At 72.0% G+C, this 57,671-nt stretch carries 47 protein-coding genes (1 of these 47 running past the window's edge); 29 read left to right on the top strand and 18 right to left on the bottom strand.

Annotated features, from left to right (window positions below; all coding sequences use genetic code 11):
* The 4 genes from BL253_RS27460 to BL253_RS27445 form a co-directional block, all read left to right on the top strand.
* Positions 1 to 780, top strand: the 3' portion of a protein-coding gene (locus BL253_RS27460; protein WP_076820197.1) for an ABC transporter substrate-binding protein. Its footprint begins 558 nt before the window's first position; the window shows 780 of its 1,338 coding nt (coding positions 559-1,338); its start codon lies off the left edge, out of view; the stop codon is at positions 778 to 780.
* Between the two features lie 199 nt (positions 781 to 979).
* Complete coding sequence (locus BL253_RS27455; protein ID WP_076820196.1) at positions 980 to 2,485, top strand: class I adenylate-forming enzyme family protein; 1,506 nt, start codon at positions 980 to 982, stop codon at positions 2,483 to 2,485.
* An 82-nt stretch (positions 2,486 to 2,567) separates the two neighbouring features.
* Positions 2,568 to 3,404: a TetR/AcrR family transcriptional regulator gene (locus BL253_RS27450; RefSeq protein ID WP_241835204.1), complete on the top strand. Its 837-nt coding sequence runs from the start codon at positions 2,568 to 2,570 to the stop codon at positions 3,402 to 3,404.
* A gap of 253 nt (positions 3,405 to 3,657) precedes the next feature.
* Positions 3,658 to 5,835: an alpha/beta hydrolase domain-containing protein gene (locus BL253_RS27445; RefSeq protein WP_096336097.1), complete on the top strand. Its 2,178-nt coding sequence runs from the start codon at positions 3,658 to 3,660 to the stop codon at positions 5,833 to 5,835.
* Between the two features lie 255 nt (positions 5,836 to 6,090).
* Here the strand turns inward: BL253_RS27445 and BL253_RS27440 are convergent, their stop codons facing one another.
* Together BL253_RS27440 and BL253_RS27435 are read right to left on the bottom strand one after the other, a co-directional pair.
* The gene (locus tag BL253_RS27440; RefSeq protein WP_076820194.1) at positions 6,091 to 6,726 is read right to left on the bottom strand and encodes a Clp protease N-terminal domain-containing protein; all 636 of its coding nucleotides are present in this window, start codon (positions 6,724 to 6,726) and stop codon (positions 6,091 to 6,093) included.
* 71 nt (positions 6,727 to 6,797) lie between these two features.
* Entirely contained in the window at positions 6,798 to 7,919 is a 1,122-nt protein-coding gene (locus tag BL253_RS27435; protein ID WP_241835203.1) for an EamA family transporter, read from the bottom strand.
* Positions 7,920 to 7,975: 56 nt separating this feature from the next.
* On the opposite strand from BL253_RS27435, the gene BL253_RS27430 reads away from it, so the two are divergent.
* The gene (locus BL253_RS27430; RefSeq protein WP_076820193.1) at positions 7,976 to 8,908 is read left to right on the top strand and encodes a LysR family transcriptional regulator; all 933 of its coding nucleotides are present in this window, start codon (positions 7,976 to 7,978) and stop codon (positions 8,906 to 8,908) included.
* A 28-nt stretch (positions 8,909 to 8,936) separates the two neighbouring features.
* Here the strand turns inward: BL253_RS27430 and BL253_RS27425 are convergent, their stop codons facing one another.
* The gene (locus BL253_RS27425) at positions 8,937 to 9,950 is read right to left on the bottom strand and encodes a helix-turn-helix transcriptional regulator (RefSeq protein WP_076820192.1); all 1,014 of its coding nucleotides are present in this window, start codon (positions 9,948 to 9,950) and stop codon (positions 8,937 to 8,939) included.
* A gap of 987 nt (positions 9,951 to 10,937) precedes the next feature.
* Here BL253_RS27425 and BL253_RS27420 point away from each other — a divergent pair.
* The 7 genes from BL253_RS27420 (at position 10,938) to BL253_RS27390 (ending at position 18,228) form a co-directional block, all read left to right on the top strand.
* On the top strand, positions 10,938 to 13,868 hold the full coding sequence (locus tag BL253_RS27420) for a sensor histidine kinase (RefSeq protein ID WP_076820191.1): 2,931 nt from the start codon (positions 10,938 to 10,940) through the stop codon (positions 13,866 to 13,868).
* On the top strand, positions 13,852 to 14,244 hold the full coding sequence (locus BL253_RS27415; RefSeq protein WP_007520785.1) for a roadblock/LC7 domain-containing protein: 393 nt from the start codon (positions 13,852 to 13,854) through the stop codon (positions 14,242 to 14,244). Before BL253_RS27420 ends, BL253_RS27415 begins: the two co-directional genes overlap by 17 nt.
* Before the next feature lie 16 nt (positions 14,245 to 14,260).
* The gene (locus tag BL253_RS27410) at positions 14,261 to 14,644 is read left to right on the top strand and encodes a DUF742 domain-containing protein (RefSeq protein WP_076820190.1); all 384 of its coding nucleotides are present in this window, start codon (positions 14,261 to 14,263) and stop codon (positions 14,642 to 14,644) included.
* The gene (locus BL253_RS27405) at positions 14,625 to 15,326 is read left to right on the top strand and encodes a GTP-binding protein (RefSeq protein ID WP_241835202.1); all 702 of its coding nucleotides are present in this window, start codon (positions 14,625 to 14,627) and stop codon (positions 15,324 to 15,326) included. Before BL253_RS27410 ends, BL253_RS27405 begins: the two co-directional genes overlap by 20 nt.
* Positions 15,327 to 15,411: 85 nt before the next feature.
* Positions 15,412 to 16,266: a hypothetical protein gene (locus BL253_RS42490; protein WP_158230428.1), complete on the top strand. Its 855-nt coding sequence runs from the start codon at positions 15,412 to 15,414 to the stop codon at positions 16,264 to 16,266.
* Positions 16,250 to 17,179, top strand: a complete 930-nt coding sequence (locus BL253_RS27395; RefSeq protein ID WP_076820188.1) for a hypothetical protein — start codon at positions 16,250 to 16,252, stop codon at positions 17,177 to 17,179. The genes BL253_RS42490 and BL253_RS27395 overlap by 17 nt, the downstream gene beginning before the upstream one ends.
* 11 nt (positions 17,180 to 17,190) lie before the next feature.
* Positions 17,191 to 18,228 (top strand): thioesterase domain-containing protein, encoded by a 1,038-nt coding sequence (locus tag BL253_RS27390; RefSeq protein ID WP_081438747.1) that lies wholly within the window; start codon positions 17,191 to 17,193, stop codon positions 18,226 to 18,228.
* A 30-nt stretch (positions 18,229 to 18,258) separates the two neighbouring features.
* On the opposite strand, the gene BL253_RS27385 is transcribed toward BL253_RS27390, so the two are convergent.
* Entirely contained in the window at positions 18,259 to 19,431 is a 1,173-nt protein-coding gene (locus BL253_RS27385) for an MGH1-like glycoside hydrolase domain-containing protein (protein WP_241835201.1), read from the bottom strand.
* Positions 19,432 to 19,559: 128 nt separating this feature from the next.
* On the opposite strand from BL253_RS27385, the gene BL253_RS42485 reads away from it, so the two are divergent.
* The 3 genes from BL253_RS42485 (at position 19,560) to BL253_RS27375 (ending at position 21,708) form a co-directional block, all read left to right on the top strand.
* Positions 19,560 to 19,736 carry a hypothetical protein gene (locus BL253_RS42485; RefSeq protein WP_158230427.1) on the top strand — a complete coding sequence of 59 codons (177 nt, stop codon included), beginning with the start codon at positions 19,560 to 19,562 and terminating at the stop codon, positions 19,734 to 19,736.
* Entirely contained in the window at positions 19,736 to 20,746 is a 1,011-nt protein-coding gene (locus tag BL253_RS27380) for a 2OG-Fe(II) oxygenase family protein (protein WP_076820187.1), read from the top strand. Before BL253_RS42485 ends, BL253_RS27380 begins: the two co-directional genes overlap by 1 nt.
* Before the next feature lie 134 nt (positions 20,747 to 20,880).
* Positions 20,881 to 21,708 carry an aldo/keto reductase gene (locus BL253_RS27375; RefSeq protein WP_076820186.1) on the top strand — a complete coding sequence of 276 codons (828 nt, stop codon included), beginning with the start codon at positions 20,881 to 20,883 and terminating at the stop codon, positions 21,706 to 21,708.
* A 98-nt stretch (positions 21,709 to 21,806) separates the two neighbouring features.
* Here the strand turns inward: BL253_RS27375 and BL253_RS27370 are convergent, their stop codons facing one another.
* Positions 21,807 to 22,772, bottom strand: coding sequence for a helix-turn-helix transcriptional regulator (locus tag BL253_RS27370; protein WP_081438750.1), 966 nt, complete (start codon positions 22,770 to 22,772; stop codon positions 21,807 to 21,809).
* Positions 22,773 to 22,881: 109 nt separating this feature from the next.
* Between BL253_RS27370 and BL253_RS27365 the strand changes: the two genes are divergently transcribed.
* Positions 22,882 to 24,633, top strand: a complete 1,752-nt coding sequence (locus BL253_RS27365; RefSeq protein WP_076820185.1) for an MFS transporter — start codon at positions 22,882 to 22,884, stop codon at positions 24,631 to 24,633.
* A gap of 162 nt (positions 24,634 to 24,795) precedes the next feature.
* On the opposite strand, the gene BL253_RS27360 is transcribed toward BL253_RS27365, so the two are convergent.
* Positions 24,796 to 25,344, bottom strand: coding sequence for a helix-turn-helix domain-containing protein (locus BL253_RS27360; protein ID WP_076820184.1), 549 nt, complete (start codon positions 25,342 to 25,344; stop codon positions 24,796 to 24,798).
* 58 nt (positions 25,345 to 25,402) lie between these two features.
* Here BL253_RS27360 and BL253_RS27355 point away from each other — a divergent pair, with 58 nt between their 5' ends.
* The 3 genes from BL253_RS27355 to BL253_RS27345 all read left to right on the top strand — a co-directional run bounded on the left by BL253_RS27355 (position 25,403) and on the right by BL253_RS27345 (position 29,804).
* A complete protein-coding gene (locus BL253_RS27355; protein ID WP_198946413.1) occupies positions 25,403 to 26,848 on the top strand; it encodes a benzoate/H(+) symporter BenE family transporter in 1,446 nt (481 codons plus the stop codon).
* A 349-nt stretch (positions 26,849 to 27,197) separates the two neighbouring features.
* The gene (locus tag BL253_RS27350; protein ID WP_241835200.1) at positions 27,198 to 29,282 is read left to right on the top strand and encodes a DNA polymerase; all 2,085 of its coding nucleotides are present in this window, start codon (positions 27,198 to 27,200) and stop codon (positions 29,280 to 29,282) included.
* 234 nt (positions 29,283 to 29,516) lie between these two features.
* Positions 29,517 to 29,804 (top strand): DUF1330 domain-containing protein, encoded by a 288-nt coding sequence (locus BL253_RS27345; RefSeq protein ID WP_076820182.1) that lies wholly within the window; start codon positions 29,517 to 29,519, stop codon positions 29,802 to 29,804.
* 123 nt (positions 29,805 to 29,927) lie between these two features.
* Here BL253_RS27345 and BL253_RS27340 read toward each other — a convergent pair whose 3' ends face one another.
* Both BL253_RS27340 and BL253_RS27335 read right to left on the bottom strand, forming a co-directional pair.
* Positions 29,928 to 31,055: a glycosyltransferase gene (locus BL253_RS27340; protein ID WP_076820181.1), complete on the bottom strand. Its 1,128-nt coding sequence runs from the start codon at positions 31,053 to 31,055 to the stop codon at positions 29,928 to 29,930.
* Positions 31,055 to 32,167 (bottom strand): glycosyltransferase, encoded by a 1,113-nt coding sequence (locus BL253_RS27335; protein WP_081438745.1) that lies wholly within the window; start codon positions 32,165 to 32,167, stop codon positions 31,055 to 31,057. Before BL253_RS27335 ends, BL253_RS27340 begins: the two co-directional genes overlap by 1 nt.
* 348 nt (positions 32,168 to 32,515) lie before the next feature.
* Between BL253_RS27335 and BL253_RS27330 the strand changes: the two genes are divergently transcribed.
* Complete coding sequence (locus tag BL253_RS27330) at positions 32,516 to 34,177, top strand: NHL domain-containing protein (protein ID WP_076820179.1); 1,662 nt, start codon at positions 32,516 to 32,518, stop codon at positions 34,175 to 34,177.
* Between the two features lie 230 nt (positions 34,178 to 34,407).
* Here the strand turns inward: BL253_RS27330 and BL253_RS27325 are convergent, their stop codons facing one another.
* From BL253_RS27325 to BL253_RS27310, 4 genes are all read right to left on the bottom strand, one after another.
* Positions 34,408 to 36,054: a penicillin-binding transpeptidase domain-containing protein gene (locus tag BL253_RS27325; protein ID WP_241835199.1), complete on the bottom strand. Its 1,647-nt coding sequence runs from the start codon at positions 36,052 to 36,054 to the stop codon at positions 34,408 to 34,410.
* Between the two features lie 825 nt (positions 36,055 to 36,879).
* Positions 36,880 to 37,461 (bottom strand): HD domain-containing protein, encoded by a 582-nt coding sequence (locus BL253_RS27320; protein ID WP_076820177.1) that lies wholly within the window; start codon positions 37,459 to 37,461, stop codon positions 36,880 to 36,882.
* Positions 37,462 to 37,559: 98 nt separating this feature from the next.
* Positions 37,560 to 38,822, bottom strand: a complete 1,263-nt coding sequence (locus tag BL253_RS27315) for a nucleotide disphospho-sugar-binding domain-containing protein (protein ID WP_076820176.1) — start codon at positions 38,820 to 38,822, stop codon at positions 37,560 to 37,562.
* Between the two features lie 179 nt (positions 38,823 to 39,001).
* Entirely contained in the window at positions 39,002 to 39,655 is a 654-nt protein-coding gene (locus tag BL253_RS27310) for a TetR/AcrR family transcriptional regulator (protein WP_076820218.1), read from the bottom strand.
* 597 nt (positions 39,656 to 40,252) lie between these two features.
* On the opposite strand from BL253_RS27310, the gene BL253_RS27305 reads away from it, so the two are divergent.
* Entirely contained in the window at positions 40,253 to 41,161 is a 909-nt protein-coding gene (locus BL253_RS27305; RefSeq protein ID WP_076820175.1) for a TIGR03564 family F420-dependent LLM class oxidoreductase, read from the top strand.
* A gap of 15 nt (positions 41,162 to 41,176) precedes the next feature.
* Here the strand turns inward: BL253_RS27305 and BL253_RS27300 are convergent, their stop codons facing one another.
* Complete coding sequence (locus BL253_RS27300; protein ID WP_076820174.1) at positions 41,177 to 41,821, bottom strand: TetR/AcrR family transcriptional regulator; 645 nt, start codon at positions 41,819 to 41,821, stop codon at positions 41,177 to 41,179.
* 160 nt (positions 41,822 to 41,981) lie between these two features.
* Complete coding sequence (locus tag BL253_RS27295; protein ID WP_476644126.1) at positions 41,982 to 42,608, bottom strand: nuclear transport factor 2 family protein; 627 nt, start codon at positions 42,606 to 42,608, stop codon at positions 41,982 to 41,984.
* Positions 42,609 to 42,784: 176 nt separating this feature from the next.
* On the opposite strand from BL253_RS27295, the gene BL253_RS27290 reads away from it, so the two are divergent.
* The 5 genes from BL253_RS27290 to car all read left to right on the top strand — a co-directional run bounded on the left by BL253_RS27290 (position 42,785) and on the right by car (position 51,253).
* Positions 42,785 to 43,447, top strand: a complete 663-nt coding sequence (locus tag BL253_RS27290; RefSeq protein ID WP_076820173.1) for a TetR/AcrR family transcriptional regulator — start codon at positions 42,785 to 42,787, stop codon at positions 43,445 to 43,447.
* A gap of 458 nt (positions 43,448 to 43,905) precedes the next feature.
* Positions 43,906 to 45,135: an ABC transporter substrate-binding protein gene (locus tag BL253_RS27285; protein WP_241835197.1), complete on the top strand. Its 1,230-nt coding sequence runs from the start codon at positions 43,906 to 43,908 to the stop codon at positions 45,133 to 45,135.
* A 420-nt stretch (positions 45,136 to 45,555) separates the two neighbouring features.
* Positions 45,556 to 46,620, top strand: coding sequence for a sigma-70 family RNA polymerase sigma factor (locus BL253_RS27280; RefSeq protein WP_241835196.1), 1,065 nt, complete (start codon positions 45,556 to 45,558; stop codon positions 46,618 to 46,620).
* Positions 46,621 to 46,704: 84 nt separating this feature from the next.
* Entirely contained in the window at positions 46,705 to 47,244 is a 540-nt protein-coding gene (locus tag BL253_RS27275; RefSeq protein WP_076820170.1) for a dihydrofolate reductase family protein, read from the top strand.
* 484 nt (positions 47,245 to 47,728) lie between these two features.
* Positions 47,729 to 51,253, top strand: a complete 3,525-nt coding sequence (gene car / locus BL253_RS44875) for a carboxylic acid reductase (protein WP_076820169.1) — start codon at positions 47,729 to 47,731, stop codon at positions 51,251 to 51,253.
* 25 nt (positions 51,254 to 51,278) lie between these two features.
* On the opposite strand, the gene BL253_RS27265 is transcribed toward car, so the two are convergent.
* Complete coding sequence (locus BL253_RS27265) at positions 51,279 to 52,472, bottom strand: DUF1214 domain-containing protein (protein WP_076820168.1); 1,194 nt, start codon at positions 52,470 to 52,472, stop codon at positions 51,279 to 51,281.
* A gap of 4 nt (positions 52,473 to 52,476) precedes the next feature.
* Positions 52,477 to 53,619, bottom strand: coding sequence for a sulfotransferase family protein (locus BL253_RS27260; RefSeq protein WP_076820167.1), 1,143 nt, complete (start codon positions 53,617 to 53,619; stop codon positions 52,477 to 52,479).
* Positions 53,620 to 53,815: 196 nt separating this feature from the next.
* Here BL253_RS27260 and BL253_RS27255 point away from each other — a divergent pair, with 196 nt between their 5' ends.
* A complete protein-coding gene (locus BL253_RS27255; RefSeq protein WP_241835195.1) occupies positions 53,816 to 54,724 on the top strand; it encodes an acyl-CoA thioesterase in 909 nt (302 codons plus the stop codon).
* Positions 54,721 to 55,293, top strand: a complete 573-nt coding sequence (locus BL253_RS27250; RefSeq protein WP_076820165.1) for a VOC family protein — start codon at positions 54,721 to 54,723, stop codon at positions 55,291 to 55,293. Before BL253_RS27255 ends, BL253_RS27250 begins: the two co-directional genes overlap by 4 nt.
* A 90-nt stretch (positions 55,294 to 55,383) precedes the next feature.
* Here the strand turns inward: BL253_RS27250 and BL253_RS27245 are convergent, their stop codons facing one another.
* The gene (locus tag BL253_RS27245) at positions 55,384 to 56,055 is read right to left on the bottom strand and encodes a GntR family transcriptional regulator (protein WP_076820164.1); all 672 of its coding nucleotides are present in this window, start codon (positions 56,053 to 56,055) and stop codon (positions 55,384 to 55,386) included.
* A gap of 104 nt (positions 56,056 to 56,159) precedes the next feature.
* Between BL253_RS27245 and BL253_RS27240 the strand changes: the two genes are divergently transcribed.
* Positions 56,160 to 56,354, top strand: coding sequence for a hypothetical protein (locus BL253_RS27240; RefSeq protein WP_076820163.1), 195 nt, complete (start codon positions 56,160 to 56,162; stop codon positions 56,352 to 56,354).
* Positions 56,355 to 56,478: 124 nt separating this feature from the next.
* Here BL253_RS27240 and BL253_RS27235 read toward each other — a convergent pair whose 3' ends face one another.
* Positions 56,479 to 56,925: a PPOX class F420-dependent oxidoreductase gene (locus BL253_RS27235; protein WP_076820162.1), complete on the bottom strand. Its 447-nt coding sequence runs from the start codon at positions 56,923 to 56,925 to the stop codon at positions 56,479 to 56,481.
* Between the last annotated feature and the right edge of the window lie 746 nt (positions 56,926 to 57,671).

Raw genomic sequence — 57,671 nt, 5'->3', positions numbered from 1 at the left:
GCCGACAAGGCCTCGACCTTCATCCTGTCCGACCCGTCGGCCGGGCCCATCGGCCTGCCGATCACGGTGGCCAAGGAGAAGGGCTACAAGAAGGTGACGTCGATCGTGATCGACGTTCCGGCCGCCCTTGGCCTGGAGACGAACGTCGCGCCCGCCAAATACAAGGCGGCGGGCCTCGAGCACGCACTCGTCCGGATCGCGCTGGGCACCGCCGACATGACGCCGCAGCTGGGACCCGTGGTCTCGGGCGATCCCGGCATGGTGTTCGTGCTCGGCAACGACTCGTTCTGCATCAGCGCCTTCAACGGCCTGCGCGCGGTCGGGTACAAGGGCCAGATCACCAGCATCGCCCAGTGCATCACCGACGCGACCCGCAAGGCGGTGCCGGGTGACCTGCTCAAGGGCATAGAGATCACGGCGTCGGCGCCGATCGGGACCGACAACCCGTCCACCCAGCTCTACAAGGCCGTGGTCGACGAATACGCCAAGGGCGTGGACACCAGCCAGATCGGCGGGATGAGCATGTTCAGCGCGCTCGCCGGCTTCCAGCTCGCGACCGCCAAGATCAGTGGTGAGATCACGCCCGCCAGCGTCATCAGCACGATCAGGGCGATGCCGGAGTCGGAGCTTCCCGGTGCCGGTGGCCTGAAGTTCAAGTGCGACGGCAAGGCCACCGAACTGTCGAGCGCGGTGTGCACCCGCGGCACGCTGGCCGCGACCCTCGACGCCAAGGGCAATCCGAGCAGTTACGAGGTCGTCGGCGCCTCCACGACCGGCTGAAACCGGTTCGCGACCCAGGGCCGGGCATCGTCCCGGCCCTGGGGGCGCGCCGCGCTGCCCGCGCATACCGATCGGCGGGGTCTCCCACCAGGTTCCGGCGAATCCGCCACGTTCCGCGGAAAAGCCTGGCCCGCTGTGGGCAGCCCCGCACGACAGCTACGAACGTGAAACCTTGGATGGAACGTGGAAGGGACGGGCCGTGGAAGCCGCCTTGGACACCGAAGCCAGCAAAGCCGAGGCCGGCGAGGGCGAGGGCGAGGTCAGCATCTCCCGCCGGATCCGGCAGCTCGTCGAGGAAAACCCGACCGACGTGGTGTTCCGCCACATCGGCCTGGACGGCTCCGAGCCTGGATTCACCTGGCCGATGCTCGACCGGCGCGCCAGCCAGCTGGCCGCCGCCCTCGCGGACCGTGGCCTGCGAGCCGGCGACCGGCTCGGGATCGGGCTACGCAACTCGCCGCAGTTCGTGCTCTCCGTGCTCGCGACCTGGAAGCTCGGCGCCGTGCCGGTGCCGGTCCGCTGGGACGTGCCCGACTGGGAGCTCGAGCGACTGCGTCAGGTGATCGACCCACGGGTCTACCTGGGGCCGTCCGACCTGTCCTGGATCGACGAGACCGAGCGGCTCCCGGTCCCGGACCTGYCCGACGTCGTCTCTCCACACGTCAACGGCATCTGCAGCAGCGGCTCGACCGGCACTCCGAAGATCATCCTTTCGGAGCGGCGAGGCATCCACGACCCGCGTTATGCCGGGAGGCTGCTCGAGAACTGGCGCCCGGTGCGCGAGCCGCAGACGATTCTGGTGCTCGCGCCGATGTACCACACGAACGGTTTCTCCACGCTGTTCAGCCTGCTGATGGGCGACCGGCTGGTGGTGATGGAGAAGTTCGACGCGGCCCGGGTCGTCGACGTCATCGAGCGGCACCGGGTGACCACGTTCACCGCGACCCCGACAATGCTCCAGCGGATCGCCGACCTTCCCGGCATCGACGGCCGTGACCTGTCGAGCATCGACTGGTTCATTCAGGGCGCCGCTCCCATGCCACGGTCGCTCGTCCACCGGTGGGCCGGGCTCGTCGGTCCCGAACGCATCGTCATGGCCTACGGCATGACCGAGGGGCTTGGGCTCGCCGCGATCCGTGGCGACGAGTGGCTCACCCACCAGGGCAGCGTCGGCCGCGGCATCGGCGGCACGGAGCTGCGCGTCCTGGACGCCGACGGCGCCGATTCGCCACTCGGCGAGATCGGCGAGATCTACCTGCGCTCCCCGTCCTACGGCGGATACCGGTACCTGGGCGACGCGCCACGCCTGCGCGGCACCGACGACGGCTTCCACACCGCCGGCGACATGGGCTACCTGGACGCGGAGGGCTTCCTCTACCTCGTCGACCGCAGGGTCGACCTGATCGTCACCGGCGGGGCCAACGTCTTCCCGGCCGAGGTCGAGTCCGCGCTCATCGACAACCCCGCCATCGCCGACGTGGTCGTGGTCGGCCTGCGCGACCCCGAATGGGGCCGCCGGGTGCACGCCATCGTCGAACCGGCCGACCCCGCGAACCCTCCGTCCGCGGATGACGTCATCGCCTACGCCAAGAACCGGCTCGCCCACTACAAGGCGCCCAAGACCGTCGAGTTCGTCGCGGCGATTCCCCGCAGCGAGGCGACAAAGGTCAACCGCGGCGCCCTCGTCGCCGCTCGTGGCGGCTGATCCGGGTAATCGCGGCCACAGTCCGGGCGACCCGCCCGGACCGCGGGCCGCGGTCGTGCCCCCGAAAGGTAGCGTCGAGCCTGTGTCCTGGGCAGAACGCGCCGCTGACCGATCGCCGTCGGTCCGCCGCTCCCGCCTGCGCACGATCCAGCAGGCAAAAGTGATCGTCCAGGCGGCCCGGCGGCTGGTCGACGAGAAGGGCGACCAGTTCACCACCCAGGAACTGGCCCGCGAGGCCGGCGTCGCGCTGCAGACGTTCTATCGGCATTTTCCCGGCAAGGACCAGCTGCTGGTCGCCGTCATCGAGGACATGATCGCCGAGAACGCGGAGCGCTATGCCGCCGCCGCGAGCCACCTCGACGACCCGGTGGCCCGGCTGCGCTTCTACATCGTCGAGATCCTCGCGGGCCTGACCGAGGCCGACGACGCGGGCACCGTCACCGTCACCGGGGCCGGTGACGGCGGTCTCGCCGCCGTGACCGACGGCGCCGCCGTCGTCGCCGCCACCGTCGGTGCCGGGCGGGGCGGCGGACGTGGCGAGGCCGACGCGGCGGATGGCGCCGGACGTACCGGCACCGGACCGCGTTTCATCACCGCCCAGCACTGGCGCCTGCACCAGCGTTTTCCGGAGGACATGGCACACGCCATCCAGCCGATCACCGATTTGATCGCCCGCGAGCTGCGCGAGGCCCAGGCGGCCGGCCTGCTGCGCCCGATCGACCCGGACCGGGACGCCGCCCTCATCACGAAGCTGGTCATGACCGTCTACCATCACTACGCCTTCGCCCCGCCGGGCGAGGCCACCGCGACCGTCGCCGAACACCTCTGGTCCTTCTGCCTCACCGGTCTCGGCGGCCCCACGCCCGCCACACCCTCGGCGGCGGCGACCCGGGCGTCGGTCAACGGAAAGCGCGCCTAGCGCGGTTCTCGGCGACGTTCGCCCCGCGCCCGCCTCGGAAGATCGCCGGGACGGTACCGGGATCCGAACTCCGGGGTCCGAGCTTCGAGCCGCCGCCTGTTCGTATCCCGACACGGTTCTGGTGATCAGGCGTGCGGCGGCCGGTGCCGTCGGATCGGCGTCTGCCCGAAGCCGCTCTCGCGTCGCGCGGCGCGTGGCGTGGCGTCATCGGATGCGTGGCGGCGGGGTCCGCCGGTGTGTGACGATCCGGGGCATGGCACTGGTCGGCCTGCGAGGCGAGAGCGTGTCGGCGTTCGCGGACGGGCGAGAATGGGGGACGGCCGGCGCCTACGAGGCGGTCCGCGCGGTCGCCGAGTTCACCGTCGACCCGGCCGCCGCGGCCAACCGGGGAATCGTCGATCTCGAGCGCGCCGCCGGCGAGGACGGACTGGCGCGTTTCGAGGCCGACCTCCGGGTGCTGCGCCCGCGCGCCGGCGGCAACGGTGACCTGGTCTTCGTCGTCCCGAACCGGGGGCTGCTCGGCGGGGTCCCGTTCTCCGCTGGCGCGCCGATACAGCTCGCCGACCTGGACACCCTCGACGCGGGCGACGGCTTTCTGCTCGCCCGCGGCTGGACGGTCGCCTGGTGCGGCTGGCAGTGGGACGTGGCGCGCGGCGGGGCGAGCGTTGGTCTCACCGCGCCGACCGTCGACGTCGGGCCGGGCTGGCTGCGGGTCGAGTTCCGCCCGGACACGGATCAGCCGGACCATCCGCTTTCCGACTCGTCACCGTTCTTCGCCTTCACCGACTTCCCGACCGTCGGCGTCGACGATCCGGACGCGTTCCTCACCGAGCGGCTGACCCCCGACGAGGCTCCCCGCCCGGTTCCCCGCGACCGGTGGCGGTTCGTCGACGCGACGACGGTGGCTCTCGACGGCGGGTTCCGTGCCTTCCACTGGTACACCCTGACCTACCGGACGTCGCTGTGTCCGGTGGTGGGAACCGGGCTGCTCGCGGTCCGGGACGCGGCCTCATGGCTGCGCCGGACCGGCGGCCTGGCGCACGCCTTCGCCTTCGGCGTCTCCCAGTCGGGCCGGTTCCTGCGGCAGTTCCTGTACGAGAACCGCAACGTCGACGAGACAGGCGCCGTCGTCTTCGACGGCGTTCTCGCCCATATCGCGGGTGCCCGGCGCGGCGAGTTCAACCACCGATACGCCCAGCCGTCGCTCACCCATGCGCTCGGCTTCGCGAACCTGCCCCCGTACGACACGGCCGGCCTCCTCGCCCCCGCCCGCGCGGCGGCGGCGGACGGCGGGGTGACGACCGTCGGGGCGGCGAGTGGCGGGGCAGCGGACCGCGAGGCAGCGGACCACGAGAAAGCGGACCACGACGTGGACCTCCCCGGCGCGGTCCCGAAGCTGTTCCTGACCAACAGCTCCTGGGAGTACTGGCGCGGCGACGGCGCGCTGGCGCACATCGATCCGGAGACCGGCGAGGACCTGCCTGACGACCCGGACGCGCGGGTGTTCCTGCTGCGCGGCACCGATCATTTCGGCGCTATAACCCTCAAGAAATTCATGCCGGCGGCGAACCCGACGCACACGCATGACGTCGGCCCGATCCTGCGCGCCCTGTTCATCGCGCTGGTGGAATGGGTGCGCGCGGGCGTCGACCCGCCGCCGAGCCAGGTCCCCCGCTGGAAGGACGGAACGGCGTCGACGCGCGACGCCGTCCTGAAGCAGTTCGCCGCCACCACTGCCACCACTGCCACCACTGACACGGCCGACACGGCCGACACGGCCGACACGGCCGACACGGCCGCCACCACTGCCACCGCCGACACGGCCGACACGGCCGACACGGCCGACACGGCCGACACGGCCGACACGGCCGACACGGCCGACACGGCCGTCGTCGATACCGCCGCGTCCGCCGCCGGGTCAATCGCCACCGGTGTCGCTGACCCGGCCGCCACCGACGGCCCGTGGCTCCCGGATCTCGACGCGCTGAACGTCACCCGGGACATGGATCTCGGCCCTGGCGCGGAAAGCGGCATCGGCCGCTGGCCGCCGGTGTTCGGTGCGGCGAGACCGGCTGTGGTCGCCGCGGTCGACGCTGATGGCAACGAGACCGCGGGCGTCGCGCTGCCCGTCGTCGCGGTCCCGGTCGCGGCGTACACAGGCTGGAACCCTCGTCGTCCCGTCGCCGGGCTGCCGAACCCGCTGTACGAGTTCCTCGGCAGCATGCTGCCGCTGCTCACCGGCTCCGCGCTCCCGGCGCGTGATGCCTACGAGTCGATGGTTCGTGCCGCCGCCGCGCGTCTTGTCGAATCCCGTTTCCTGATGGCCGAGGACGTCGAGTCCACCGTTCGCGAGGCGCTCACCGTCTATGACCGCGCGGCTGTTCCCGGACGGTCGCCCGGCGCAGAGCCGAGCATCTCGCCAGCGGGCTGACACCGACCCGGCCGGCACCACGCGAGAGAATCCGCCCCGTCGTCGATGCGACAGGGCCTGGCCGGCAGCGCGCCGGTAGCCGAGGGGGCGTCGGACATACGTCGGCCCGGCATACGCGGAACGGGGGGAGCCGCGCGTGCCGGGCCGACTGGGCACAAACTACACCAAAACCATGAGCGAGGTTGATCCGCGGCTGCGCCGTCTTCGGCGACGGACCGTCCCGGCCCTCGCCGAGGGCCGGGACGTCGCCGCGGATCAGGCGGTGGCGCGGGCGCGCTGCGCGAGCAGGGCTCGCTCGCTTTGGCGAACCTCGACCGCCCGGGCGAAGTCGCGGTTGTCGAGAGCTTCGTCCTTCGCCTCGCGCAGGGCCGCGATCTGGGCGTCGAGGTCACCCGGCACCGAGTCGAGCAGGGTAGGGCCCGGATAGGGCAGGACACCCAGCGCGACCAGCGTCCGCCGGCGCGCCTCCTCCCGATTGAGCCGCAGCCGGTCGAGGACCTTGGCGCCTTCGCCGCCATCCTCGCGCAGCAGGCTGAGCAGGATGTGCTGCGGGCCGACGTAGGCGTGGTCGGCTGTCCTCGCCTCGAGCCGGGCGCGTTCCAGGATCCATTCCGCTCGCTGGGTGTAGGACGGACGGCGGTCTCGCCGGGCCTTCCCGCGGATCGTGACCGGTCTGGCCAGGCCGCGGCCCACAATCGCCTCGACCTCGGAGCGGGCGCGTTCCAGGGTGACGCCGAGCGACGCCAACACCTGGGATCCGGCGCCAGTCCGCCGGTTCAGCAGGGCGAGCAGCAGGTGTTCGGTGCCGATCTGTTCGTGGCCGAGGTCGAGGGCCTCCTCCTGAGCGACGGTGAGCAGACGGCGGGCAGGGTCATTGAACAGGTCATGCATCGGTGAGCTCCCCGGCGCGGCGTCCCCCCGACCGCCCGATGAAATTGATCGTTTGTTGTTATTCCATTCTCCTAGACGGCGGGGCCGCGTGTGGCCGTTAAGGCTGAAATGCCCGTCGCGCGCGGTGTGGAGGCCGTGGCCCCACAGTCCCGTGGGTCGGGCAGCCCCGCCGGTGTCGCGGAGCCGTTCGGCTCCGGCTGGCCCGCGACGGCGGCCGCGGTCGGACGAGTCGGAGTCGCCGGGCCAGTCGTGGCGATCGGGCCGCGGCTTCCGTGACGGCGGGGGAGCGGGAGTGGGAGCGCCCGGGCCGTCGAGCCGTGGAGGACGCCGCCCACTACCAGGACGGCGCCGACGATCTCCAGGGCGGTGATGCGCTCGTTGAGAAGGACGGCTGAGGCGGACAGGCCGATGACGGGAACGAGCATCGAGAACGGTGCGACGAGCCCGGCGGCATGCCGGGCCATCAGCCAGCTCCAGATGCCTGAACCGAGCAGGGTGCCAATCAGCACCGTGTAGGCGAGCCCGGTGAGCGCGCCAAGCAGGTGGTCGGTCGTCGAGAACGCCGCGCCGATCCGGTGCGGGCCCTCGACCAGCAGCGACAGAGCGAGCATCGGGACCGGCGGCACCACCGACATCCACAGGGTCAGGTGAAACGGGTTGGGTGCCTGCGCCCGGGCGTTGCAGATGTTCCCGATCGCCCAGCCGAAGCCGCCGGCCAGTACCAGCAGGAACGGCCCGATCGCCGCCGTGTGCGATCTCTCCCAGCCGACAACCGCGAGACCCAGCACCGCGACCGTGAGACCCGCCAGCCGGCGCGGTGTGACCGTGTCGCCGAACAGCGCCGCGCCCAGCAGCACCGTGAACGGCGCCGACGACTGCAGGACCAGCGAGGCGACTCCGGGCTGGATCCCCGCGTGCATGGCCCAGTACAGGAAGAGGAATTGGAGCGTCCCGAAGCCGAGCCCATAGCCGAACAGCCACCGCGCCGGCACCCGCGGCCGGGGCACCAGCAGCAGCGTCGGTACCGCGATGATGGCGAACCGCACCGCGGCCAGCAGGAACGGCGGGAAATGCTCGAGCGAGGCGTCGATGGCGAGGAAGTTCAGGCCCCAGGCCACCGCGACGACCACGGCGAGGAGACGGTGACGAGCTGGCATGCCGTGACTGTCGCGGACGCCAAGCTGTAAGGACAAGTGAAACTTATCTGTCAATTCCTGTAGGTCACCTACAGGATCGGTACCCTGGCGGCGTGGACACCCGCCACCTGGACCTGTTGCGTGAGCTCGCCGCGCGCGGCAGTGTCACCGCGGTCGCCGCGGCCACCCATCGCACCCCGTCCGCTGTCTCCCAGCAGCTGCGCACCGCTCAGCGCGAGTTCGGCGCCCGGCTCGTCGAGCCGCGCGGCCGGGGGATCCGGCTCACCGAGGCGGGCCGCCTGCTGGCCGACGCCGGCCGCGACGTCGCCCGGGTGCTCGCCGAGGTGCAGGCCCGGTTCGACGAGTTCCGCGGCGAGCCCGCCGGCGTCGTTCGGGTGGCGGCCCTTCCGAGCGCCGCGACGCTGCTGCTCCCCGGGGTGCTGGACGAGCTCGAGGCGACGGCGGTCAGGCTGGAATGCGACGACGTGGACCTCGCCGAGCACGAGTACGCGGCGCTGGTGGCCGACTACGACATCGTCATCGGCCACAGCCTCGGCAAGGGACCGCCACCGGGCGCCGACGACCTGGTCGGTGTTCTGCTGGCCCGTGAGCCGCTCGACATCGCGATGCGTGCTGGCCATCCGCTTGCTGGCCTGGAGCGGGTGGCGGCCGACGACCTGGTCGAGGTCGAGTGGTACGGCGTCCCGGTCGGCTACCCGTTCGACACCATCCGCCTGGCCGTCGAGGAGGCGACCGGGCGAAGCGTGTCCGTCGTCCAGCGACTGCGCGACAACCGACTGGTCGAGGCGCTTGTCGCCCGCGGCGACCGGGTCGCCATTCTGCCGCGCTTCACCACACCGACGGGAGGCGCGATCACGCTCCGGGAGATCGCCGGCATCGAGACCGGCCGGTACCTGATCGCGCTGCTACGCCCCGACCGCGCCGAACGCCTCGCCGTCCGCCGCGCACTCGCCAGCTTCCGCCACCACGCCACCGCGATCGCGACCCGCCCGCCGCCCGCCGGCCCGCCCGCCGCCCTCTCCTGACGGCCTGGAGCGAGGCCCCCGAACGAGGTCAGACCTCGATCGGCGGAAGAAGGCCGAGGCTGGCGGTGACGGCGCCGAGCTCGAAGCGGCTGGTGACGCTGTGAGCCTCGTAGAGGTCGGCGACGTCCCGGCGGACGGTGCGGATCGTCACGCCCAGCTCGGCGGCGATCACGTGGTCGGTATGGCCCTGCGCCAGCAGGGCGAGCACCGCGTTCTGGCGGCGCTGCACGGCGGGATCGGCGGCGGGCGGGGGGGCCGCCAGCGGCTGCGCGTCGCGATGGATGCGCTCGATCATGTCGGTCATGATGACGAGCAGGCTGGGGGCCTCGATGACGAGCGCCCCGCGGTCGAGGTTGTCCGGGTCGACCGGGAGGATGGCCGCGCGGGCGTCGGCCACGACGGCGCGCATCGGCACGTTCGAGCTCTGGCGGACCCATCCCAGCGGCGGCAGCCGCCGCGTACCGCTGGCCGCGCGGGCCGCGGCGACATACTCGGGCGCCCACACGGACGCGACCCGTACCCCGCGCTCCACGGCGCGCGCCATCCCCCACACCAGGTCCTGGATGTACTGGACCTGCCCCGGGCCCGCCGGGCTCGGCCCGCCGAGCAGGAAGTGGACCTGGGACTCGGCGCTGTCGACCAGCTCGGCGATCTTCAGCAGGATCTGGTGGTGGTCGAGGATCGTGACGACCCGGTCGTGGGGGCCGGGGCGGCGCCGGYCGGCCAGGTAGTCCGCGAACAGCCCGCTTCGGTACAGCGCCGCGCGCTGCTCGACCATGACCGAGCGACTGGCCTCCAGCTCGACGCGTTCGGCCGCGTGCTCCGCCTCGAGCACCAGCGCCGGGTCCTGCGCCTCCCACGTGTCGCCGACGACGCGCAGCAGGCCGCGCTGCATCTGCCGGTGCACCTCTGCCTGGACCTGCTTGACCGGCCGGCCGACCCATTCGGCCAGCGACTCGATGTCGGAGTACCGGTGTCCGGCGGCCGCGCGGTAGACGGCGACGCCGAACTCGTCGAGGCCGAACAGCTTCTCCAGCAGCACCGGGCGTCTCCCTCTGTAGGCGGCGCGGCGTGGGGAGGAGGGTGGCCCCGCGCCGCGCCGCCGCGCTCCGGGCCAGGGGAGCGGCGTGGTTGGACGTGTGGTCGGAAGTGCGGTCGGACGTGTCGGACGCTCGTGGGACGTCCATCGGGACGTGGCCACGGGCGACCGGTGATCGACAGCCGCCAGGCGTCGATCGCCAGCTGGTTGGACGCGCTGGGACGTCCGTTGGATGTCAGGGTGGCGCCCACCAGCCGTCTCCAGGCGGCGGCGGCAGGTAAGCGGCCGGTAAAGACGCCAGCGGGACGCCCATCGGAGGTCCGTTGGGCGTGGGGACGGGTGGACGGGTGGACCGGCTGGGCGGTCGACGATCGGCGTAGCCGCGCCGCTACGCCCGGTCGAAGGGTGTGCGGGGGACGCTACACCACCCCATGAGCACGGACTATCCGCATGGCCGCTCTATGACCCCTATAGGACGCGTGTCCCACATAGGACCGGCCGGCTTGACCCCAATAGGACGCGTGTCCCACATAGGACCGGCCGGTCTGACCCCTATAGGACGCGTGTCCCACATAGGACCGTTCGGTGACCTATCCGCGCCGTCCGTGGCGGGTTAGCTTCTGCTGCACCGCCGGGGCTCGGGACGGCACCCGCAATCAATGACGAGAAAGGGGTGCCGCCTCGCCGCAGCCACGTCCCCCTCCGTTCCTGTCGGCGCCGTCGGTGCACCCCCCTCCTGTGCCGGCGCGGCCCCGGCGGCTCTTGGCTCTCAAGTCCGTAACGCGCCTGCCCCTTCGCRTTTTCTTATCCAGTCCACTCCTATCACTCCATCGCCTCTTGTTTTGGCCCCGTGGCGCATCTGCTCCACACCCGCGGCGGGCGCACATGTACCGCGGCCGTTCCCACGGCCTTCCGTGTTCCGCACCTGCTCCTCGCCCTCTGACCCAGGGCCCCCAATGTCGTCGTTGCGCTTCTGCCGATGGGAGCGAGATGGAGAACTGGCCGGTTCGGTACCGGTTGGCGGTCGCGTTGGTCGTGCCGCTGCTGGCGCTCGCTGGGCTCGCCACGCTGCTCGTGACCGGGCAGGCGGGCGCGGCGCACGCGGCCAGCCGCAGCCAGGCCGCCGCCCAGCTCACAATCAAGGTGAACGCGCTGGTCCGGGCGTTGTCGCAGGAGCGCTACGCGTCGTCGTCGTACATCGGCTCGGGGTACCGGGCGCTGGCGGCGGAGACCGCGGCCTCCCGCGCACCGGTGGACCGGGCGTACACCGAGGTCAGGACCGTCGCCGACTCACTGCCGGACGACGCGCGCCTGGTCGCCGCCGTGGACGCCGCCAAGACCCAGACCGACAAGCTGCCCGGTCTGCGCCGCCAGATCGACGCGCACGAGCTCAAGCCCGGCACGGGCACGGACGTCTTCAACGGCATCGTGCGCGCCTGGCTCGGCGTCACCCCGGCCCAGGCCGGCGTCGGCACGACGGACCCCGAGGTGGTCCGCACGGTCGCCGCCCTGACGGCGATCAGCAACGTCGCCGAGCAGTCCGCCCAGCAGCGCGGCTACGTCAGCATCCTGCTGATCCTGCGCCGCCTCGACCCCGACAACTTCGGCCTCATCCGTGCCGCGAGCGGCGCGGAATCGGCCTGGGTCAGCCAGTTCGACGTCTACGCCGACCAGGGCCAGCGTCAGCTCTACGACCAGGCCGTCGGCCCGACGCTCGGCCCGGTGACCTCGCTGCAGGACCGAGCGCTGCGCGCCGCGCAGACCAACGGGACCTTCGACGTCACCGGCGTCGACTGGCTGGCCGCCGCCAACGCGAAGATCGAGCAGCTGCGCAACGTCGAGGCACAGATCACCCTGGACCTCGCCAACCGCAGCAGCACGCTCGCCTCGTCGGCCAGGACCCGGGCGTGGCTCGCCGGTCTGCTCGCCGGCATCGTGATGGTGCTGACGGTGGCCGTCTCGGTCGTGATCGCGCGTCGGCTCGCCCGGCAGCTGCGGGCCCTGCGCGAGGACGCGCTTGACATGGCCGAGCAGCGGCTGCCTGCGGTGACGGCCGCGATCCGCGACCGCCGTCCCGTCGACGCCGACATCGGGGCGGACAACATGGCTCGCGGGCCCGCCGACGAGATCGGGGACGTCGCCCGCTCGCTGCGCGAGGTCTACGCGGCGGCCGTCCAGTCGGCGACGGAGGTCGCGGCGCAGCACTCGCTGTCCGCGTCGATGCGCAACCTGGCGCGGCGCAGCCAGACGCTGATCCACCGCCAGCTGAAGCTGATCACCGACCTGGAGCGCGACCAGCAGGACCCGGACATGCTCGACCGGCTGTTCAGGCTTGACCACCTCGCGACCCGCATGCGCCGCGAGGTCGAGGGCCAGATCGCCCTGTCGGGCGGCCGGCCGAGCCGGGTGTTCCGCTCGCCGGTGAAGCTGGTCGACGCGATGCGCGCCGCCGTCGCCGAGGTGGAGGCCTACACCCGGGTCGAGGTGAGCTCCGCCATCGACATCCGGATCGTCGGCCCGGTCGTCGGCGACGTCATCCACCTGCTCGCCGAGCTGGTGGAGAACGCCACCCAGATGTCGCCGGAGAACACCATGGTCACGGTGTCCGGCAGCCCGGTCGGCACCGGCGTCGCGGTCGAGATCTCCGACCGCGGCATCGGGATCGTCAACGAGACGATGACCGAGCTGAACGCCCGCCTGGCCGACCCGCCGCCGTTCAACCCGGAGCAGCAGGGCGACAAGCTCGGCCTGTGGGTCGTCGCGAACCTGGCGGCTCGGCACGGGATCGAGGTGCAGCTGACCCGCAGCGCCTACGGCGGTGTCACGGCGGTCGTGCTGCTGCCCTCGGAGGTGCTCGTCGACGACAGCGCCGCCGTGCCGCCGGTGGTCGACGACCCGCTGCGCGCCGCGCTCGACCGGATCAGCGCCCTGGAGCGCCTCGACGCGGTCGGCGTGGGCTACGACAACCCGTTCGCGGTGGGCAACGGCGGTCACGCCGCCACCGGGAACGGGGCGGGCGAGGACAGCCTGGCGGACGACGGGGCGTACCTCGACGGTCTCGACGTCGACTACGACGCCGACCCGTCGCAGGTCCTCACCGTGCGCGAGAGCTTCTTCCGACCCCTGCCGCGGCGCCCCGGGGTGGAATCCACCTCGGACGGCCAGAACGGCGCCGGCGCGGACGGCGCGAACGGCGCTGGCCGGCCGGGCTCGGACGAGGCGGGTTCCGAGGAGGTGGCTCCCGCGGCCGCCGGCGCGACGGGCCCGACGCTGTTCGACGCCGTCCGGGCCGACTGGGGCAACACCCTGGAGCTCCCGCCGATCACGGTCGGCTCCCCGTCCGGACCCACCCAGCGCCCACCGGCCGGTCCCACCGGGCCAGCCGCGCCAACGGGACCAGGGGCGCCAGCCGGACCACCCGCACCGACGGGACCGCTGACCCTGGCGGGACCGACGGCGACGGGACCCGCGGCGCCCGCCGGGCCGGCGGGACCGAAGAGCCCGGCCGCGGAGGCGGGACCGGCCGGAGCGCGGCCGGCGGCGCCAAGGCCTGCTTCTTCTCCGAGGCCGGCCGCGCAGAGGCCGGCCGCGCCGTTCGCGCCGCGCCCGCAGGTTCCGACGGCCCCGGGGGGCACGTCCGGCCCTGGGGGGTCATCGGCTCTGACGGGGGCGACCACCCTGGCTGGCGCGGCGGGCCTGGTCGAGCCGCCGCTCGGCCACCTGCCGCACCGCCGCCGCGGCGAGCATCTTTCCGCCGAGCTGCGCGGCGGCCGGCGCGTGGCCGCCGCGGCGACGCCGGCGGCCAAGGGCGCCGGGCCGGATCCCGAGAAGGCTCGCAACCTGGTCACCTCTTTCCGGGCCGGCTTCCGCCAAGGCCTTCCCGGTGACGACGAAAGGATGGGCGATGCCTCCCACCGGTAATCTCGGATTCCTGCTGAATGATCTGGAAAGGCGTATCTCCGACGTCCAGTGGGCGGTGGCGCTGTCCTCTGACGGTCTACAGCTGGCCCGTTCCTCCGGCCTTTCCCGGGAGGGCGGCGACCACATCGCGGCCGTCGCCTCCGGATTCCGCTCCCTCGCGCTCGGCGCGTCCCGGTACATGAGCGGCGGGGACGTTCGCCAGACCATTGTCGAAATGGACGACGGCTATCTGTTCGTCGCCGCGATCGGCGAGGGGTCCTGCCTGGCGGTCGCCGCCTCGGCCGCCGCCGATCCGGGAATGATCGCCTTCGAGATGGCCCGACTCGTGACGCGCGCCGGCCAGGTCCTGACCCCGCCGATGCGCGTCCAGGTCTGACGGAGGGGGGTGCACCTTGCCTCGGGACGACGAGGAGCTGCCCGACGAGGCAGCCGGACCGGTCGTCCGCCCTTACGCCGTCACGGGCGGGCGTACCCGGCCTCACAGCGCGTTGGAACTGGTCGCGTTGGTCGCAACCACCTCGCACGGGGTGGCCCTCGCACGGCGCCCACCTGCCGGCATGCCCCCCGAGCAGCGTGAGATCGCCTTCCTCTGCCGCCAGCTCCAGTCCGTCGCGGAGATCTCGGCGCGCCTTGACCTGCCGCTGGGTGTGACTCAGGTGCTGGTCGCCGACATGGCCCGCGACGGTCTCGTCGTCGTGCATCGGCCCGAGCGCCCCGACTGGCGGCCCGATTCCGAACTGCTCCGAAAGGTGCTCGATGGCCTTCAGCGGCTCTAGCGGCCCGACCCGCCAGGGTGGCCCCCCGAATGGCCCGACCCGCCAGGGTGGCCTCCCGAACGGCCCGGCCGGCGGGGACGCCGACCCGGATGTCACCACCACCCCCTTGAAGATCATCATCGCCGGTGGTTTCGGGGTCGGCAAGACAACGTTCGTCGGCTCCGTCAGCGAGATCCCGCCGTTGACGACCGAGGCGCACATGACCGCGGCGAGCGTCGGCGTCGACGACACCAGCAGGATCGCGGGGAAGACCACCACGACCGTCGCGATGGACTTCGGCCGGATCACGCTGCCCGAGCAGGACGTCGTCCTCTACCTGTTCGGCACGCCCGGCCAGGACCGCTTCTGGTTCATGTGGGACGAGCTGACGGTCGGCGCGGTCGGCGCGGTCGTGCTCGCCGACACCCGCCGCCTGCCCGACTGTTTCGCCGCGATCGACTTCTTCGAGGACCGCAAGCTGCCGTTCGTCGTCGCCGTCAACCAGTTCGACGGCGCGCTCGTCCACCCGGTCACCGACGTGCGCAAGGCGCTCGACATCGAGCACCCGGTGGTCATGTGCGACGCCCGCCACCAGCCGTCCACCCGGGCGGCACTCATCGCCCTCGTCCGCCACGCCCTGGAAGCGACCCTCGCCGAAGAGGCCCGCGCCGCCCGGTCCCAGCCAACCCCGCAGAGAACGTGACACCAGGAACGGGCTTTCGGGCACGCGAGACTTCGCCATCGTCGCGTACCGGTCGGCCCTAACCCTCTAGGGAGGGCGAGTAACGATGAAGCCTCCGACGCGGCCGATGCCGGTGGCACCGCCGGTGATGCCCGAGTACCCCGCGCTACCACTGCTGCTGTCCGTCATCGAGATGGAGGTGGACGTCGACCGAGCCCGGCTGATCGCCGCCGACGAGCCGGGCGGCGACGCGCTGCCCGCCGTCGTCGTGCGGATGCCGGCCTACGTCGCGGGCGCGCTCGCCAAGGTGCTCGACACCTGGGCGATCGTCTGCCAGGCGGCCGGCTCCGATGACACCACCGAATGGGTGACCGCCGCCCACGCCCTCCTGCTCGCCGGCCGCGAGGCCGCCGACGGCATCCCGTACCCGGAGCTGTCCGACCTGCGCCATTCCATCCCGGACACCCTCACCGCGTTTCCCGCCACCGACGACGACGCCCCCGGTCCCGGCGCCTCGGTCCCCGCCCCCGCCATCCCCGTGCCCAGCGCCGCCGTCCCGCCGACACCCGTCCCCTCCGCGCCAGTGCCCGCGGCGCCGATGCCCTCCGCGTCCGGACCCTCCGCGTCCGGACCCTCCTCGTCAGGAGTGCCCGCCGAGCCGCCCGCCGTGCTCGCGCGGGGAGACGACCACCGCGTCGCCGCCCGGCCCCTCGGCCAGCGCGCCCCGGCCGTCGCCGAGCCGGCCGCCGCCGGCCGCCGCGGGGACGGCCGTCGCGTGGCGAGGGTTCCCGCGGGCGCACGCGGCGCGGCCGCTGTCACCGAGCCACGCTCGGCGGCCGGCTCCGTCGAAGGCCGCCGCGTCGGCGGTCTCACCAAGCCGCACACCGCTGGCGACGGTGCGAGGAGCCCCGCCACCGGCACGCTGGTGGACGGGCGTCGCGCCGGTGACGAGTGTGCGTGACCTGCGCGTCGACCCCACGGTCGCCGCCCTCCTGCCGGCCGACCTGCTCGCGGCGCTGCGCCACGGGCCGCACCCCAGTACCTACCGGTGCTCGGTCTGCGAGGGCGAGGGCGACCTCGCGACGGGCGAGGCGACGTCGCTGGTGCTGCGCCGCTACCCGCACCGCCTCGTGCGGCGCGTCCAGCTCGTCCACGCCGAGTGCGCCCCGTCCGCGGTCACCGTCGCGCCGGCGGCGCTCGCGGACGCGGAGCTCGCCGCCAGCGGGTCGAGCATCGTCTACGCGGACCTGCTGGGCATCGGCACGGCGGCGCTGACCGGCTGCCGGCCGCAGCCGCTGCTCGCCGTGGATGACGATGACGACCTGATGACGACCGACCCGCGCGCCCCCGGCGACCCTGGCAGGTTGCGGCCCGGGGAGCTCATCGACCCGGCGGTGTCGCACGCCCTCGCCACCGGGCTCGCGCTGCACGCGTCGCTGCGGGCCGACCCGCCGTTCGTGGCCGGCTGGACGGTCAGGATCGGCCCGGCCCTCCTCGACCTGGTCCATCCGCGCGCCGACGGGCGGCAGGGGATCGAGCGGCTCAGCCACACGATCCCGGTCGAGTGGCGCGCCGCCGTACGCGCCGCCGGGAACCAGGTCACGCTGCTCGTCGGCCGGATGGGCCTGTCCACCGCGGTGCGCTCGCCCTACCTGCCCGCGCCCCGCCCCCGGTCGCCGATCCCGCCGTCGCCGGCCTCGCCGTCACCGATGTCGCCAGGCCACCGCCCGGCCCCGGCCCCGGCCGCCTGGCATGCAAGGCCACGGGTCGCCTCGGCGACGTCACCGGCGGCCACGTTCGCCGTCCTGTCCGCCGTGAGCGCCGGCCGCGTCGCCGCCGGCCGTGTCACCGTCACCTGGGCAGGCCCGGATTGAAGCCCACCGACATGCCCGTGGCCACCCGCCCCGCGCCCCGGCCCGCCCCCCGGCGTGCGCCCGCCGGCGCGGCGACGAGGAGCCGCCGCCCGCCGCCGCTGTTCCTCGTCGGCGGCCTGGAAGGCCCACCGCACCCCGGTCTCCCGCTCGCCGGCGCGCTCAGCGTCAGCACCGTCTGCCGGGGGCTCGACCTGCCGGGCCGCGACGGCGCCCGCACACCGCTCGCCGACGTCCGCGCGATGGCGGTGCACCTGCTGCCCTCGGTGCTGCTCGACCAGCCCGGAGGCGGCCCCTACCAGCTGGGCGGGTACGGGTTCGGCGGGGTCGTCGCCTACGAGCTGGGCCGGCTGCTGCGCGGCCTCGGCCAGCCGGTGGCCCGGGTGTTCCTGTTCGACGCCGCGCTGCCGCTGCCCGGGCAGGCCCCACCGGCCGACAACCCCAAGCTGGCGGTCCGCGAGCTCGCCCGGATGCGCCACCTGGCCTGTGTCTGGCAGGGCGCCTGCCGCTGCGGCGTCGACCACGGGGTGCCTCTCAGCACGCAGGGCGCCGCGATCGCCCGCGCGCTCGGCGCCACCGATCCCGACGACTACGAGGACCACCTGCTCGACGCCGTCGACACCTACGCGGCCGCCGTGCGTGCCTACGCGGCCTACAGCCCGCCGCCGTCCGACCTGCCCGTGGTCCTCATCCGCCCGGCCAACCCGGCGAACCCGTGGGGCCAGCCGTCCCAGCTGCGCCTGTCCACGTCGCCCTGCCTCGGCTGGGAGAACACGGGCGTCGCGGACCTGACCACCGCCGTCATCCCCGGCGACCACATCACGATGTTCGCCAACCCGTACCTGTGGGACGTCGCGACAATCGTCCAGCGCTACCTGTTCAACCCGCAGCCCGCGCCCCGGTCCGCGCCCGCGCCCCGTCCCGCGCCCGCCAGCCGTCCCGCGCCCGCGCCCGGCCTGGTGCCCACCCTCGGCCCGGCACCCATCACCCGCACCCGCGCGGCCGGGCCCGACCGCCAGCGCCCGGGCGTCGGGCACGCCGGGCGCCGGTAAGGATCATCACCGCCTGGCGCTGGGACCAGGTCAGTCGGCGGCCGGCGGTTCCGGCTGGGCGGGGACGGCGGGGTAGGCGGCGGCGAGGGCGGCCCAGCCCTGCGGGATCGCGCCGAGGCCCGCGCCCGTCTCCGGGTTCCAGTACTCGGCGAATCCGGAGACGAGTGCGGCGCGGCGGCTGGCGTCGGCGATCGTGTCGGCGAGCGTCGTCGCCTCCCAGCGAAGGGCGGCCTGGTAGAGCATGTAGTTCAGCTGCGGCCAGGCCGGGCCGCGCCAGTACTGTTCGGGCTGGTAGCGGGGGTGGCCGGCAGGCACGAACCGCAGGCCGAACGGGGCCCCGTAGCCGGCGGCGTCCTCCGCCTGGGCGAGCGCCAGCCGGGCCCGCTCCGGGTCGGGCGTGACGAGGGCGGGGATGAGGCCGTCGAGCGTCGGCAGGGCGGCGCTGGGGCCACCGCCGACGATCGGCTGGTCCACCCAGTGGCGCTGCTCGCCGTCCCACAGCAGGCCGTCGATGGCGGCCGCCAGCTCGTCGGCGCGGCGGTGCCACTCCTGGCTGCCGGTGAGCGTGGCGAGCTCGCGGGCGGCGTGCGCGGCGAACGCGTTGATCGCGGCCGGGGCGACGACGAACTCCCGCGACCACACGGCCGCGCCCTCCTCGTCGAACTTCGTGGCCTCCACCAGCTGATGGTCGAAGATCGTGAATGCCAGGCGCGACCAGGCGGACCGGCCGATCCAGTCGTCGAACCGCGGCGAGTCGTCCGACCCGGACTCCCAGGGGTGGACGATGAACAGCAGGCCGTCCGCCGTCATCCGGTGGTTCCACAGGTAGTCCAGCGCGCGCTCGATCCGCTCCAGCGTGCCGGGCACGGGCGACAGTCCGCGCTCGGTCAGGACCCGGGCGGCATGGGCGTAGATCGGTGGCTGGGTGAAGGAGGAGCGGTCGGTCAGCGGGCCGGAGCCCTCCGACGGCGCCGCGTAGCGCATGTGCGGGACAAAGCCACTGGGCAGCTGCGCGTCAAGGCAGGACGCGAGCTCGATCGCCGCGCGCGGGTCGCCGAGCGCCGCCCACGAGATCGAGTGAAAGCACGAGTCCCACAGCCACAGATGCGGATAGACGTCCGGGTTCGGCACGCAGTAGCCGTCGCGCCAGCACCGCTCCAGTACCGCCGCGGCCCCGTCCACCTCACCGAGGATCATGCACATCAGGCTAGTCCGCCGACCGGACCGGACGCCGACGGCCCAGCGAACGCCCGGCGACGGGGCGGGCACGGCGAGACGCCGACGGCCCCGCGCGAGATCACCGGTTGGCCGGTTCTTCGTGGCGCGCCGGCATGATCGTGCCCACCGTTGACCGAGGCGCGTGGGCGCGGCTAGCCTCGCGGGAGTCCTCGGGTATCTACCTCCAGCGTCGGAACGGCGGCCCGGTCACCCAGCTCTGGCTATCCGGCCCTGGCTACTCAGCCCTGGTCGTCCAGTACTGGTCACCCAGCACCGACCTGGAGACGTGATGGACCTGCCTTCCGCCGCCCCCGCGATTCCCGCCGCTGTTCCCGCCGCGCGGATACCCGTGCTCGACCTTCCGGCGACGTCCGCCGACGCGCTGGTGGACGCCCTGCGGCGGAACTCGTGCGTGTTCCTGACCGGGCTCGACGAGTTCTCCGCCGGCGGGTCGTTCGGCGCGGACCTGGCCGCGATGGTCGAGGCGTCCCAGGAGTTCTTCGCCCTCGGACCGGAGCAGAAGGAGCCGGTGCGCTGGCCGGGCACGGGGGAGTGGGCCGGCTGGCAGCCGCTCTACGAGGGCGGTCCGGACGCCCTGCTGCTGGAACGCTACGAGCTGGCCCTGCCCGACCCGGCGGCGTATGCCGACGACACCGCGTGGGCGGCGGCGTTCCCGCTGTGGCCGAAACGGCCGGCGAGCCTGACGGCGACCTGGACGACGTACTACCGGACGGCACGGGCGCTGACGAACCGGCTCGTCGAGATGATCGGCGAGGCGCTCGGGCTGCCCGCCGCCGACCTGCCCGCCTGGACGGCGCGGCAGCACTCGAACCTGTGCGTCAACCATTACCTCGCCCAGCCGGAGGCCCCGGCTCCCGGCCGGACCCGGCAGCGCCCGCACGCCGACATCGGCGGGCTGACCCTGCTCTGGGCCGACGGCCGGTCCGGGCTCGAGGCGGCGCTCGGCCCGGACGGCGCGTGGGTGCCGGTCGAGTTCCCGCCCGGCGCGGTCCTGCTGCAGGCCGGCGACCTGCTGCACCTGTGGACCCGCGGCCAGATCCCGAAGAACCTGCACCGCGTCGTCAACCCACCCCGCACTCCCGGCGTGCCTGCTCCGGAGCGGTACTCGGTCGTCTTCTTCCACCACCCGGACCTCGACACCTGGGTCGCCCCGGCACTTCCCGAGCAGACCGCGGCCGGATCCGCCGCCGATGGCCCGACCGCGGTCGCCGATGGCCCCGGCGTCGGCGCGCGCGACCATGTCCTGGCCCGCCAGCGCGCCGCCTACACCCTGCCCTGACCGCGGCCCGAGGCCGTCCGGCGGYCCGGGGCCGTCCGGCAACCGGCAACCCGGCCCGCCCCCGCCCCTGCCCCGTCGGTACGGCTGACCGCCCCAGAGGGGTGACGGCGAAGCGGCGATGGGAGGGTCGAGGCATGGGGATGGCGCCGACGCGGGTGATGAACGACGGCCATGAGCTACCGGTGGTGGGCATCGGGACATACAGGATGACGGACCCGGCGGGCGGGGTCCGAGCCGCGCTGCGAGCCGGCTACCGGCTTGTCGACACCGCCTCCGCCTATGGGAACGAGGACGCCGTCGGGCGGGGCATCGCGACCAGCGGCCTCGGGCGGCACGAGATCGTGGTGACGACCAAGCTGCGCGGCGACGACCAGGGCTACGAGCCAGCCCTGCGCGCGTTCGAGGAGTCGCGCAAACGGCTCGGGCTCGAGTACGTGGACCTCTTCCTCATCCACTGGCCGCTGCCGCGTCTGGACCGCTACGTCGACTCCTGGCGCGCCATGATCAGGCTTCGCGACGACGGCGTGCTGCGGTCGGTCGGCGTCTCGAACTTCACCCCCGCACACCTCGGCAGGCTGGTCGCCGAGACCGGCGTCGTCCCGGCCGTCAACCAGATCGAGCTGCACCCGCACTTCACCCAGGACGCCCAGCTCGCCCACGACACCGGGCTCGGCATCATCACCCAGGCCTGGCAGCCACTCGCCCGCAAGACGGCCCTGCTGTCCGACCCGGTGCTCGCCGTGCTCGCCGACCGTCACCAGGTCACGCCCGCCCAGGTCGTCCTGCGCTGGCACCTCCAGCGCGGCGTCGTCCCCATCCCGAAGTCGTCGACGCCGGGCCGTCAGCAGGCCAACCTCGACGTCTTCGGCTTCGAGCTCACCGCCGACGAGATGGCGACGATCGCCGACCGCCCGCAGTCCCGCTCCGGCGGCGACCCCGACGTCGACGAGATCCTCCGCTGACCCGCGCCAGCGCCTGACCCGCGCCAGCGCCAGCGCCAGCACCAGCATCTGACCCGCGCGAGCACCGGCGTCCACAGCGGGCGCGGCGCGTGCAGGGGTCAGCCCCGGGGGCCGCCCCTGACCACGGCGCGAGCCCGCAGCTTGGCCAGGCGATCGCGGCTGAGGTCGTCGATCGGCGTGTAGACCACCATGCGGACGCCGGGCAGCGAGCCGACGTCGAGATGGGTGGCCCGCGTCGCGACCTCGCCGACCTCCGGGAATCGGAAGCGCTTGTTGCACGGGCGCGGCGGGGCGACGTTCTGCGTCGCCCAGAGCCGGGCGAACAGGGGACTCGCCGCGCAGAGCCGGTGGACGAAGTCCTGCCACTCCGGGTCGCCCAGGTGCTGGCTGTAGCGGTAGCGGAACACGGCCACGCCCTCGGGGGCCTGCTCGTCGAGGTTCAGGACCGGGTTGATCTCCGGCGGCGCGGTGAACATGAACCACATCGAGTTCCGCTCGGCGGCCGGGGTCCGCACGATATGCGGGAACATCGCCGCGTACCCGTCGTTCCAGGCGAGCACGTCGGAGCGGGCGTTCACGAGCGAGGCCGGCAGCGGGTCGAGGCCGTCCAGGATGACGCGCAGGTCCCGCGTCGCCTCCCGCGGCTCGTCGGGGGTGGCCGCCGTCTGCGGCACGTCGGCCAGCCGGAACAGGTGCTCGCTCTCGGCGACGTCGAGCCGCAGCGTCCGCGCCACCGCGCCGAGCACCTGGGCGCTGGCGTTGATCGGCCGCCCCTGCTCGAGCCACGTGTACCACGTCACGCCGACCCCGGAAAGCTGGGCGACCTCCTCCCGGCGCAGGCCGGGGGTGCGCCGGCGCGGACCGGGCGGCATGCCGACGTCCTCGGGGCTGACACGCTCACGGCGGCTGCGCAGGAACGACGCGAGCTCCGCGCGCCGCCCGCCCGCCCGCGCGCCTGGCCGCACCTCACCGGGCCGCCGTTCGACCGGCCGTGGCTCCACCGCGGGCGGCTGCCTCGGCCGGGGCGGCGCGGGCACGTACTCGATCTCCGTCGGTTGCGCCATGGTCACGCCCTCCAGACTGCCCGACGGCGGCCCGCCATGCCTGGTGCTGTCAGTACCAGTATGGAGAGGCTCTCGTTACTGGTATCCGCGGCGGCGCAGGCTCACAACCATGACAGAGACGACCGAGATGGCCGGGCGTCACGTGCCCCACCCGGCCGCGGGCGGGCCGGTCGAGGCCCGCACTCCCGCCGACATGCACCACGCCACCCCTCGCACCCCTCAGCAACCCGCGGCCCAGCCCCGTTCCCAACCGCCGGAACTTCCTCGTTCCACCGACGAGCCGACCGGGACCCAGCCGGCGGAAGCGGCGGAGACGGCGCCAGCCGAGGTAGTACCTCGCGTGCTGGTGCCCAGCCAGCCGCGGCCCGTCGGCACGGCCGCGCGTCCGCCCACCGGCGCGCGGACCGGCGACGCCGCGACCGCGGCCCCGGCCTCAACCCCGGCCCCGGCTTCAGTCCYGGCCCCGGCCCCGGCCTCAGCGCCGGCAGGACGCGGCGGCGGGCTCGCGCTCGCGGTGCTGCTGTTGGGCCAGTTCATGGCGATCCTGGACGTCAGCATCGTCAACGTCGCCCTGCCGACGCTGCGCACTGACCTGAGCACCTCCGACGCCGGCCTGCAGCTCATCGTCGCCGGCTACGTGCTGTCCTACGCGGTGCTGCTGATCACCGGCGCGCGCCTCGGCGGGATGATCGGGCACCGAGCGACGTTCCTCGCCGGGCTCGCCGTGTTCACCGTCACCTCCGGCGCCTGCGGGCTCGCGCCGGGCTCCGGCACACTGATCGGCTTCCGGTTCGTCCAGGGCGTCGGCGCCGCGCTGATGACGCCGCAGGTCATGAGCATGATCCAGCGGACCTTCACCGGGCCTGCCCGCGCCAGGGCGCTGGGCCTGTTCACGGCTGTGGTCGCCGGCGGGGTCGTCGTCGGCCAGGCGGCCGGCGGGCTGCTGGTCAGCGCCGACCTGTTCGGTTCCGGCTGGCGGCCGGTGTTCCTGCTCAACGTGCCGATCGGCGCGGTGCTGCTCGCGATCGGTCCTCGCGTCCTGCCCAAGGACCGCGGCGGCCACGGCGTGCGCCTCGACGTTCCGGGCCTGCTGGTGGTCAGCCCCGCGGTGCTGCTCTTCGTGCTGCCCCTGATCCTCGGCCACGACGAGGGCTGGCCCGCGTGGTGCATCGCGTCGCTCATCGCCAGCGTGGCGCTGTTCGGTCTGTTCGCCGTGGTGGAACGCCGCGTCGCCGCCCGCGGCGGGCAGCCGCTGATCTCCGGCCCGGTGCTGCGCGCGCCCGGCCTCCTGCCGGCGGTCGGTGTGCTGCTGCTCGCGCCGGCGACCTGGGGCGCGTTCCTGTTCACCACGACGCTGCACCTGCAGGGCGACCTGGGGATGGGCCCGCTCGGCTCGGGGCTCGCCTTCATACCGTGCGTCGCGGCCTTCGCCCTGGTCAGCCTCAACTGGCAGCGTCTGCCGGGTCGCTGGCACAGCCGCCTGGTCACGGCCGGGTTCACGCTGGCCGCCGTCTCCTACGTGTGGATCGGCCCGCTCTCCGGCGGCGGTGTCGGCTACGAGCTGATCACCGCCGTGATCGGCTTGGGACTCGGCGTGATGCCGATCGTCATGACCCTCGCCCTGCAGCATGTCCCGGTCCAGAACGCGCCGGACGCCAGCGGTCTGCTGCTGACCGTCATGCAGCTCGGCCAGGTCACCGGTATCGCCACCATCGGCACACTGTTCCTGACCGCCACCGAGAGCAGTCACTCCACCGGCCACGCCGAGCACGCCACCGGCTGGGCCCTGGCCGTCGCCGCCCTCGCCGCGGCTGCCACCGCCCTCCTCCTCGCCCGCAGGCGAGGCTCCCTCACCGGCTAGCGCGCGGCGGGCAGGACTCGGACAAGCCCCGGGTGGCCAGGTCTTGACGCCTGGCCACCCGGGGCTTGTCCGTCACCGGGCCTTACCGCTCCAGGACTCGCGGCCCCAGGGCGCTGCCGCCCCCGGCTTCGGTTTCCGGGGCTTCCCGTCCGCGCGCCGCGCTCAGCTGGCGCGGTCCGAGTCGCGGGACGGGGAGCGGATGGTGAGGACGGCCTCGACGGCGGTGGGGCCAAGCGCCTGGTAGCCATGTTCCGCGCTGCTCTCCCAGACGGCCGTCTCTCCCGGGCCGACCTCGGTCTCCTGGCCGGGCAGGCCGGCGCGGGCGCGGCCGTGGGTGACGAGGAAGTGCTCGACGACGTCGGGGCCGTGCGCGGTGGAGACGTGCCGGGCGCCCGGGTCGAGATGCAGCAGGTAGACCTCGACCGTGGTGCCGTCGGGATGGCGGGTCGCGTCGAGCAGGCGCGCACCGATGCCCGGCGAGGACACCTCGACGCCGGTCCGCTCGGCGAGCAGTGTCGACAGCGGGACGCCGAGCGCCCCGGCGAGGGCGTAGAGCGTCGACAGGGTCGGGTTGCGGCCACCGTTCTCGATCTCCGACAGCGACCCCTTGCCGACCTGGGCCCGCGCCGCGAGCGCGCCCAGCGACAGGCCCCTGGCCTGGCGGGTCGCGCGCAGCCGAGCGCCGACGGCGGCCGCGGCGTCGGGTTCCATGGCCGGCAGCCTATCGATCGTTCTGTTTTCAGAACGATCGATAGGTACTGTTCTGTATATGGAACAGCGCCGCCTCGACGCGCCCAGCGACCCGGCCGACACCGTCGACGCCGCGAGCCCGGCAAGAACCACCGGCGTGCCGGGCGGACTGCCCCGCCCGGCCAATCCAGCCGACCCAGTCGATCCGGGCGGACCGGGTAGGCCGGGCGGAATGGGCGGACCGGGTGCTCCAGCCAGCCCAGCCAGCCCAGCCAGCCCCGTCGGCCCCGTCGGCCTCGGCGAGCCAGCAGGACCGGTTGACCAGGGCGCTGCGGGAGTACCGGTCGCCCATCTGGTCAGCGCGGGCGTCGTCACGGCGCTGGTCGGGTTCGCGAGCGCGTCCGTCGTCGTGCTGGCCGGGCTGCGGGCGGCCGGGGCGAGCCCGGCGCAGGCCGCCTCGGGCCTGCTCGCCGTCACCGTCACCCAGGCGCTCGGGACGCTGTGGCTCAGCCGCCGGCACCGGATGCCGGTGCTGCTGGCCTGGTCGACACCAGGCGCGGCGCTGCTCGCCTCGACCGGCGCGGTCGACGGCGGCTGGCCGGCCGCCGTGGGGGCCTTCCTCGTCGTCGGGGGCCTGATCCTTCTTACGGCGCTGTGGCCACGTCTCGGCGGGCTCATCGCGTCGATCCCGGCGCCGATCGCGCAGGCGATGCTCGCCGGCGTCCTGCTCACGCTGTGTCTCGCGCCCGTCCATGGGCTGGTCGACCATCCGGCGCTTGTCGCGCCGGCGGTCGTGGTGTGGCTGGTGCTGCTGCGGCTCGCCCCGCGCTGGGCGGTGCCGGTGGCGTTCGCCGCCGCGGTGGTGGCCATCGGGATCTGGCTCGGCCGCCACGGCGGTCTCGACGGTCCGCTGCTGCCGCGCGTCGAGCTGACGGCGCCGACGCTGACCTGGGCGTCGGTGCTCTCGCTCGCCATCCCGCTCTACATCGTCACGATGGCGTCGCAGAACGTCCCCGGCGTCGCGGTGCTGGCCTCCTACGGCTACACCGTCCCGTGGCGGGAGTCGATGACGGTGACCGGCGTCGGCACCGTCGTCGGCGCGTTCGCCGGCGGCCACGCGATCAACCTGGCCGCGATCACCGCGGCGCTCGCCGCGAGCCCCGACGCACACCCCGACCCGAGGCGGCGCTGGCTCGTCGCCCACCTCGCCGGCTGGACCTTCCTCGTCCTCGCCCTGGTCTCGACGGTGCTGGTGACCGTCGTGACCGCCGCCCCGGCCGGCGTCACCACGGCCGTCGCCGGCCTCGCCCTCGTCGGCACGCTCGCCTCGTCGCTGACCTCGGCCCTGGCCGACCCGGACGACCGCCAGGCCGCCGTCGTCACCTTCGTCGTCGCGGCCAGCGGCATCACCCTCGCCAGCGTCGGCGCCGCCTTCTGGGCGCTCGCCGCCGGCCTCCTGGTCCGCGCGACCCTGCGTCGCCGGCCCGCGGCCTCGGCGGCCGTCCCCACGCCGCCGCGAGACTGACCGACCGGGCACCCCGGCCGGCAGCGCCGGGAGGTGTGTCAGTTGAGCCTGTCTATAGGTGTGCTGGTCTGCCACGATCCGCGGTCGGCGAGACGTCGCGGCGAGCAGTCACCCCCGTCTGGCGGCGTGCGGACCCGAGGAATCGTTCCCTCCGGGCCGCGAGTGTCCTTCTGGAGCCGTTTCAGCCGTGTGCGTTTGATCGTCGCGACCGTGTCGTCGCGGCCGCGGTTCAGCCGAGTTCACGACCGTGGCGACGTGGCGGCGGTGATCAGCCGGCCGCGGCCGGTCGGCCGGATGCCAGCAGGCGGGGCGGGGGCGGTTTGTCGGTGGTGTGCGGCAGCATGCGGGTGTGGCCTCGGCAGCGCGTCCCCCCGGTGCGACGGCCTCGGGTGGCGCCGTCCGCGCGGTGGAGGCGCTGCGCGCGGCCGGGGTGGGGCGTGGGGACGCGGTGGCCGTGGTCGCGGTCGCCGGGGTCGGGACGGCATTGGCGTGGGACGGCGGCGGGTGGGCCGAGGCGGCTGAGGCCGGCGGGGTGCTGGCGCGGGTGGAGGGCGCGGTCGGGCCCCGCTGGGTGTGGTGGTCGACGCGGGGGAAGGGATCGCCCCTGACCGTGACCGCCGACGGCGTCGGCGGTGGCGGCGACGCTGGCGATGGTGGCGGGCCGGCGCTGTGCTGGGACCTGGCCGCGGTGCACCGGGTGCTGCGCGGCGGGCATCGGGACGATCCGGGAGCGGTATGGGCGGCCGCCCGTGGCCTCCCGCTGCCACCGCCGCCGCACCGGCCGCGCCGCGACGGGCAACTCGACCTGCTGGCCGCCTTCGACGATCACGCGGACGGCCCGGAGGCCGGCGACGCGGATGATCCGGTCGGGCCGGACGGCCAGCTGCGGCCCGGCTGGGTCGAGGAGACGCTGCGCGGCACCGCTACAGGCGGGTTGGGTGCGCGGCTGGTCAGGGCGGGGCGGTTCGCCCGGCTCGCCCTGGCCGCGATGGCCGCGCAGGAACAGGCATTGCGGGCCCTGCCCGACCCGCGGGCGCGGCCGGCCCGGATTCCGCTCGCGGTGCTGACGGCGCGGGCCGAGTCGGCCGCCGAGCTGCTCGCCCATGAGCTGTGGCGCGACGGGCTGCCCGTCGACCGCGCGACGGCCGAGTCGACGATCCGTGAGATCGTCGGGCCGCGCTCGCGGGACGCGGCCGGCGAGGCGGCGTCGCGGCGGGAGCGCGACGCCCCGGTGCTGCGGCATCTGGGCGCGTCGGTCGACCTGCGCAACCCCGCGTCGATCCGGGCGGGCCTGGCGGCGCTCGGGATCGACGTGCCGGACACCAGAGCGGGCCGGCTGACGCCGCTGCGCGGGACCCATCCGGTGGTCGACGCGCTGCTGGCCTGGCGCAAGGCGGAGCGGATCGCGACGACCTACGGCTTCCGCTGGCTGGACACCCACGTCGGGGCCGACGGCCGGCTGCGCGGGGAGTGGCACGGCAGCGACGGCGCCGCCGGGAGGATGACCGCCGCCGCCGGGCTGCACAACCTGCCCGCCGACCTGCGGGTCCTGGTGGTCGCCGAGCCCGGGTACCGGTTCGTGCGCGCCGACCTCGGCCAGATCGAGCCACGGGTGCTGGCCGTCGTCTCCGGCGACCCGGAGCTCACGAAGGCGACGGCGCAGGACGACCTGTACGCCCCGGTCGCGGCCCGGCTCGGCGTCGACCGGCCGACCGCGAAGGTCGCGGTGCTCGCCGCGATGTACGGCCAGACGACCGGTGCCGCCGGGCAGGCGCTGCGCCAGATGCGCGAGACCTACCCGGTCGCGCTCGCCTATCTCGACGCGGCCGACGCGGCCGGCCGCGCCGCCGCCCTCGGCCGTCCGCTCGACACGGCCCCGCTTCCCGGGGCGGCGGCGGCCGGGCGCCCGACGTCCCAGATCGCCCCGGACCGGAACCGTCCGAGATCTCCGGGGCGGGACTCGCCGGGGCGAGCCTCGGCGGGGCCGCCCGTTCCCCGAGCGGGCGAGGCGGCCGAGGGCGCGCTGCGGACGTTCGGCGGCAGGCGGATCCCGCTGCGCGCCGTCACCGCGGAGGCGGCAGCGACCGCGAACCCGGCCGCGGCCGCGACCGAGGCGGCGGACCTGGACCTTGGCCGGGCGAGCGCGGCCTGGGGCCGGTTCGCGCGCAACGYCGTCGTCCAGGGCGCCGCCGCCGAGCTGTTCAAGGCGTGGGCCGTGACGGTCCGCCAGGCTCTGGTGCCGCTCGGCGGCGAGATCGTGCTCTGCCTGCACGACGAACTGCTCCTGCACGTCCCCGCCGAGCAGGCCGACCGGGCCGTCGTCGTGACCAGGCAGGCGCTCGCCGCGACCGCCGCCTACTGGGCCGCTGGCAGCCCGGTCCGCTTTGTCGTCGACATCGCCGTCGTCGACCGCTGGTCCGACGCCAAGGCCTGACCTAAGCGCACTCGCCATCGCCGCCCATGCTGTTGGGTCGCGCGGACGGATCACTGGTGCGACCACGACACGACCGCGACCATGACGGCGACGAGGCGAGGGCCGATAAACGGACCCGAGGGGGAACGAGCCGGTAGAGGCCGGTAGCGGCCGGTAGCGGAGCGAGGCCAGGGCGGGACAGGAGGTGTTCGGTGGGGATGCGGCGCACACAGGAGCCTCGGGCAAGATGGCTTCATGACTGCCTACTGGATCAGCACGTACAAGGAGATCCTCGACGAGGGCAAGGTCGCGGCGTACGCCGAGCTGGCCGGTCCGGCCCTGCGTGCCGCCGGAGGCACGTTCGTGGCCCGTGGCCTTCCCGAGCTGACCTACGAGGCCGCTGAGAAGACCCGCACCGTGCTCATCACCTTCGATTCGGTCGAGGCGGCCCGGGCCGCGCATGACAGCGCCGCCTACCAGGAGGCCCTCGCCGCCCTCGACGGCGGCGCCGTGCGTGACCTGCGCATCGTGCCCGGCCTGTAGGAGCGGGCGGGGGCCGCGCCGGAGAAGCGCCGCGCTCTCGGCACCGGAACGACGTCCGGCGACGGGCCGTCGCGAACCGTCCACGGCCATGTCGGCCTTCTCCGTAGGCCGGAATGTCACTGCTCACGACCTCGACGAGGCGAGGGCCGTGGCTCTGGCGAGCGCGGCCCGGTAGCCGTCGACCATCTGCCGCACCGAGAAACGCTCACGGACGTGGCGCTGGCACCCCTGGGCCGACAACTGGTCGAGCGCCCGGACGGCGAGGCACATCTCGTCGAAGGAATCGACGACGTAGCCGCTGACGCCTTGCGCGACGACCTCGGGCACCGAGCCGCGGCCGAAGCCGATCACCGGCACGCCGTGCGCCATCGCCTCGATCATCACGAGGCCGAATGGTTCATGCCAGCGGATCGGCATGAGCAGGGCGGAGGCCCTCTCGAGGTAGGCGCCTAACCGGTCGTGCGGGACGTGGCCCCGATAGCGAATGCGGTCACCGAGGTAGGGACGGACCTTCTCGTCGAAGAATCGCCGGTCATCGGCTCGGACCGGGCCGAGCAGGTCCAGCTGGGCCCCGGTGTGGATAGCGACCTGGACAGCGACGTCGGGACCCTTCTCCGGAATGACGCGGCCGAGGTACACAAGCCGGGTCTCGCTGTCAGTCCGGGTCGTCGAGGCCGTCGAGGCTGTCGAGGCCGTCGAGACAAGGTCGCCAGGGCAGTCGATGCCGGGGTAGATCGTGTCGATGACGGGCAGGGCRCCGGCGTCGCGCCGCTGCTGATCCGAAACGGCGATCACAAACAGGTTCGGGTGTTCGTCGGTGTAGGCGGTGAGTTCCGGGGCGGGTGGGTCCCAGAGCACCGCGACGACGGGGGTCCGCCCAACGTCGCCGGCAATCGCCGCCGCTACCTCGAGGTGATGGAAGAGCAGGACGTCGTAGCGACCGGCCGCGGCGCCGCGGGCCATCAGACGGGCGAGGTGGCGATCGGCCGCGACCAGGTCGGCGTAGTCGCCGCCCGCGGCCCGGGCGATCACCCGGTCAAAGCCGGCACGGTCGGTCACCACAGGGTCGAGGCCGCCATCGTGCAGGGGAACACCTGGCACGCGTGAGCCGCGTGGGGCGTAGAACGCGACCGTGTCACCGCGAGCGGTGAGCCCGGTGGCGACGGCGCTGGCGACGTTCATCGGGGCGTACACGACATCGGTAGGTGCCGGCGTGGCGATCCATCCGCGCACCATGGTCGCCACCCGCATCAGGCCGACCCCACCTGACGGAAGAGCGTCTCGTAGGCGTCCGCCATCCGGTCGAGGGAGAACCGGCGGATGGCGTCGGCGCGGCATGCGTCGACGTCGATGGTGTCGAGCCGGTGGACCGCGGCCACCATCTGGTCGACATCGTCGGCGAGGAATCCCGTCCGCCCGTCCACGACGATTTCGGGGATCGCGCCGCGCCGCGGGCCGATCACCGGTATGCCGCAGGCCAGCGCCTCGATGATGATGAGGCCGAACGACTCGTGTCGGCTGGGCATGAGCAGGGCGCGCGGTCGGGTCTGAAGCACCGCGCGCAGTTCCGCCAGGGAAAGCGGGCCCAGGTAGCGCACCCGCTCGCCGAGGTGTGGGGATATCTCGTCGGCGAAGTAGGAGGAGTTGCTGTACCAGGGGCCGACCAGACGCAGCTCATGGCCAGTCCGGCGAGCCACCTCGATCGCGTCGCCGACACCCTTCTCCGGTACGAGGCGGCCCGCGAAGAGGAGATGCTCGCCCGGTGGCGCGGCCGGGTCCGGAGCGAAGTCGTCAGTGTCGACACCACCGGGGATGGTGGCGGCGAACGTGAGACCTGGATCGGCGCGTCGCTGCGCGGTGGAGATGGCGACCAGCCTGTGCTGGGGGCTGGCGAACATGCCGATGGCCTGGTGGAGCAGTGGCGGCAGGGGGCTGTCGTAGACGCTGCTCACGACAGGGACGTCGGGATGGTGGGCGAGGAAGGGCAGCGGCACTTCGGGATGGTGGAAGTACAGAACGTCGTACTCGTCGCGACCGGCCCGCAGGAACATCTCCTGGGCGAGCCGGGAATCCCAGAGCCCGAGGATGTTGTCGCTGGCGAGCCCCGGGTCGGTAAGCGCCTCGGTGAACTCGTCCTTGTCGTTGATTAGCGGGGGCACTCCACAGTCGACCACCTGGGCTCCGGGGACCTCGGAACCAATCGGTCCGTAGAAATCGATGAGGTGTCCCCGTTCAGCCAAGGCGCGGGTCAGCTGGGTGGCGAGCTGCATGGGCGAGTAAATGATGTCAGCTGGGGGTGGTGTGCAGACGCACCCCTTGACCATCATGGCGATCCGCATGCCATCCCTCGACAGACTGGGCATTTTCACACCATAGGCTGCCCAAGCTTRCGGGGTGTCAAAATCGGCCGATCAGTGCTGGCCGGGGATTTAGGTCTCGACGACGTGACTGCTTGGGGCCGAGCCGTCGGGACGCGCTGGCGGCGCCGGTGCCCTGCCCGCATCGCGAGGTCACTCCGTGGCTGATGGAAACCGTGGTCGACCCCTGCGAGGTCGCGGGCCGTGTTCCTGGGCCGGCCAAGGCCCCGTCCCTCGATGAATGCAGCACGGATGGCTCCCACTGCGCTCTTCCGCTAGCATCGCCGTACTCAATTCGGCATGCCCTGTATGGGGTGGGTTGGCCGGTTTCTAGCGGGGAGAGTGCAGACGGCTGTGACCGTTGGATCGGCGCCAGACGACACCACGCCTTCCGACTCGGGGACGAGCCTTCCAGCCGGTCGCCTGGTCCCCGCGCCATCGGTCCCCGCGCCATCGGTCCCCGAGGCCGGACACGCGGGCGGGAGCGACCATCCGCGCGGCTTCGAGCCTTCGGCGGTCGCCATCACCGCGCCGCCGGGCAGCCCTGGTGGCACCCTCGCTGACGGCACCCCCGCGGGCGGTGTCCCCTCCGGCCTGGTCTCCTCGGCATCCGTCGGCGGACCCGTCCTCCATCCGGAAGCCGCGTTCTGGCCCCCGCCCAGCGGCGCCCCCTACGGCTCCCAGCCCGCGGCCACGCCTTGGGCCGTTCCGGCCGTCCCGGTCGACGCTGCCTCCGGGGCTGTCCCTACCGGCGCCACCGCCTGGGGCGTCCCGGGGGTCAAACCGGTGCCACCGCCCGGCCCACGGCCGGCGGCGCGCCTTGGGGTGGCCCACCTCCGCACGGGGGGGTACGGGCCCGTCGGCGGCGGTGTCCCGCCGGGCCGCCGCCGGACCTGGCTGATCCCGGCTGTCCTCGCCACCGTCGTCGTTCTCGCGGCCGCGGCGACGACCGTGTTCATCGTCAGCGACTCGGACGACTCGTCGGCGGGCACGCCCGCCGCGGCCGGAACCGTCCCCGCCGCGCGGTCCGCCCTCCCGACACCCACCCGCACTCCGCGGCCCGTCCCCGGGGCCGCCTACGCCGGCAAGGCACTCACGATCACGGACTTCGCTCCCGATGCCGTCGCGGTGAGCAGGGACGGCACGCTGTACGTGTCCAGCAATACCGCCTTCGACGGCGCCATGATCTGCCAGATCGGCCAGGACGGTGATGTCGTGAATACGTACATCAGCCCGTACGGCTACGACGACGACAACCCGATCATCGGGCAGGTCGACTTCGACGATACCGGTAACGTCTACTACTCGGATATGAATAATTATCGTATAAATAAAATCGCCCCTGAAGGTCGTACCACCACAGTGGCCGGAACCGGTGTCGAGGGATTCTCCGGTGACGGCGGCCCCGCCACCGAGGCGCGGATCGGCGCGGTCGACGACCTCGCGGTGCTTCCCGACGGCACGATCTACTTCGCGGACTTCAAAAACGAGCGAATCCGGAAGGTGACACCAGACGGCGTCATCTCCACGGTCATCCATGTGCCTGCCGGCGGCCTGAGCACCGTCGAGATCGGCCCTGACGGCTCCCTCTACTTCACCGATCTGGTCAGATCCACGGTCAACCGCCTCGACGCGGACGGTGGTTTCACCGTCGTCGCCGGTGGGCGGCGGGACGAAACCGCCGACGGCCGGATGGGTGAGGGCGGCCCGGCGCTGAAGGCGGGCCTGTTCCAGCCCATCCTCGAGGTGGGGCCGGACGGGACGCTGTACGTCGTCAGCCCCGCCAAGGGAAACGTCCGCAAGATCGGGCCTGACGGGATCATCACCACCGTCGCGGGGACCGACCAGACGGGCTTCGGGGGTGACGGGGGGCCGGCGGTGGCGGCGACCCTCTGGGCGCCCCACTCGGTGGTCATCGACTCGCGCGGCGCACTCTACGTGGCCGAAATAGCGAACCACCGGATTCGGCGAATCGGGCCTGACGGCATCATCACCACCATCGCCAAGGCCCCCTGAGCCGCGGCGCCTGACCGACGGCCCGAGACCGGAGCCGGGGGAGCGCGGCGACGCCTCCATGCGCTCGCACCCAGTCCGCCGATGGAACTCGCCATGGTCGGGGCGAGCCGATCCCGCCATTCCTGGGATGAGGACGCTGCGGTGCCTGGTCAGCTCGTCAACTCGCGGATCGCGCACGCCGCGATCAACGCGCTCGCTCGGCGCCTACTCGCTCAGTACCCAATGGCTGCCTAATAGTTGGACAGGAAGTGCTGAACCTCCGGGGCGGCGAACTCGGCGCCGTATCCGGCGTTGAGGACGAGGCAGGCGACGGCGATGTCCTTGGCTGGGTCGAAGGCCACGAACCAGCTGTTGGGCTGCTCCTGGTTGTCGACGTCCGAGGTCCCTGTCTTGGCGTAGACGGTCGGGCCGAACCCGAGCCCGGCGGCCGTGCCCTCGGTGACCACGGCGCGCATCATGGTTTTCAGCTGCGAGTCGACGTTGGCGGGCAGGGGCGTCGCGGCGACCTGCGTGGCCCCGGGCAGCAGGACGGGCTGTTTGAAGGTCCCGTTCGCGACGGTGGCCGCGACTGAGGCCATCGCGAGCGGAGACGCGGTGACGTGGCCCTGGCCGAACATGTTCTGGGCCAGCTCGGAGCCGCTGGCGGTTGCCGGCTGGTTGTAGTAGGTGGCTGGTGTGCCGAGGCCGATGTCCCAGGGCTGGTTGAGGCCGAAGTACTCCTTGGCGACCGAGGCGAGGCGGCCGCCGCTCTCGTGCTCCCACCACTGGCTGAAGGCGTTGTTGCAGGACTGGGCGAAGTTGTAGGACATCGGCGTCGACGCCGGCTCGGACTCGTCCTTGTCGTTGTGGTAGCTGATGCCCTGCACCGTGTAGACGGCTGGGCAGGCGACCGGGGTGCTCGCGGTGAGGACCCCCTGGCTGATCAGCGCCGCGGCCGAGATGATCTTTCCGGTCGAGCCTGGTGCCACCGCGGCGGTGAGCGCGAAGTCGTTGAAGCCGGAGTTGTTGGCGATGGCCAGGATCTGGCCGGTGGACGGCTGGACGGCGACGAGCGAGCTTTGCGGGTGCTCCGCCACGGCGCTGCGCGCGGCCTGCTCCGCCTTGGCGCTGATGGTGGTGGTGAGGGTGCCGTCGACGGGCGCGGAGATCGCCGCCTGGCTGCCCTTGACCGGCGTACCGTCGGCGGACTGGATCTCGACGGCCAGTCCCGGTTGCCCCAGGTCCTTGGGTGGGCTGGTCTTCAGTACTCCCGCGATCGTGTTCAGGCCCGGGTCCTGATACGAGGTGATGCTGGTGCCGCTGGCGTCGAGGACGGACGTCGCCTTCGGCGCCACCGGAACGGCGGCGAGGTGGGTCGCCGCGGTGAGGTTCGGCGCGAGGTCGTCAGGTGCCCACGCGATGGACCACGCTGGCGAGTCCGGCTTCTGGTAGGCGACCAGCGACGAGTGGTAGCCCCAGGTACCGCTGATCGCCCCGGTGCTGGCCGGGGCCGCGACCAGGGCGTTCACCGCGATGGTGACCTTGACCCGCGGCGTCGACGCGGTCTCGGCCGGTGCGCTGCCTGTAGGCGGCGCGCTGCCGGTCAGTGCGGTGGCGCCGATGGGGGAGCCGCTCAGCGTCCGGAGATGGAGGCCCTCGCGGTACGCGGCGAGCGCCGCCCCGGCGGCCCGCGGACTGTCGGTGTAGCTGGCCGCCAACCCGAAGTTGCCTGCCCCCCACGCGGTCAGGAACGCGGTGGTGATCTGCTCGCCGTTCTGTTCAGGGGTGGACCCCGTCGGCACGAACCCGACGACAGGATGGCTCTTCTTGCCCGGCGCGACCACGCTCACGATGGTGGCGGTGACGCCGACCACGACGACCACGGCCACCGTCGTCACGAGCGTGATGAACTTCCACGACCTCCGGCCCCTGTGGCGCCTGGCCGGGCGAGGCGCGTCCTGCCGGCCGCGCTCCGTGTCTGAGGTGGGCGGGTCCTGCCATCCACGTCCCGGGTCTGAGCGGGGTGGGTTCCGCCACTCGTAGGCCGTGTCGTACTCCGCGTCCGGGTCGGCTGAGTTCTCCGACTCGTACCCCGTGTCTGCCCATGAACGATTTTCGGCCGGATCCGGCGTCCACGGGTCCATGTCGCGCACGCTACGGGCGGCGATTCATGCCGTCAAAGGAAGCCCCGAGCGTTATGTGATGGCCAACACGGAGCGGGCCGCTCAACGCTCGGCGCGGCCTCCGCCGCCCGGACGCCGCGGGCCGCCTGGCCAGCCAGCGAATCTCGGCCCTGGAAGAAGCACTTCGGCGAGCTGTACCAGCTGCTTCTCCAGCCCAGGGCCGCGCTGGTGGACGGCGTGGCGTGACGGTCTGGGAACGGCGGGCGCCACTGCTGTCTGGCGTACTGGCCGGGTCAGCTCGACGCCGCGCGTCGTACCGGCGGCCCGCCGAACCTGCCGGCCTCCTGCTGTCGTAATGCCGACAGCCCGGTCTCCATGGTCGTTGGCCCGTTCGTCGACGACATGCTCGGCACACTTCCAAAACCCGCCCCGAAGTCGCGGCCGACGTTGGACCATCCCGCACCCGCCGCGCCCTCGGCGCGCATTCGCCCGACGGCCAAAGCGGCGACCGTGCTCCTCCAGCGATGAGTCGCGACACGACATCTCTGAACGTCGATTCGCGGTAAACCCAGTAAACTCTGCCGGGATCCCCGCCCGCAGTCAGGCGGATGGGGGGTTTTCGAGGGGATTCGCGGTGATCCGCCCGGCGACGTCCTTGTCGACCGATGCGGCGGCGGCGCTGGCCGGCTTGCGTCTGGCTTGATCCTCGAAGCACGCCAGGAACTCCGCGCCGAATCCCAGCCGTGGATAGCGGGCGAGTATCTCCGCCCTCGCGTCGGGTGGGAACTGCTCCGGCCGCCGTCCCACTACCTCCCAGCTGGTGGCGACCTGCAGTATGTGGGACTCGGGGTCGTCCGCGGGGGCCACGTCGTCGCTCATGTGCAGCGAGATGATCTCCGAAACCCGGGCGGCCCGGTCCGCTGGCCATCCTGCCGCCACGCCGAAGACCCAGGCCAGTCGCCCTCCCGCCTCCTCGAACGGCAGCCTGTGGCTGTCGAACGCCTCCGTCAGCCCGATGTCGTGGAGCAGCGCCGCGACGTAGTACAGCTCGTCGTCGAAGGCGATGCTGTGCGCTGTGCCGTACTTCGATCCCCACAGATAGGAGCGAATGGAGTGGTTGAGCAGCGCTGGCGAGTAGAAACGAGTGGCCACGGACAGCGCGGCCTCGGCGGCGAGAGTCATCGGAAACACTGGTCCAGCTTTTCATGTGGTCCGTAGGTTGCCCTCTCTCGTTCCCGCGTACCGAACAAGCCATTCGGTACCTGCCCGGCGTATCGGCCCTAGCGTGCCTGGACGTGAGCCGGGCGGCGTGCCGTGAGCTCCTCGACGGCGTCGGCGAAGCGGTCGGGGCCGCCGTTCGCGCGCATCCGTTCGGCCGCGGCCCGCGCTGTCGGCGCGGCCGCGATCGCCGCGTGGACGGCCGCGCGCAGCCGGTCCGGGGTGAGCCGCTTGGCGGGCAGCACCACGCCGGCGCCAGCCTCCGCGACTCGCCGAGCGACCTCCGGCTGGTCGCGGCCGAACGGCACCGCGACGACGGGCACGCCGGCGGCGATCGCCTTCTGCGTGATCCCCATGCCGCCGTGGCAGACGACCGCGGCCGCGTGCGCGAGCACCGGCCCGTGTGGCACGAACCGCTCGACCCGCACGTTGCCGCCGGACGCCAGCCGCGCCGTGTCGTACGCCCCGCCGAGCGTGACCAGCACTCCGACCAGTTCGCCGCGCAGCGCCTCGACGGCGACCTCGGCGAGCCGCTCGTCGCCCTGGTAGTCGGTCGACGTCGTCACCAGCACCCAGGGGGCGCCCGGCGCGGTCAGCCACTCCGGCGTCTCGGCCGGCGGGTCCCACTGCTGGGCGCCGACGAAGCGCACGGACGCCGGCAGCTCGGGCCGGGGGTACTCGAGCGGGTCGCCGGTGAGCACCAGCAGCCGGTCGGCCCTGAGCACGTGGTCGAACGGGCTGGCCAGCGAGGGGAGGCCGGCGTCGTGGCGCATCCGGTTGAGCGGTGGAAGCATCGCCTTCCCGAACTGGCGTACCACCACCGGCCACAGCGCTCGGTCGCGCAGCCGGCCGAGCGGGCCGCGGGCCGGGGGAAGTCCAAGCCCGTAGGGCGGGATGCCGGGTCCGGGCAGCGGGAGCAAGGACGGCAGCGTGGTGGCCCAGCGAGGGCCGCCCGCCCGTGCCGCGGCCTCGGCGGCGACGGCGGCGCCGTAGGCGTTGATATCGACGAGGACGACGTCCGGGGCGAAAGCCTCCAGGGCGGCGGTGAGGTCCGCCCGCTCGGCGGGGCCGCGGGCCATCAGCCCGCCCAGCGCCCGCCGCAGGCCGTTCGGCCCCGCCTCCTCGGCGGGTGTCGCGACCGGGATCGCGTCGATCCGCGGGTCCACGGCGACGGCGTCGAGGCCGGCGTCCTGGGCGACGCCGACCAGCTCGGCGCCGACCCGTACCTGGACGTCGTGACCGCGGCGGCCCAGCTCCAGCAGGCCGGGGATGAGCGGGAAGAGGTGGCCGGGGGCGGTCGTGGCATGGATGAGGACGCGCGCCATCGTGGGCTCCGTTCGAGGTGGGGGTGGGTCGTGCGGCGAGGCCGCCACACGGGTCGCATGGAGTGATCGCCGGCCGAGGCCGATGGCAGGTGACGTGAGGGTGCGCCCGGGCGAAGACGCTGGGTGGGTCGGCGCCTGTCAGCGGGATCTTTCAGCAGTGGTCGTTCAGCGAGGGCGGCTCAGCGGCGGCGGTCCGTCGACGTGACGGGCATGGCTGCCGTGGCTGCCGCGGTGAGGCAGGCGGTGATGAGGTCGGCGACGGCCGCCTGGGCCGCCGCGGCGGCCAGACCGCCGTCCCGGCGCAGGACGTGCCAGAGCTCGGCCCCGGTGACCGCGACCAGCCGGCCCAGCAGGTCGTCGCGGGCGGCTGGTCCGGCGGCGTCGAGGACGGCGCGGAGCTGGTTGTGGAACGCCTGCGCGACCCAGGCCCGGTGGGCCTGCCGGCCGTCGGTGACGGTCGCGGCGACGGCGGGGGAGATGTCCTCCTGGCTCAGGGACCTGCGGATGACATCGCCCCACCGCTCGTACTGGTGGGCCGCGCGGGCGGCGACCTCGGCCGGGTCCGCGGTGTCCGGGGCGCCGCGGGCCGCGCCGATCATCGGCCCGACCCACGCGTTCACGGCGGCGATCAGACCGTCCTTGGTGCCGACCCGACGGATCACCGTCTGCACGCCGACGCCGGCCCGCTCGGCGACCTCGGCGAGCGTGATCTGGTCGATGGGCCGGTCCTTGAACAGCTCCAGCCCGACGGCCAGGATCCGCTGGGTGGTGGCCTCCGCGGTCGCCGCCCGCTCCCGCTGCCGGTATGGCCGGGTCGCGGCCCCCTCTTTCATGGGAATGACGATACCGCGAAATGTGGGGTCGGGAAGCCCGAGCGCGTGTCGCCCGCGCGTCATCGGCCCGACCACCGGGTCGCCGGTGCCCCCCGCTGTCTCGAACCTCGCCGGCGCCTCCACCCGCGGCGGCGATGTCGATCTTGCGCGAACCGCGCGCCCAAGCTGCCGAGGCCCGCTCGGGCCCGCTCGGGCCCGCTCGGGCCCGCTCGGGACCAGCCAATCGGGACCAGCCAACCTGTGGCAACGACCACAGCTGCCGTTGTACGGTCGTATAGCAACGTTGTATGGATGTATGACGGCGCAGTGGGGCGGCAACCTCGAGCTGTGCGGTGGCCTCGGCTGCCTTCCAGGGTGCCCGCGTCGTCAGGTGACCAGGCGCCCACCACCGGCCGCGCCGGTGCCGCGCCTGGAGGGCCAGCGGAGACGTGTCGAGCGGACGGGGCAGGCCGAAGATCGGCATCGACGTCGCGGAAGGGCCGTGGACGTGGGTGGGAGCGCGGCCGGCGGCCGCGGGTCGAGCTCGGTCCGTCCTGTTCGAGCCCGAGCGGCTCCTTCATTGTCGATCATGACTTCCGACGCTGAGGATGTTGTCACGTGAGAATTGGTCTGACCGGAAGGCCGTCGACGACGGAGAAGCTCGTCGCGCAGGCGAAAGGGGCCGAGAAGGACGGGTTCAGCTCCATCTGGTTGGACAGCACGGTGCTCGGGGACCCGCTGGCGGCCATGGCGGTCGCGGGCCGGGAGACGGCCACGATCGAGCTGGGCACGGCGGTTCTCCAGACGTACCCGTGCCACCCGGTCCTCCAGGCGAACCGTGCCGCCGGCGCCGCGGAGGCGATGGGACGGCCCGGTCTCACCCTGGGCATCGGGCCGTCGCACGCGTCCCGCGTCACCGGTCTGTACGGCCTGCCCTACGACCACCCGGGCCGCAACACCGAGGAGTACCTCCGTATCCTGACCGGCCTGCTGCGTGGCGAGACCGTGACGTTCGAGGGAGCGGACTGGACGGCCAGGGACGCGACGGTACCGACGACGCGGCCGGTGCCGGTGCTGCTCGCCGCGCTCGGCCCGCGGTTGCTGCGCGTGGCCGGCGAGCTTGCCGACGGCGTCGTGCTGTTCATGGCCTCGGCCCGGGCGATCGAGACCCACGTCGTGCCCCGGCTTCAGACGGCCGCGGCCGCGGCTGGGCGGCCGGCGCCGAGGGTCGTCGCCGGGCTGCCGGTCGCCGTGCACGACGACCTCACCGAGGCCCGGGCGGCGGTGGCGGCGACCTCGGCCGTCTACGAGGGCCAGCCGAACTACCGCCGCATCATGGAGATCGGCGGCGCCGAGGGCCCGGCGGACGTCGCGGTCCTCGGCGACGAGGCCAGCGTGACCCGCCAGCTCCAGGGCCTGCTCGACGCCGGGGCGACGGACATCCAGGTGTTCGCCGTGCCGGTCGGCGCGGACCGCGCGGCGTCCCGGCGGCGCACGATGAACCTGTTGGCCTCCCTCACCGGCTGACAGCCGCGCAGGACGTCAGCCGACCTGCTTCGTCGCCGACGTGGACGGAGTCGAGGGCGAGGACGAGGCAGGAGATGTGTGCTGGGGCTCAACCTGGTCCAGGTAGTGCTCGAGGAATTCGGCCGCTTCCGCGTGAGATGTCGACATGCCCACGGCGTCTTCGATGTGAATCATCCGAGGAGTGCTCGTCACGAGAAAGACGAGCGTCTCGGCGGAGACGGGGCCCAAGGGGCGTGAATAGTCGTTCGAGGAGCGGGCCAGAGCCTCCAGGGTCAGCTCGCGTACCTTCTCGCCGACCGCCGCGATCTCGGCTCTGATCGCTTTGCGGTGATTCGCGAGCGCTGTGAGCTCCGCTATGAGGACCGCGGCGTACCTGTTGTTGGAGAACTCCCAGAGTGCCCGCAGGGGCTGGTCGGTCCGGAGTGCGCTTACGAGCGCACCGACGGTCTCCTCGGTCCGGCGCCGGACCAGGGCGATGAACAGGTCGTCCAGGGCCGGGAAATAGTACTGGACGAGCCCTGGCGTCACTCCGGCCTTGGCGGCGAGGCCGCGGTAGGTGACGGCGGCGTAACCCTCGTCGAGCATGAGCCGTTCGGCGCTCTTCAACAGGAGGGCGCGCGTCCTCGAGGTCTCCGCGCCGACCCGGCGAGGTGTCGTCATCTGGCGCCTTTCAGGAGCGACTTTCAAAGATCGCCCACGTCCGGTGTGAGTTCCAGCCCTGGGTGATTCCCGATTCGCCATGCTACGCGGCGGTCGCGTATGGCCCCGGTCTGCTGGCGGCCGGCGGAGGCCTCGGCCAGCCCGGGCCGGCGGTGCGTTGTCACCAGCGGACGGCGGGCTCCGTGTCGAGGTTCAGCGGACGGGCATAGGAGAGGTCGCCGGTGTCCCACGTGCCTTTCAGGAATCCCTTGAAGGCACCTGAGTTCTGGAACGACGCGTCAGCGGTGAAGGCCCACTCGATCGTGCAGCGCCGCAGGACGATTTTCCACGCGCCGTCGCGGCGTTCGAGGCGGTCGAGGTAACGGCCGCCCATGAAGGCGAGAGTCCTGCCGTCCCTGCCTACCATGGTGCCGATGACGTAGCTCTCGGCGTGCGCCTCGTCGCCGTCGATCTCGCAGGTGTGGGTCGTGATGTTGTGCAGGTGGTCGGCGAACACCATGGAGTGCCGCGCGTTGGCCCATTCTCCGTAGGCGGCGCCGGTGTTCACGTCGGGGCCGTGCTCGTCGATCCCGTCGGCGGCGTAGACGCTCGCCATCAGGTCCGCGTCGTGCGTCGCGCGCTCCTCATCCGCGCCGGGCTTCAGAGCTCGCTGAGCTTCGGTTCCGTGCAGGTGTGGCCTGGAGGCGTGAGGCCGGGTTCGGCCCCGGAGGGGAGGCGGGAGCGGACGGCGCCGTCGGCGTCCGTTCGCCGCGGCAGGATCTTGCGTGACCAGCCATTTTGGTGGCATCATGCTGCCACCAAGTTGGCGGCGGAAGTCGAAGGGATCGGAGGTGGCGTGTGGTTTGACCGACCCGTCGGCGCCCTCGCGCGGTGGACGGCCCTTCGAGCTGTCGACCGGCTCGTGATCCGCTCGGCCTTCGCGGTGGTGGTGATCTAGGTCTGGGGCGATGAGACTCCGTCAGAATGAACCCTGTGACATCCGATGACGGCGACAGTCCGAAGCGCCAGCAGCGACGCTACGACAGTCCGGTCCGACGAGAGCAGGCGGCACAGACCCGGGAGCGGATCGTCGCGGCCGGATCCGCTCTGGTGCACGGTTTTCCCACCTGGGACTGGGGCGCACTGACGTTTCGGGCCGTGGCTGAGCGCGCGGGAGTCGGTCAGCGCACTGTGTTTCGGCATTTTCCTACCGAGCGCGATTTGCATGACGCTGTCATGCGCCGCCTCGAGGAGGAAGCTGGCGTCAGCTATGACGGACTCAAGCTGGATGGCATCGCCGATCTAACAGCGCACCTGTTCAGGGCCTTGTCGTCGTTCGCGGTGTCCAAGTGGTCGGGGACGGAGCCGCGGCAACCCACCCTGATAGCGCAGAATGACGTCAGGCATGAGGCGCTCTCCGACGCGATTGCTCGCTATACAAATGACTGGCCTGAGGAGCGCCGTAGGATGGCGACAGCGATCTTCGATGTGCTGTGGGGGGTACCCGCCTACGAATGCCTCGTAGCGCAGTGGAKCCTCGACAACGACCAGGCGACGCATGCCATCACCTGGGCTAYCAACGTGCTCGCCGAAGCCATTCGCTCCGGACATGGTCCCGCCGAACTCGCCGTCGACCCGACGGCGTGACGGACATCTGGAGCCACATGGAGCGACGAAGGTGAACCCGGCCCCGGTCGGCGAAACGCGGCTCTGAAGGTCTGCCTACCCCGGCCCGGTGGGGCGGCGTTGTCGTGAAGATCGCGCCGCACTCGTCATGGGGATCTGATGCGCCGCGAGCCCTCGACGCGGCCCCGGTGCCTGAAGGCGCGCGAGACCGGCGGACTCCGCACCGTTCGCCACGGCTGTTCGGCAGCTCAATGCGCTGGCCAGGAGAAATCGAACCAGGCGCCTGGCGAAGATTCCTACCCGCGATTGGCAGGTAGGCGGGCGGCCGATTGTTCTCTGGAGAAATTCTTAAAGTCGACCATCCAATCCGTCCTCTGGCAACGCTATAAGATGGGACAGATATGCCGCAGATCAAAGCTCGTAGCACCCGGCCATCGGCTAGATGGTCTGGACGTCGCCCGCGGCTCGCACTGTTAACTGTGCCCCTCGCGACCGTGGTCTTCCTCGCGTCCGCCTGCGGCGATGACAAAGCGCCCGCCGAGCCTGCCGCGTCAGGCTCGGCCTCGGCCGGCGCCGGCGTTCTCGGCGCGATGAACCCCGCCGAGGGCGATCCGATCAAGATCGGCATGGTCTCGGACGGCAAGTACCCGGCCGCCGACGCCTCCATCGAGGGCCGCGTGGCCGATGCGACAGTAAAGTGGATCAACGAGCGCCAGGGGGGCCTGGGCGGCAGGCCCATCCAGCTCGTGAAGTGCGAGGACCTGGGCGACCCGGCCAAGGCCGCGGACTGCGGCAATCGGATGGTCGAGGAGAACGTCGCCGCGGTCGTCATGGGAGGCCCGGCGTATCCCGATCCCATCTGGCAGCCGCTGCACGACAGCCACATACCGATGTTCTTCTACGGGGTGAGCAGCGCCAAGGTCCTCGCCGACCCGGCCTCGCACACCTTTTCGGACCCGGTCTTCAGTGTGGTGGGCATGCCCGCGGACCTCGCCAAGGAGAAGGGCGCCAAGAAGGTCTCGGCGATCGTGATTGACATTCCGGCGGCCGTGGATATCTACCGGACCCAGGCGCCCGCGGTCTACAGGGCAGCCGGTGTCGACTTCGAGTTGGTCACGGTCCCGCCGGACCAGGCCGACATGACGCCGCAGGCGCAGCGCATCGCGACCGACGGCACTGGGGTCGTCTTCGTGGTCGGCGGTGAGGCGTTCTGCACCGCTGCGTTCAACGCCCTGAGTACCGTCGGATACAAGGGMATCACCGCGAGTATTACCCAGTGCCTCGGTGACTCGACCCGCAAGGCAGTGTCAGGCAGCTTCCTGAAGGGCATGACCATCGGCGCCGCGGCTCCCATCGGCACCGATGACCCGTCGTTCACACTCTTCAAGACCGTCTCGGCGACCTACGGTCACGACATCGACACGGGCAACGGCACCGCTATCGGCATGTTCACCTCGATGGCGGGCTTCCGCGAAGCGCTCGAGGGGATCTCGGCGAACGACCTTACTCCGGCGGGCATCGAAACAGCCATCAGGAAGATGCCGGAGAAGGACCTCCCGGGTGCCGGTGGCGTGCGCTTCCGCTGCAACGGCAAAGCCAACCCGGCGCTGCCCGCGGTCTGCGTGCGTGGTGGTCTGACCACTATCCTCGATGAGAAGGGTCAGCCGACCAGTTACAAGCCGCTCGGCCAGTCGCCGATCGAGGACTGACCGCTCCTTTCGCGACCGGTACCTGTCAGCGTCCCGCGGTGGCCGCACCGTGCCTTTCGACACCGTGCCTTTCGACACAGGTGGCGGTCACCACGGGACGCTGATCCTGCTCCGAGAGACGTCGGGGCTTGTCCTGGCCGGGTGTCCCACGGCGGGTTCGTCGCGAGAATGCCTGAGGAGCAGCGAATTTCTCCGGCCGGTTGGTACCGCGGCCGACAAGATAGGCCCGCTAGCTTGATCGTCGTCTTAGCCCTGACGAGTCGACCAATGACGAGTCAGCCGGTTCGACGACGACCTGCCTCCGATCAACTCCCATACGCGGGTCGGCGCGGCGCGATCTGTCGTAGCGTCGCGGCCAGGGCAGGGCGGTGGGAGTGAGGATGGGACGGAGGCGGCTTGGTGGGCGCCGACGATGACGATGTGACCGTGGCTGCCGCGCGCGGGGGCGACGAGTCGGCGTTCGCGGCGCTCGTCGAACGCCACCGGCGGGAGCTGCTGGTGCACTGCTACCGGATGCTGGGCTCGTTCGACGAGGCGGAGGATCTGGTACAGGAGACGTTCCTGCGTGCGTGGAAGAACCTCGAGGGCTTCGAGGGCCGCTCCACGTTGCGGGCCTGGCTGTACAAGATCGCGACGAACGCGTGCCTCGACGCCCTGGACGGCCGGGCACGCCGGGTGCTGCCGTACCACCTGGCGCCGCCGGCCGATCCGAGCGTCGGCGAGGCGGCCCGGACGGATGTCGCGTGGCTGCAGCCGTTCGCGGACCGGCTGTGGGAGCCGCTCGCGCCGGGCGAGACCCAGCCGGATGCGGTGGTGATCGCCAGGGAGACGATCGAGCTGGCGTTCCTGGCCGCGATCCAGCACCTGCCACCCCGGCAGCGGGCCGTGCTGATCCTGCGCGACGTGTTGGGCTGGCCGGCGAAGGAGACCGCGTCGCAGCTGTCGGGCAGCGTGGCGTCGGTCAACAGCGCGTTGCAGCGAGCCCGAGCCACGTTGCGGGAGCACCTGCCCGAGCACCGGCTGGACTGGGCGCCAGCCACGCAGCCRACGGAGCAGGAGCGGGCCGTGCTGCGCCGCTACATGGACGCGGTGGAGCGCGCCGACCTGGCCGCTGTCGCCGATCTGCTGGCCGCGGACGTGCGGGCCATGATGCCGCCCTACCCGATGTGGTTCCAGGGGCGGGAGGCGGTCATGGCCGGGCTCACGACGAGTTGGGACCCGGGCTCACCGCACTACGTGGGCCGGTTCCGGATGGTCGCGACCCAGGCCAATCGGCAACCGGCGGTGGCGGCCTACGTCCGGCTCCCCGCCGATCCCGCCTACCGTGCCTTCGCCGTCGCCGTACTGAGGATCGAGGCCGGCGGGATCACCGAGCTCACCGCCTTCCACGACCCGGGCCTCTTCCGGGCGTTCGCCCTGCCGACGCTGCTCCCGCCGGACGGGGCGGCGAGCATGCCGGGGGGTCCGCCGCCGCCTCGCGGGTGAGCCAGAGGCAGCCCACCGATGAGTTTTCCGTCCACCGCCGTCTCAACAGGGGTCTCGCCGAGTTGATCCAGACGGAGGTAGATCATGGCTAAGTTGCTCTACTCGGCCACCATGTCGCTGGACGGCTTCATCGCCGGGCCTGGCGGCGACATGTCCTGGCTGACCCGATACCTCGGGCCCAACCCGACCGTGGACGAGCTGATCGGTCAGATCGGTGCGCTGCTCGTCGGCCGCCGCACCTTCGGAGGCGACGATCCGAACCGGGGCACGGAGAAGGAAGGCGCCTTCAGCGGGCAGTGGCACGGACCGCAGTTCGTGCTGACCCACCACGCGCCGGAGGTCCCGGTGCCGGACACCACCTTCGTCGGTGACCTGGAGAGCGGTATCGCCGCCGCGCGGGCGGCCGCGGGGGACAAGTACATCAACGTCCTCGGTGCCAGTGTGGGCGCGCAGTGCCTGGACGCGGGCGTGGTCGACGAGATCCTGGTGCTCATCGCGCCGGTCCTGCTCGGCGACGGGGTCCGTCTGTTCGAGCGCCCGGGCGGGACTGACGTCAAGCTCGAGCGCATCAGCCTGACCCACGCGCCCCAGGCGACGAACCTCTGGTTCCGCGTCGTCGGGTAGGCCGCCGCGGACCGGCGGACCGTGCGGCTCGCGCGCTGGTCGGCCGCGTGGCGGCAGTCGGACCCGCGTTCTGGCACGGTACAGGGCGAGATTTACCGGAATATTCTGGACGGAGCCTGGCCTCGGATTATCGCCGGTGTGATCGTCCGCCGGTCTCCGAAATAGAAAAATGCCCCCGAGCTGGCGGAACCAGGCCTGCTGAGGACCTGAATCGACCGGACCATGGAGGACGTTCATGGTGCGGCGTACTGGTGTCTACCCGTCGGGAACGGGCGCCGCTCGCCGCACCAGCTTTACGATGCATCTTGGCGGTGCGATTCGGTGAGGGCAGCGTCATCGTGCGGACACGTGTTGACTCACAGATGCTCGCACCGGCCTGCAGCACAGGTTACCGCATGGGCATGYGAGATAGGTGGTGCTAACGCACACGGTGTCGGGCGCGAAGGCGTGCCGTCCGTTTCCCCGGGAGAGTGCAGGAGCCGCTATGTCGACAGGTAGCCGCGAAGAACGGCTTGCGCGCCGGGTCGCCGATTTGTACGCCACCGACCGGCAGTTCGCCGATGCYCGGCCCAGCGAGGCAATCACAGAGGCGATCGGGCGACCCCGGCTACGACTTCGCCAGATCGTGCAAACCGTCATGGAGGGTTACGCGGATCGGCCCGCTCTCGGGCAGCGCGCCGTTCATTTCGTTACCGATCCGGAGACCGGCCGCACGTCACTGGAACTGTTGTCCCGGTTGGGCACCGTCACCTATCGTGAGCTGTGGGACCGCGCATCGGCGGTCGCCGGCGCGCTGGCAGGCGATCCGGTGCGACCCGGTGATCGTGTCTGTATCCTCGGCTTCACCAGCGTCGACTACACGACCGTCGAGCTGGCGCTGATCCAGCTCGGCGCGGTGGCGGTTCCGCTGCAGACCAGGGCGCCGGTCTCCCAACTGCGTTCCGCTGTCGCCGAGACCGGGCCGACCGTGATCGCCGCCAGCGTCGAGGATCTCGCCGACGCCGTTCAACTGGTGCTGACCGGACATGCTCCGGCACGGCTGGTCGTGTTCGACTACCACCCTGAGGTGGATGACCAGCGCGAGGCGGTCGACATCACGCGGTCGCGGTTGGCGCAGGCGGGCAGCCCGGTGATCGTGGAAACGCTGGCCGACCTCGTTGAGCGCGGAAAGGCGCTACCGGCCGGACCGGTCACGGTTGCCGATGAGGACGATCCGTTGACGTTGCTGATCTACACCTCCGGCAGCACCGGCGCTCCCAAGGGGGCCATGTACCCCGAGCGCCTGGTCGCCAATATGTGGCGCGGGCCGTCCAGGGCGGCGTGGGGCCAAAACGGGGACGAGCCCGCGATCACGCTGAGCTTCATGCCGATGAGCCACGTGATGGGCCGCCAGATCCTGTACGGGACGCTCGGCAACGGCGGCACCGCCTATTTCGCCGCCAGAAGCGATCTGTCGACCCTGCTGGAAGATCTCGTGCTGGTGCGGCCCACCCAGTTGATCTTTGTGCCACGAATCTGGGAGATGTTGTCCCAGGAGTTCCAGAACGAGCTCGACCGGCAGTCGTCCAACGGCGCGGATCGGGCGGTGCTCGAAGCCCAGGTGATGCTCGAGCAGCGAGAGCACCTGCTCGGCGGGCGGTTCGTCTCGGCGCTGACGGGCTCGGCACCGATCTCAGCCGAGCTGAAGGCGTTCGTCGAGTCCTACCTGGACCTGCATCTGCTGGAAGGCTACGGCTCGACCGAGGTCGGTTTCGTCTTCATCGACGGCCAGGTGCAACGTCCACCGGTGATGGACTACAAGCTCGTGGACGTCCCCGACCTCGGCTATTTTCACACTGACCACCCGCACCCGCGGGGGGAGCTGCTCGTCAAGTCGGACGACGCGTTTCCCGGCTACTACCACCGGCCGGACGTCACCGCCGAGGTGTTCGACCCGGACGGCTACTACCGCACCGGGGACATCGTCACCGAGGTCGGTCCCGATCAGCTCGTGTATCTCGACCGGCGAAACAACGTGCTGAAGCTCTCGCAGGGCGAGTTCGTGACCGTGTCGAAGGTGGAGGCGGTGCTCGGCGGCAGCCCGCTGGTCGGGCAGATCTACGTCTATGGCAACAGCGCACGCTCCTACCTGCTGGCGGTCGTCGTGCCCACCGAGGAGGCGTTGTCGCGCAGCGGGGGCGATGTCGCGTCGCTGAAGTCGCCGATCAGTGACTCGTTGCAGGATGTCGCCAGAACCGCTGGCCTGCAGTCCTATGAGATCCCGCGCGACTTCATCCTCGAGACGGAGGCGTTCACGCTTGAGAACGGCCTGCTCACCGGCATTCGCAAGCTGGCGCGGCCGAGGCTCAAGGAGCACTACGGTGATCGACTGGAACAGCTTTACACCGAGCTGGCCGCCGGGCAGGCCAGGGAGCTGCGCGCACTGCGCCAGCGCGGTGCCGACGGCCCGGTGCTCGAGACCGTGTGCCGGGCCGCGGGCGCGCTGCTGGGCGCGGAGGCTGGCGAGCTGGGTCCCGGGACGAGCTTCATCGACCTGGGCGGAGACTCCCTCTCGGCATTGACGTTCGCCAACCTGCTGCGGGAGATCTTCACGCTCGACGTGCCGGTGGGGGTGATCGTGAGTCCGRCCACCGATCTGCAGGCCCTCGCCGACTACATCGAGGCAGAACGCACGTCCGGCACGCGGCGGCCCACGTTTGCCACGGTGCACGGCCGCGACGCCGTCGAGGTGCACGCCAGTGACCTGTCGCTGGACAAGTTCATCGACGTCAGGACGCTGACCACCGCCCCGACGCTGCCACGTCCGAGTGCCCAGGTGCGGACGGTCCTGTTGACCGGGGCGACAGGCTTCCTAGGCCGTTTCCTGGCTCTGGAGTGGCTGGAACGGCTGGCGTTTGTCGGCGGCACCCTGATCTGCCTGGTGCGGGCCAAGGACGACGCCGCAGCGCGTGAACGCCTGGACAAGACCTTCGACAGCGGCGATCCGGAGTTGCTGCGGCATTACCGGGAGCTGGCCGCCGATCATCTGGAGGTCATCGCCGGTGACAAGGGCGAGGCGGACCTCGGCCTGAGTCCGCGAACGTGGCAGCGGTTGACCGACACCGTCGACCTGATCGTCGACGCCGCCGCGCTGGTCAACCATGTCCTGCCCTACAGCCAGTTGTTCGCCCCCAACGCGCTGGGCACCGCCGAACTGATCCGCGTCGCGGTCACCACGAGACTGAAGCAGTACGTCTACGTGTCGACCGTCGGCGTGGGCGACCAGATCCAGCCCTCGGCCTTCACCGAGGCAGCCGACATCCGGGTGATCAGCGCGACGCGGACGATCGACGACAGCTACGCGAACGGATACGGGAACAGCAAATGGGCGGGCGAGGTCCTGTTGCGGGAGGCTCACGATCTCTGTGGCCTGCCGGTCACCGTCTTCCGGTGCGACATGATCCTCGCGGACGCCAAGTACGTCGGTCAGCTCAACGTGCCCGACATGTTCACCCGGCTGATGCTGAGCCTGGTCGCCACGGGCATCGCGCCCGGCTCGTTCTACCGGACCGACATTGAAGGAAACCGGCAGAGAGCCCACTTCGACGGGCTGCCCGTCGATTTCATCGCCGAAGCGATCGCCACCCTCGGCCAACGGCCGGAAGGCGGGTTCGAGACCTACCACGTCCTGAACCCCCACGACGACGGCATCGGACTCGACGAATACGTCGACTGGCTCATCGACGCCGGGTACGCGATTGAACGGATCCCCGACTACGGCGCCTGGCTGCGGCGGTTCGACACGACCATGCGTGCCCTGCCCGAACAGCAGCGCCAGCACTCGCTACTGCCCCTGCTGCACAACTACCAGCAACCCGGGAAGCCGATCCGCGGATCCATCGCGCCGGCCCAGTGCTTCCGCGCCGCGGTGCAGGCGGCGAACATCGGCCCGGACAAGGACATCCCGCACGTCTCGGCGCCGATCATCGTCAAGTACATCACGGACCTGCACCTGCTCGGACTGCTGTGAGAGCGCCGGACCGCGTCCACCAGGTTCACCAGATCCGCCGAAGCTGCGCGCCCTCACGTCGGATCCGCAGCTGCCGCGCCCGCTCGGCCGGCGTGACCAGCACGGTGTCGGCCGGGAGGTGCCCGAGCACCTCGGCGACGGGCACCCTGGTCACGGTGGCGTCGGGATACTCGTCGGCCCGGTAGAAGCGGGCCTGGAGGATTCCCCAGGGGAAGTCGGCCTTGTCGAGCCAGTTGTGCACGCCGGGATCCCGCTTCGAGACGACCCCGCGGAACCAGCCGTCGGAGTCGACCCGCGCCTGCACGTCGTTGAGGCTGGACTGGCGGTTCACCCAGTCGACGGTGGAGAACCGGTCGTCGGCGACGAGGATCTGCCAGTAGTGGCATTCGGCCGGCACCGGGAACTCGACGATGAGAGCCTCGTCGTCGGCGATCTGGTGGATGCCGTCGTAGTAGGCCTGCTTCGCCAGGCCGCCGGCGTCCTCGATCCACTGGGAGCGCAGCAGGACGTTGATGCCGTGGTGCTCCCGGTAGTACCGGACGAGCTTCATGTCGAACTGGATCATTCCGTCGATCCAGGTGGCCATGTCCGAGAAGCGGCTGGCGATCTCGGCCGGGGTCATGTCCGCGCCGGGGTCGTCGAGGCGGTTGATGGCGACCCGGGCGTCCTGCTCGCCGATCCAGTCGCAGGAGCACTTGCGCATGAGCAGCTTGTGGGCGCGCGGGTCGAGGTGCCACCAGTCGCCGGTGTGGCCGTCCGGGCGCTCGGCGCTCAGCGTCACCCGGAAGGAGCCGTCGTCGCCGGTCGTGAGCTCGTCGAGGTCGTTGGTGAGCCGCAGCGGCGGCCCCTCCCGGCGCTCGAAGTTCTTCATGCCGGTCATCGGCCGTTCCTGCTGCGTGATCTCCACGAACCGGGTCGTGCCGCGGAAGCCGGAGATCTCGTAGACGCCCCGCGGGTCGATCTCCGTCGTCAGGTAGACGTAGTCGGGGTTCGGGCCGCCCTGGTTGCAGGCGTAGTTCCACTGCGGCATGAACACCGGCCGGCGCTCGTCGGTGTAGACCCGGCAGAGATATCCGCAGGCGAGGATGGACAGGGCGAGCTTGTTCATGTCCTGCGTCTCGGCCTCGGTCGCGCCGTCGGGCCGCCAGGCGGCGATGAGGTTCTCGCCCACGCCCTCGAGTGCCCGCATCTGGTCGGTCCAGGTGGGAAGCGCGGTCATCGCCTCAGCCCTCCAGAGCCACGTCGAAGTGCCGGATGTAGAAGTCGTAGTCGGACCGGATCTGGGCGGCGCTCAGGCCGAACTGTTCGGCGGTGTACCGGTGCGTGCCCGCGGCGCCCATCCGGTTGGCCTGCTGCCAGCCGAGGATCGCCTGCTCGACGTCGGGTGTCAGGTCCAGGCCGAGCCAGGCGTAGATCCGCCGGATCGTCCCCTTCGGGTCGGCCACGAGGTCGCGGTGGTGGACGTCGAGGAACCGGTCCTCGCCGACCAGCGACCGGGCCCTGATCGCGTGCTCCATGCCCTCGCGCAGGTGCTCGCTGATCTCGCGGCCGAGCGCGCGCAGGTCCCGCTCGCCGTCGGCCGGCGGCAGGATCGACGAGACCAGGCTGGTGTAGGACGGCACCACCTTGGCCGGGTCGCGGTGCGTCATGACGAACCGCATGTCCGGGTAGGCCGCCGCCAGCGCGTCGAGGTGGAACTTGTGGTGCGGCGCCTTGAACAGCCACAGGTCGGGCGGGCGGCGCGACCCGAGCAGCTTCACCACGCGGCGGTGGTAGCGGTACGTCTCGGTGAGGTCGGCCTGGCGCCACCAGTCCCAGTAGCCGCGCACCGGCAGCGTCATCTGCTGGCCGTGGAAGGCCATTCCGAGGAGCTCGGTGTCCTCCATCGTGGCGTCGACCTCGACGGTGTGCTTCGCCCGGTGCTCCGCCGACCGGCGCTCCTGCATGGCGACGAACTCGGCTCGTCTGGGGTCGTTCGCCTCGTCGCCTCCGGTCGGYGGCGGGACGGGCCGTGTCTGCTCCCAGCCCCGCAGGCAGCGGAACCGGGGGTCGAGGGACATCATGTCGGCGAGGGCGGTCGTTCCCGTGCGCGGCAGGCCGTTGATATCGACCGGCCCGCGCACCGGAACGTCGTCGACCTCGGGATGATCGCCGTACCAGGCCTCGACCTCGAGGCGGTTGACGAGCCGCCGGCGGAAGTCCGCCAGCACGGCCGCGTCGGCGTCCGGGCTCAGGTCACCGTCGCGCCCGAGGCTGTCGAGCAGGACGGTGAGCCCCTCGCGGAAGTCGCCGGGGCCGAAGTCGGACAGGCCGGCCTGCTCGGCCGCGGCCGCCAGCAGCTCCTCGGCACAGGGGTAGCGTCCCATCGGCTCAGCCCGCCTTCACGCGGTCGGGGTACATGTGCGCGGCCATACGGCGGAAGCCGTCGCGCCAGTCGACCTGGCAGGGGCCGGTGAGAGCGGTCCGTGCGGTGTGGTCTCCGAACATCCCGCGCTCCTCGTCCCAGGGATCGGCCTTCCAAGGATCTCTGATCTTTGATCCATGATGCATTAGGCTAGCCGGGTGCACCCCCCAGCGCATCCCCACCTCGAAGCCGCGATGCTCGACGGTCTCGACGCCCTCGTCGGGGCGCTCGAGCCGCGGGAGCTCGCCGAGGACCGGTTCCGGGTACCGCCCGACGCCGTCCGCACCCCCGGGCGTGTCCTCGGCGGCCAGCTGCTCGCCCAGGCGCTCGTCGCGGCCGGCCGCTCGGTGAGCGGGAAGGCCCCGCACTCGCTGCACGCGGCGTTCGTCCGAGCGGGCACCCCCGGCCGCCCGCTCGAGCTGGCCGTCGAGCGCGTGCGGGACGGGCGCTCGATGTCCACCCGTCAGGTCTCGGTGCTGGAGGACGGCAAGCCGCTGCTCGTCGCGATCGTGTCGTTCCACGGCGGGGCCGCCGAGCCCGGGCCCGGCGTCGCGCCCCCCGCCGCGGCGGTGGCGCCGCCCGAGGACCTGCCGTCCCTGCAGCAGTGGGCCGACCAGCTGCCCGCCGACCTGCGGAAGTACGGCCGGCACTGGATCGAGCAGCCGCCGCCGATCGAGCTGCGCCTGGGCGAGCCGCCGGCCTTCCTCGGCGGGCCCCGGACCGGCCTGACCAGGTCGCACTGGATGCGGCTGCCAGGCCCGGTCGGCGACGATCCGTTGCTGCACACGGCGCTGCTCGCCTACGCCAGCGACTTCCTCCTCATGGACATGGCCTTCCGGGCGCATCCCGCCGACGCCGGCCCGGGCCGGTCCAACGGCCTGAGCCTCGACCACGGCATCTGGTTCCACCGGCCGGCGCGCTTCGACCGCTGGCATCTGCACACCCAGGACGTGCTCGCCGTCGTGGGCAACCGGGGCCTCGTCCGCGGGACGATCCACGACGCCGACGGCCAGCTCGTCGCCACCGCCATGCAGGAGGTCCTCGTGCTCCCGGTGAGCGCACCATGAGCCCCATCGACCACGCGCTCTTCCAGCAGCCGGCTCCCGAGGGGGAGTACCGCTTCTTCCAGCTGGGATTCCTCGTCGACGACGTGCTCGCCGCCGCGGACAGATGGGTCCGGGTCTTCGGCGTCGGCCCGTTCAACGTCATGCCCCCCATCGACCAGCGCGCGACGTACCGCGGCACCGAGGCCACGATCACCATTCAGGTCGCGGTCGCGCAGGCCGGCCCGGTGCAGATCGAGCTGATCCAGCAGCTCTGCGACCGCCCCAGCGTGTACCGGGAGTGGAGCCGCGACGGTACCCACGCGTTCCACCAGCTCGCCACGGTGACCCCCGACTACGACGGGAAGAAGGCCCACTACGAGGCGCTGGGCTACGAGATCGCCGCCGAGAGCCTGTCCGGCAGGTTCCGCGTCGCCTTCATCGACACGACCGCGGACTTCGGGTTCTACACCGAGGTGGTCGAAGGCACCCCCGGATTCCTGGCCAATCTGGGCAAGATCGCCCGGGCGTCCGCGGCCTGGGACGGCAGCGACCCCGTTCGCCTGCTCGGCCCCGACGGAAGGGCTCGATGAGCTTGTGCCCCCGGCCGCCCGGCCGCCCGGCCGCCCGTCAGCTCCCGGCGGGCCTGATGCCGGATCCCGGTATCAGGCTCTGTCGCGGGGTCAGGCTCTGTCGCTGAGCACGCCTCGTCGTTCGAGCTCCGCCACCACGCTGCGGCCGGCGTCGCGGAAGTCGTCGACCCGGAAACGGGCCGCCTTCTCGCCGTCGCCGGCGGCGATGGCGCGCACGACGCGGGCGTGCGCGTCGACGGTCTCGTCGTGACTGCGGTTGCCGCTGATGCGGAACACGAGCGGCAGGAATCCGGTGAAGGCCCGCAGCTCGGCACGGAGACGACGCGAACCGCCGGCCCGGTGCTCGGTGATGAGGATCGTGCGGACGACCTCGACCACGCGGTCCCGGTCGCCCGGCGGGGCCGCGCGAAGCTCGTCGACCAGGCCTTCGAGCCGCGCGATCACGTCGCGGTCCTGTTCCTCGGCCAGCCGGCGGACGGCGACACCGCTGAGCATGCCGATGATCTCGAAGTCGTCGATGATCGACTTGGTGTCGAACGGCTCGACGAAGACCCCCCGGTGATACGTCGAGGAGACGATGCCGTCCCGCTCCAGCATCACGATGGCCTCACGGACCGGGAGACGGCTCACGTCCAGTTCCCGACACAGTTCGCCGAGATCGATCCGATCACCCGACTTGAAGCGCCCCTCGAAGATCTGCTCCAGGACGTAGTCGACGACGGCCGCGCTCGTCTTGTTTCGAGGGATGGGACGGGGAGYCACGGCGGGGAATCCTTGTCGGGACCGACGGTCGTGCCGAGCCCGGAGCCTCGCGCACTGGAGTTTGCCTGCTCGGCCGAACGTACCACGGATCTTGAAGTAGGCAGGTGACGGCGACGGCCACCCGCGGCGGTAGGCGGCGCAGGCTCGGCGTTGACACGACCTGCGCGATCGTCGGCGGCGTCGTCGCCGCGCATGTCGGAGCCCAGGGCCTGCCCGGCCACTGGCGCGCCACCTGCGAGCCCCTTCCCGACTGGGCCGAGACGGTCTGCGTCCCAGCCGGCAGGACAGGCGACCGGTAGCCCTTCCGCGATGTCCAGATTGGTCGACGGAGACGATCATGGCTGACCCCAGACCAACGTCATCCGTGTGCGCGATACGTGGTTTCTTGAACGCGAGCCCGTCCGCGGCCTTCGCCGGGTGTTTTCACGGGGCGGAGACATCGCGCGAGTCGTACCCCTGCATATGCGGCGGACGTCMAGGCCCGGCCGGCACGAACTCCCCGATGTTCCAGCTGATGATCCGGTGCGGTCGCAGTCGGAGCGTCTCTCGGCTGAAGCCGGGGATGAGAGGCGGGTCCTGGGTCACGATCTCGATGCGGCCGCGGATCTCGATGCCTCGCCCGGTCTGCCCGATCGGGTTGGGAACGTCGGACTGGTCGTCGACCACGAACGAGACTCTCGGGCTGGCCGTGACGTTCCGAAACTTCTGGCTCCTGCCGAGATCAGGGCCGCCGATCTCGATGACGTCGCTGTCGGGGTCCACCCGGAAGGCGACGGGGTGGACCTGTGGGGCGCCGTCAGGGCCGATGGTCGCCAGCCGTCCGAGCGGACGCCCGGAGAGGTACCTCAGCTCGGAGCCCGTGAAGATCATGCTCTCAGCCTAAAAGCTGAACGTAGGTTGAGGTCAAGGACTTCGAACCGGCGACTGCCACGGAACTGAGGCGGTCTCGTCGGGACGAGGAGTCGGTGCCGCGGGCGGGCGTGCGGATTCTCGATGGGGAACTACTCCGCGGCTCGATGACCGCGTGGGTGTGCACGGTTCATTCCGGTTCGGTGACGTCCGTTGTCCTGCGGGATTGGGCGGGGTAGGCAGGCGCCGGCCCGCCGTTCGGCGAGGTCGACCTCGGTGGTGGGACAGTCAGTCCGTCCCGGAAGGGTTGCTGCCCGATCGCGGTACCGACCGGTCCCGAGAAGTTTCCGCTCTGGACGCATGAGACGCGCAGCGGTTCCGGATGCTGGTCATCCCTGAAGGAGCGGGGCCGGTCAAGACGATGCTGGGATCTGTTTTGGCTGGTTGTGGGCGTGCGGGGGTTGGCCGCCGTGGGGTCGGCGGCGTGTGGGAGGGGCAGGCAGCTGTGCCTGCCGTTGTGTGCTGCCCGCGGGTTCGCAGAGGCTCCGGGGTCAGGGCCCGTGGGCCCCGGAGGGGACCCGGTCGCCGTAGGCGATGCGTGAGCAGCCTTGACGCTGGAGGGGCGGGCCCGCACGCTGCGTCGCGGACCCCACGGCGGCCGGCCGGGTGACCGAGATTTGGCGTGGGGTTTGGGTGCGGCCGTCAGGCCGCTCGACTGCTGTATGTGTCTGAACTGGGAAACGGTTTCCTTTCAGACGGGTAGGGGT

The sequence above is a fragment of the Pseudofrankia asymbiotica genome, assembly GCF_001983105.1.
In the GTDB taxonomy this organism is placed as follows: domain Bacteria; phylum Actinomycetota; class Actinomycetes; order Frankiales; family Frankiaceae; genus Pseudofrankia; species Pseudofrankia asymbiotica.
This window is presented reverse-complemented; position numbering and strand designations above follow the sequence as displayed.

What these genes read in the sequence shown, in the direction of transcription:
- BL253_RS27355 (WP_198946413.1), top strand. Translation starts at nt 25,403, where the DNA reads ATGGAACAGCGCCGCCTCGACGCGCCCAGCGACCCGGCCGACACCGTC.
- BL253_RS27310 (WP_076820218.1), bottom strand. Translation starts at nt 39,655, where the DNA reads ATGAAAGAGGGGGCCGCGACCCGGCCATACCGGCAGCGGGAGCGGGCG.
- BL253_RS27380 (WP_076820187.1), top strand. Translation starts at nt 19,736, where the DNA reads ATGGACCTGCCTTCCGCCGCCCCCGCGATTCCCGCCGCTGTTCCCGCC.
- BL253_RS27335 (WP_081438745.1), bottom strand. Translation starts at nt 32,167, where the DNA reads ATGCCCAGTCTGTCGAGGGATGGCATGCGGATCGCCATGATGGTCAAG.
- BL253_RS27440 (WP_076820194.1), bottom strand. Translation starts at nt 6,726, where the DNA reads ATGCATGACCTGTTCAATGACCCTGCCCGCCGTCTGCTCACCGTCGCT.
- BL253_RS27375 (WP_076820186.1), top strand. Translation starts at nt 20,881, where the DNA reads ATGGGGATGGCGCCGACGCGGGTGATGAACGACGGCCATGAGCTACCG.
- BL253_RS27320 (WP_076820177.1), bottom strand. Translation starts at nt 37,461, where the DNA reads ATGACTCTCGCCGCCGAGGCCGCGCTGTCCGTGGCCACTCGTTTCTAC.
- BL253_RS27265 (WP_076820168.1), bottom strand. Translation starts at nt 52,472, where the DNA reads ATGACCGCGCTTCCCACCTGGACCGACCAGATGCGGGCACTCGAGGGC.
- BL253_RS27415 (WP_007520785.1), top strand. Translation starts at nt 13,852, where the DNA reads ATGCCTCCCACCGGTAATCTCGGATTCCTGCTGAATGATCTGGAAAGG.
- BL253_RS27405 (WP_241835202.1), top strand. Translation starts at nt 14,625, where the DNA reads ATGGCCTTCAGCGGCTCTAGCGGCCCGACCCGCCAGGGTGGCCCCCCG.
- BL253_RS27370 (WP_081438750.1), bottom strand. Translation starts at nt 22,772, where the DNA reads ATGGCGCAACCGACGGAGATCGAGTACGTGCCCGCGCCGCCCCGGCCG.
- BL253_RS27360 (WP_076820184.1), bottom strand. Translation starts at nt 25,344, where the DNA reads ATGGAACCCGACGCCGCGGCCGCCGTCGGCGCTCGGCTGCGCGCGACC.
- BL253_RS27300 (WP_076820174.1), bottom strand. Translation starts at nt 41,821, where the DNA reads ATGACGACACCTCGCCGGGTCGGCGCGGAGACCTCGAGGACGCGCGCC.
- BL253_RS27420 (WP_076820191.1), top strand. Translation starts at nt 10,938, where the DNA reads ATGGAGAACTGGCCGGTTCGGTACCGGTTGGCGGTCGCGTTGGTCGTG.
- BL253_RS27445 (WP_096336097.1), top strand. Translation starts at nt 3,658, where the DNA reads ATGGCACTGGTCGGCCTGCGAGGCGAGAGCGTGTCGGCGTTCGCGGAC.
- BL253_RS27315 (WP_076820176.1), bottom strand. Translation starts at nt 38,822, where the DNA reads ATGGCGCGCGTCCTCATCCATGCCACGACCGCCCCCGGCCACCTCTTC.
- BL253_RS42485 (WP_158230427.1), top strand. Translation starts at nt 19,560, where the DNA reads ATGATCGTGCCCACCGTTGACCGAGGCGCGTGGGCGCGGCTAGCCTCG.
- BL253_RS27250 (WP_076820165.1), top strand. Translation starts at nt 54,721, where the DNA reads ATGAGCCCCATCGACCACGCGCTCTTCCAGCAGCCGGCTCCCGAGGGG.
- BL253_RS42490 (WP_158230428.1), top strand. Translation starts at nt 15,412, where the DNA reads ATGAAGCCTCCGACGCGGCCGATGCCGGTGGCACCGCCGGTGATGCCC.
- BL253_RS27275 (WP_076820170.1), top strand. Translation starts at nt 46,705, where the DNA reads ATGGCTAAGTTGCTCTACTCGGCCACCATGTCGCTGGACGGCTTCATC.
- BL253_RS27390 (WP_081438747.1), top strand. Translation starts at nt 17,191, where the DNA reads ATGCCCGTGGCCACCCGCCCCGCGCCCCGGCCCGCCCCCCGGCGTGCG.
- BL253_RS27345 (WP_076820182.1), top strand. Translation starts at nt 29,517, where the DNA reads ATGACTGCCTACTGGATCAGCACGTACAAGGAGATCCTCGACGAGGGC.
- BL253_RS27385 (WP_241835201.1), bottom strand. Translation starts at nt 19,431, where the DNA reads ATGTGCATGATCCTCGGTGAGGTGGACGGGGCCGCGGCGGTACTGGAG.
- BL253_RS27295 (WP_476644126.1), bottom strand. Translation starts at nt 42,608, where the DNA reads ATGCCACCAAAATGGCTGGTCACGCAAGATCCTGCCGCGGCGAACGGA.